Origin of the sequence: Streptomyces millisiae, from assembly GCF_031845425.1 — a bacterium.
In the GTDB taxonomy this organism is placed as follows: domain Bacteria; phylum Actinomycetota; class Actinomycetes; order Streptomycetales; family Streptomycetaceae; genus Streptomyces; species Streptomyces millisiae.
Genome location: NZ_JAVREM010000049.1, coordinates 1 through 50,638, shown reverse-complemented (window position 1 = coordinate 50,638; position 50,638 = coordinate 1). Strand labels below are relative to the sequence as shown.

At 68.9% G+C, this 50,638-nt stretch carries 50 protein-coding genes; 44 read left to right on the top strand and 6 right to left on the bottom strand.

The features are described 5' to 3' along the window. Window positions 1–466 precede the first annotated feature (466 nt). Together RNC47_RS26565 and RNC47_RS26560 are read left to right on the top strand one after the other, a co-directional pair. Window positions 467–676, top strand: a complete 210-nt coding sequence (locus RNC47_RS26565; protein WP_311602256.1) for a LexA family protein — start codon at window positions 467–469, stop codon at window positions 674–676. Window positions 677–1,280: 604 nt separating this feature from the next. Continuing rightward, window positions 1,281–2,423, top strand: coding sequence for a methyltransferase domain-containing protein (locus tag RNC47_RS26560; protein ID WP_311602254.1), 1,143 nt, complete (start codon window positions 1,281–1,283; stop codon window positions 2,421–2,423). 175 nt (window positions 2,424–2,598) lie between these two features. Here RNC47_RS26560 and RNC47_RS26555 read toward each other — a convergent pair whose 3' ends face one another. Together RNC47_RS26555 and RNC47_RS26550 are read right to left on the bottom strand one after the other, a co-directional pair. Further along, entirely contained in the window at window positions 2,599–2,997 is a 399-nt protein-coding gene (locus tag RNC47_RS26555) for a gamma-glutamylcyclotransferase family protein (RefSeq protein WP_311602257.1), read from the bottom strand. A 97-nt stretch (window positions 2,998–3,094) separates the two neighbouring features. After that, the gene (locus tag RNC47_RS26550) at window positions 3,095–3,787 is read right to left on the bottom strand and encodes an SDR family NAD(P)-dependent oxidoreductase (protein ID WP_311602252.1); all 693 of its coding nucleotides are present in this window, start codon (window positions 3,785–3,787) and stop codon (window positions 3,095–3,097) included. Between the two features lie 206 nt (window positions 3,788–3,993). On the opposite strand from RNC47_RS26550, the gene RNC47_RS26545 reads away from it, so the two are divergent. From RNC47_RS26545 to RNC47_RS26535, 3 genes are all read left to right on the top strand, one after another. Next, window positions 3,994–4,605 (top strand): HAD family hydrolase, encoded by a 612-nt coding sequence (locus RNC47_RS26545; protein ID WP_311602250.1) that lies wholly within the window; start codon window positions 3,994–3,996, stop codon window positions 4,603–4,605. 26 nt (window positions 4,606–4,631) lie between these two features. Further along, complete coding sequence (locus RNC47_RS26540; RefSeq protein ID WP_311602249.1) at window positions 4,632–5,606, top strand: FAD-dependent oxidoreductase; 975 nt, start codon at window positions 4,632–4,634, stop codon at window positions 5,604–5,606. Window positions 5,607–5,713: 107 nt separating this feature from the next. Continuing rightward, complete coding sequence (locus RNC47_RS26535) at window positions 5,714–6,592, top strand: phosphotransferase family protein (protein WP_311602247.1); 879 nt, start codon at window positions 5,714–5,716, stop codon at window positions 6,590–6,592. A gap of 126 nt (window positions 6,593–6,718) precedes the next feature. Here the strand turns inward: RNC47_RS26535 and RNC47_RS26530 are convergent, their stop codons facing one another. The 4 genes from RNC47_RS26530 to RNC47_RS26515 form a co-directional block, all read right to left on the bottom strand. Next, the gene (locus RNC47_RS26530; RefSeq protein ID WP_311602245.1) at window positions 6,719–7,609 is read right to left on the bottom strand and encodes a phosphotransferase family protein; all 891 of its coding nucleotides are present in this window, start codon (window positions 7,607–7,609) and stop codon (window positions 6,719–6,721) included. Further along, window positions 7,606–8,982: a helix-turn-helix domain-containing protein gene (locus RNC47_RS26525; RefSeq protein ID WP_311602243.1), complete on the bottom strand. Its 1,377-nt coding sequence runs from the start codon at window positions 8,980–8,982 to the stop codon at window positions 7,606–7,608. Before RNC47_RS26525 ends, RNC47_RS26530 begins: the two co-directional genes overlap by 4 nt. Before the next feature lie 263 nt (window positions 8,983–9,245). Continuing rightward, complete coding sequence (locus RNC47_RS26520; protein WP_311602242.1) at window positions 9,246–9,443, bottom strand: DUF397 domain-containing protein; 198 nt, start codon at window positions 9,441–9,443, stop codon at window positions 9,246–9,248. 10 nt (window positions 9,444–9,453) lie between these two features. After that, window positions 9,454–10,350, bottom strand: a complete 897-nt coding sequence (locus tag RNC47_RS26515; protein ID WP_311602240.1) for a helix-turn-helix domain-containing protein — start codon at window positions 10,348–10,350, stop codon at window positions 9,454–9,456. 242 nt (window positions 10,351–10,592) lie between these two features. On the opposite strand from RNC47_RS26515, the gene RNC47_RS26510 reads away from it, so the two are divergent. The 39 genes from RNC47_RS26510 to RNC47_RS26320 all read left to right on the top strand — a co-directional run bounded on the left by RNC47_RS26510 (window position 10,593) and on the right by RNC47_RS26320 (window position 50,561). Further along, the gene (locus tag RNC47_RS26510; RefSeq protein WP_311602238.1) at window positions 10,593–11,213 is read left to right on the top strand and encodes an ATP-binding protein; all 621 of its coding nucleotides are present in this window, start codon (window positions 10,593–10,595) and stop codon (window positions 11,211–11,213) included. A 116-nt stretch (window positions 11,214–11,329) separates the two neighbouring features. Beyond that, window positions 11,330–11,752, top strand: coding sequence for a hypothetical protein (locus RNC47_RS26505; RefSeq protein WP_311602236.1), 423 nt, complete (start codon window positions 11,330–11,332; stop codon window positions 11,750–11,752). After that, window positions 11,749–12,126: a hypothetical protein gene (locus RNC47_RS26500; RefSeq protein ID WP_311602234.1), complete on the top strand. Its 378-nt coding sequence runs from the start codon at window positions 11,749–11,751 to the stop codon at window positions 12,124–12,126. Before RNC47_RS26505 ends, RNC47_RS26500 begins: the two co-directional genes overlap by 4 nt. Further along, window positions 12,123–14,450: a sensor histidine kinase gene (locus tag RNC47_RS26495; RefSeq protein ID WP_311602232.1), complete on the top strand. Its 2,328-nt coding sequence runs from the start codon at window positions 12,123–12,125 to the stop codon at window positions 14,448–14,450. Before RNC47_RS26500 ends, RNC47_RS26495 begins: the two co-directional genes overlap by 4 nt. Then, window positions 14,447–14,854 (top strand): roadblock/LC7 domain-containing protein, encoded by a 408-nt coding sequence (locus RNC47_RS26490; protein ID WP_311602230.1) that lies wholly within the window; start codon window positions 14,447–14,449, stop codon window positions 14,852–14,854. The genes RNC47_RS26495 and RNC47_RS26490 overlap by 4 nt, the downstream gene beginning before the upstream one ends. 62 nt (window positions 14,855–14,916) lie before the next feature. Continuing rightward, window positions 14,917–15,207, top strand: a complete 291-nt coding sequence (locus RNC47_RS26485) for a DUF742 domain-containing protein (RefSeq protein WP_311602228.1) — start codon at window positions 14,917–14,919, stop codon at window positions 15,205–15,207. Continuing rightward, window positions 15,185–15,784: a GTP-binding protein gene (locus tag RNC47_RS26480; protein ID WP_394814885.1), complete on the top strand. Its 600-nt coding sequence runs from the start codon at window positions 15,185–15,187 to the stop codon at window positions 15,782–15,784. The genes RNC47_RS26485 and RNC47_RS26480 overlap by 23 nt, the downstream gene beginning before the upstream one ends. Further along, window positions 15,781–16,989 carry a cytochrome P450 gene (locus RNC47_RS26475; protein ID WP_311602226.1) on the top strand — a complete coding sequence of 403 codons (1,209 nt, stop codon included), beginning with the start codon at window positions 15,781–15,783 and terminating at the stop codon, window positions 16,987–16,989. The genes RNC47_RS26480 and RNC47_RS26475 overlap by 4 nt, the downstream gene beginning before the upstream one ends. Window positions 16,990–17,167: 178 nt before the next feature. Further along, a complete protein-coding gene (locus tag RNC47_RS26470) occupies window positions 17,168–18,013 on the top strand; it encodes a Scr1 family TA system antitoxin-like transcriptional regulator (RefSeq protein WP_311602224.1) in 846 nt (281 codons plus the stop codon). After that, complete coding sequence (locus tag RNC47_RS26465; RefSeq protein WP_311602222.1) at window positions 18,010–18,996, top strand: Scr1 family TA system antitoxin-like transcriptional regulator; 987 nt, start codon at window positions 18,010–18,012, stop codon at window positions 18,994–18,996. The genes RNC47_RS26470 and RNC47_RS26465 overlap by 4 nt, the downstream gene beginning before the upstream one ends. Then, window positions 18,993–19,160: a hypothetical protein gene (locus RNC47_RS26460; RefSeq protein WP_311602220.1), complete on the top strand. Its 168-nt coding sequence runs from the start codon at window positions 18,993–18,995 to the stop codon at window positions 19,158–19,160. The genes RNC47_RS26465 and RNC47_RS26460 overlap by 4 nt, the downstream gene beginning before the upstream one ends. Window positions 19,161–19,248: 88 nt before the next feature. Then, the gene (locus RNC47_RS26455; protein ID WP_311602219.1) at window positions 19,249–20,070 is read left to right on the top strand and encodes a cytochrome P450 family protein; all 822 of its coding nucleotides are present in this window, start codon (window positions 19,249–19,251) and stop codon (window positions 20,068–20,070) included. A 111-nt stretch (window positions 20,071–20,181) separates the two neighbouring features. After that, the gene (locus RNC47_RS26450) at window positions 20,182–20,496 is read left to right on the top strand and encodes a hypothetical protein (RefSeq protein ID WP_311602217.1); all 315 of its coding nucleotides are present in this window, start codon (window positions 20,182–20,184) and stop codon (window positions 20,494–20,496) included. A 27-nt stretch (window positions 20,497–20,523) separates the two neighbouring features. Then, on the top strand, window positions 20,524–20,973 hold the full coding sequence (locus RNC47_RS26445; RefSeq protein ID WP_311602216.1) for a hypothetical protein: 450 nt from the start codon (window positions 20,524–20,526) through the stop codon (window positions 20,971–20,973). Window positions 20,974–21,286: 313 nt separating this feature from the next. Then, window positions 21,287–21,919 (top strand): protein kinase family protein, encoded by a 633-nt coding sequence (locus RNC47_RS26440; RefSeq protein ID WP_311602215.1) that lies wholly within the window; start codon window positions 21,287–21,289, stop codon window positions 21,917–21,919. 221 nt (window positions 21,920–22,140) lie between these two features. Continuing rightward, window positions 22,141–22,956, top strand: coding sequence for a zinc-dependent metalloprotease (locus RNC47_RS26435; RefSeq protein WP_311602214.1), 816 nt, complete (start codon window positions 22,141–22,143; stop codon window positions 22,954–22,956). Between the two features lie 48 nt (window positions 22,957–23,004). Then, a complete protein-coding gene (locus RNC47_RS26430; protein ID WP_311602213.1) occupies window positions 23,005–23,301 on the top strand; it encodes a hypothetical protein in 297 nt (98 codons plus the stop codon). A 293-nt stretch (window positions 23,302–23,594) separates the two neighbouring features. Next, window positions 23,595–24,737, top strand: coding sequence for an rRNA adenine N-6-methyltransferase family protein (locus tag RNC47_RS26425; RefSeq protein WP_311602212.1), 1,143 nt, complete (start codon window positions 23,595–23,597; stop codon window positions 24,735–24,737). 71 nt (window positions 24,738–24,808) lie between these two features. After that, window positions 24,809–25,765: a hypothetical protein gene (locus RNC47_RS26420; RefSeq protein ID WP_311602211.1), complete on the top strand. Its 957-nt coding sequence runs from the start codon at window positions 24,809–24,811 to the stop codon at window positions 25,763–25,765. Window positions 25,766–25,826: 61 nt separating this feature from the next. Further along, window positions 25,827–27,821 (top strand): ABC transporter ATP-binding protein, encoded by a 1,995-nt coding sequence (locus RNC47_RS26415; RefSeq protein WP_311602208.1) that lies wholly within the window; start codon window positions 25,827–25,829, stop codon window positions 27,819–27,821. A 98-nt stretch (window positions 27,822–27,919) separates the two neighbouring features. Beyond that, on the top strand, window positions 27,920–28,831 hold the full coding sequence (locus RNC47_RS26410; protein ID WP_311602206.1) for an endonuclease/exonuclease/phosphatase family protein: 912 nt from the start codon (window positions 27,920–27,922) through the stop codon (window positions 28,829–28,831). Between the two features lie 342 nt (window positions 28,832–29,173). Next, a complete protein-coding gene (locus tag RNC47_RS26405; RefSeq protein WP_311602204.1) occupies window positions 29,174–29,575 on the top strand; it encodes an NUDIX hydrolase in 402 nt (133 codons plus the stop codon). A gap of 134 nt (window positions 29,576–29,709) precedes the next feature. Then, entirely contained in the window at window positions 29,710–32,439 is a 2,730-nt protein-coding gene (locus RNC47_RS26400) for a DEAD/DEAH box helicase (protein WP_311602202.1), read from the top strand. A gap of 57 nt (window positions 32,440–32,496) precedes the next feature. Then, entirely contained in the window at window positions 32,497–33,345 is an 849-nt protein-coding gene (locus RNC47_RS26395; protein WP_311602200.1) for an endonuclease/exonuclease/phosphatase family protein, read from the top strand. Between the two features lie 117 nt (window positions 33,346–33,462). Then, on the top strand, window positions 33,463–34,845 hold the full coding sequence (locus RNC47_RS26390; protein WP_311602198.1) for a hypothetical protein: 1,383 nt from the start codon (window positions 33,463–33,465) through the stop codon (window positions 34,843–34,845). Continuing rightward, the gene (locus RNC47_RS26385) at window positions 34,842–36,203 is read left to right on the top strand and encodes a tetratricopeptide repeat protein (RefSeq protein WP_311602197.1); all 1,362 of its coding nucleotides are present in this window, start codon (window positions 34,842–34,844) and stop codon (window positions 36,201–36,203) included. Before RNC47_RS26390 ends, RNC47_RS26385 begins: the two co-directional genes overlap by 4 nt. Window positions 36,204–36,337: 134 nt before the next feature. Further along, complete coding sequence (locus RNC47_RS26380; protein ID WP_311602195.1) at window positions 36,338–36,571, top strand: hypothetical protein; 234 nt, start codon at window positions 36,338–36,340, stop codon at window positions 36,569–36,571. Window positions 36,572–36,647: 76 nt separating this feature from the next. After that, window positions 36,648–38,411: an asparagine synthase-related protein gene (locus RNC47_RS26375; protein WP_311602194.1), complete on the top strand. Its 1,764-nt coding sequence runs from the start codon at window positions 36,648–36,650 to the stop codon at window positions 38,409–38,411. After that, window positions 38,411–38,665 carry a PqqD family peptide modification chaperone gene (locus RNC47_RS26370; protein ID WP_311602192.1) on the top strand — a complete coding sequence of 85 codons (255 nt, stop codon included), beginning with the start codon at window positions 38,411–38,413 and terminating at the stop codon, window positions 38,663–38,665. Before RNC47_RS26375 ends, RNC47_RS26370 begins: the two co-directional genes overlap by 1 nt. Next, window positions 38,662–39,090: a lasso peptide biosynthesis B2 protein gene (locus RNC47_RS26365; RefSeq protein WP_311602190.1), complete on the top strand. Its 429-nt coding sequence runs from the start codon at window positions 38,662–38,664 to the stop codon at window positions 39,088–39,090. The genes RNC47_RS26370 and RNC47_RS26365 overlap by 4 nt, the downstream gene beginning before the upstream one ends. Beyond that, on the top strand, window positions 39,087–40,256 hold the full coding sequence (locus RNC47_RS26360; protein WP_311602189.1) for a protein-L-isoaspartate O-methyltransferase family protein: 1,170 nt from the start codon (window positions 39,087–39,089) through the stop codon (window positions 40,254–40,256). The genes RNC47_RS26365 and RNC47_RS26360 overlap by 4 nt, the downstream gene beginning before the upstream one ends. Window positions 40,257–40,354: 98 nt before the next feature. Then, complete coding sequence (locus RNC47_RS26355) at window positions 40,355–40,741, top strand: hypothetical protein (RefSeq protein ID WP_311602187.1); 387 nt, start codon at window positions 40,355–40,357, stop codon at window positions 40,739–40,741. Between the two features lie 104 nt (window positions 40,742–40,845). Continuing rightward, window positions 40,846–41,103 (top strand): hypothetical protein, encoded by a 258-nt coding sequence (locus tag RNC47_RS26350; RefSeq protein WP_311602185.1) that lies wholly within the window; start codon window positions 40,846–40,848, stop codon window positions 41,101–41,103. Between the two features lie 51 nt (window positions 41,104–41,154). Beyond that, window positions 41,155–42,090 (top strand): endonuclease/exonuclease/phosphatase family protein, encoded by a 936-nt coding sequence (locus tag RNC47_RS26345; RefSeq protein ID WP_311602184.1) that lies wholly within the window; start codon window positions 41,155–41,157, stop codon window positions 42,088–42,090. After that, window positions 42,087–42,764 carry a 2'-5' RNA ligase family protein gene (locus tag RNC47_RS26340; RefSeq protein ID WP_311602182.1) on the top strand — a complete coding sequence of 226 codons (678 nt, stop codon included), beginning with the start codon at window positions 42,087–42,089 and terminating at the stop codon, window positions 42,762–42,764. Before RNC47_RS26345 ends, RNC47_RS26340 begins: the two co-directional genes overlap by 4 nt. Window positions 42,765–43,038: 274 nt before the next feature. Beyond that, entirely contained in the window at window positions 43,039–43,929 is an 891-nt protein-coding gene (locus RNC47_RS26335; RefSeq protein ID WP_311602180.1) for a hypothetical protein, read from the top strand. 813 nt (window positions 43,930–44,742) lie between these two features. Beyond that, on the top strand, window positions 44,743–49,608 hold the full coding sequence (locus RNC47_RS26330; protein WP_311602175.1) for an RHS repeat-associated core domain-containing protein: 4,866 nt from the start codon (window positions 44,743–44,745) through the stop codon (window positions 49,606–49,608). A gap of 67 nt (window positions 49,609–49,675) precedes the next feature. After that, window positions 49,676–50,128 carry a hypothetical protein gene (locus tag RNC47_RS26325; RefSeq protein WP_311602173.1) on the top strand — a complete coding sequence of 151 codons (453 nt, stop codon included), beginning with the start codon at window positions 49,676–49,678 and terminating at the stop codon, window positions 50,126–50,128. A gap of 163 nt (window positions 50,129–50,291) precedes the next feature. Then, the gene (locus tag RNC47_RS26320; RefSeq protein WP_311602172.1) at window positions 50,292–50,561 is read left to right on the top strand and encodes a hypothetical protein; all 270 of its coding nucleotides are present in this window, start codon (window positions 50,292–50,294) and stop codon (window positions 50,559–50,561) included. Window positions 50,562–50,638 lie beyond the last annotated feature (77 nt).

Below are 50,638 nucleotides of genomic sequence, written 5' to 3'. Positions count from 1 at the left end.
GTCTCACCCATGCCCTAACAATGACGGAGACCAGTCAAGAATGTGAGCGGACCGTCAAAGATCTCCAACGACCGTCAAAGAAGACCCGCCACACCCGCGTCAAGCATGAGCTGGGACTGCACAGTCAGAGGGGGCGGACATCGGCACTTGCGGTCCGACTCGCCGGTCGCGAAGCGCGGACGCGCACTCCGCGCTGCGGGCCGGTGAATGATTCGAACAGGTGATCTAATTCAGGTATGACGTATCCCTGCTTCCCCGACGACCTCCTCCTGGCTCAGCGCGGGCTGAACCGCACGTACGCCGCTCTCGCAGGCGCAATGCCTCCGCTCAACAGCACAGCCCTGCGACGTCGGGTGCTCCGCTTGACGATCCACATCGCCTACCACCCCTTCTGGACAAACGGGGCGACGACCTGGGGCGAGCTGCGACGCCGCGTCCGTGAGATTGAAGAACAGGAGCGGGTCGGGTGACTACCGATAGGCAGGACAGGATCCTGCACACTATCCGTGACCAGATTGCCGACCGAGGCGAGGCACCGACCATACGAGAGATCGGACGGAGGGTGGGTCTGTCCAGCCCTTCCTCGGTGCTTTACCACCTGTGGCAGATGGGGAGACAAGGTGTCATCCGTCGAAGCGGTCAAGGACGATCCCTCCGCTACCTACCTCATCGATGAGACCCAGTCCTGACATTGCACCGATGGTCGAAGCGACGGCATGCTCGCCCCGCCGCCCCATTGAACCGCCAGGTACGGGCCGGCGCCCGGCTGAACGTCCGAGCCTTCACAGCCCCACCAGCCGACCTTGCTTGCTCGTGATGGACGTACGCCGCCGACCCCACCCCTGCCTGCGGCACGGAGCGTCCTAAGTCCCAGCCGCAGGCTCAGGGACGGGAGTTCAGCCACAGCGTCCGGCGAACAGCCGTGTGTGATCCAGACTCACGTCCACCAAGCTGGCGAGCCCCCAACCGCGCTGCCCCGACCGAGATGACAGTGAGAGCACGGACGCCGCGGCGACGGTCTCGAGGATGTTGCGGGTGAGGGTGCATTGGCGAGGAAGAACGGAGGGGAGGCCGTCTATCCAGCACGTACTCGGTACGTCACCATGGGTAAGTCGCGGCCACGAGCAATGAGGAGACGTCCGTGGGAGAGCACCGCAAGCCTGATCCGCCACTGTCCGGTGGCACGCCACCGCCGGACAACGCCGATGGCCAGGTACCTCCGCCCGCTCCGGGGTCCGGCACTCACAAGAAGGACGACGGCAAGGGGAAGCGGGACTAGCGTGTCGGTGTCGAACATCCCCGCGCGGTGGGGCGAGTTGGACTCCGCTATGGCGGAGTCGGGCTGCTGGCCCGCGCGCTCCCCGTGGATCCGGGAGGCCGCAGCGAGCCTGCTGCGCCACGACTTTGCTGCTGACCAGCTCTGGTACTGGGACGGGTACGGATACCAGCCGGTGGATCGCGGAAGGGATGCCGACGGTTGGGCAGCTCAGGTCTACGCCGGACCCCACGACGCGGCGATCACCCAGATCACCGACGGCCGCCCATCGTCTAGCCTCTCCGCCCCGGCCGTGGTGGCGGACATGCTTGACTCCCTGCTCCTGGAGCCCGGGCACCGAGTCCTTGAGCTTGGGGCCGGCACTGGATGGAACGCGGCGCTGCTGGCCCACCGGGTCGGGCCCGGCCTGGTGATCTCCGTCGAGGTGGATGACGCTCTCGCCGCCACCGCCAGGACCCGACTGGAGCGCGCCGGGGTGAAAGCCGAAGTCGAAGTCGGTGACGGTGCGGCCGGTTGGCCCGCCGAAGCACCCTATGATCGCATCATCGCGACCTACGCGGTCGAAGAGGTTCCCTGGGCATGGGTGGAGCAGACCGTCCCGGGCGGCCGCATCGTCACCCCCTGGGGTCGGTTGGGACATGTGGCGCTAACCGTCGCCGCTGACGGGCGCTCAGCATCCGGCTGGATCCAGGGCCTGGCGCAGTTCATGCCCGCCCGGGGCTCCGCCAGGTTCCGGACCTGGCAAGAGGTCCGCGGCGACGGGCCCGCGGAACACGAACGGCCCCTCACGCGGGACCTGGCACCGCTGCACGACAATCCGCACCTGCTGTTCGCCCTGCGGATAGCCCTGCCCACCGTGCAGATCATCACCCGGACCGAAGGCGGGAACGTGACCGCCTGGGTGCACGACGGCGCTTCCTCATGGGCGACGCTCGACGGCTCGCAGTCCATGACCTACAGCGGTGGCCCTCACGACCTCGCCGCAGACCTCGACCACGCCTGGGCCCATTGGACCGAGAAGGGGATGCCCGACCTCTACGACTTCGGCATGACCGTCCGTGAGGAAAGCCAGGTCATCTGGTGCAGGGACCCGTCCACGGGGCCGTACTGGCCTGCCACGATGCCGTCGATCGCGAACCCGCGATAACGGCTGGCTGCTCTCAGCCCCGGACACCACACCAACATTCAGCGCGCGACGCTGCGTTCTCTGCGGACGGGCCCGAGCGGTGCCCTCCTACGCGCGCAGCGCCGACACCGGGCGCCGGTAATCACGAGATGTCGCGGGACTCGGCGAGTGCGAAGGGGCCATGGCTGGCCGCAGGCTACTGGAAACGCGCAACGTACGCCGCGACATGGTCCCGCTCAAAGGAGGTCAGGTCCCAGTCGCTTGCGAGAACCTCGCTGTCGACCGTCCACACGTACGCCACCGCGTCGCGGCCACTAGCGAGCGTGAGCGGACGGAGCTCGTAGCACTGGTCCTCGAAGTCGTCCAAGATTCGCCACTCGGGCAGCGTCAGGTCACTCAGTACCAGGCCGACGGCTGCGCCCGGGCCAGGTACGAGCCCGGGATAGACACGGGCGGCCAGGCTGGCCACACGCCACCCTGGGGCGGAGTCGGGGACGCCGCGCGGTATGCGACGTAGCAGCCCGTCGAGGACACGGTCGCACCGCAAAGTGCCGTAGACGAACAGACCCGCCGGTGGGGAGCCGAGCCTCCCCACACGGTCTTCCCGGTCCGACGATGTTCTATCAACTTCACGGCGGTGGCTGAGCACGAGGCATCGCTCCTTCTTCGTGACGAGGTGTGGGGCCGGCTACTTACCAGGGCAGGGGCTTGCCGTCGTACCACAGGCCGCCAGTGGGGCCGTGGTCGGGCAGGGTGGCAAGCCAGATAGGGGTCCGGGCGGCCTGCTCGGGGGTGCGGTCCGTCTCCCCGGAGGCCATCCGGGTGTTGGTGCGGCCCGGTGAGACGGCGTTGACGAGGATCCCATCGCCGACCAGCTCACTGGCGAGGATCTGCGTGAGAGCGTTGAGCCCGGCCTTGGAGACCCGGTAGGAGACGTTGCCGCCTGCCATCATGGTGGTGGTCGTGCCAAGGTGGCTGGAGAGGGTGACGATGCGGCCGTAGCCATGGCGCCGCATCTCCGGAATGACGGCGGCGCAGCAGCGCCAGGCGCCGAGCAGGTTGACATCGATGGTGGCGCGCACGCGCTCGAAGTCGGGGTCGGCAGCGGCCTGCCCGCGGTCGACGGCGACGCCGGCGTTGTTGACCAGTACATCGAGCCGCCCGAACTGGGTGACGGTGTCGGCGACCGCCCGGGCCACGCTGGCCGGGTCCGTGACATCCAGCTGGTGCGCCATGGCAGTGCGACCGAAGGCGGTCAGCTCGGCGGCCGCGGCACGAGCGGCCCATTCCTCGCGCGAGCCGAGCATGACACGTAGCCCGCGTTCGGCCAGGCCGCGTGCGATGGCTGCTCCGATGCCACGGTTCGCGCCGGTCACCAGGGCCACGCGAGGTTCTGTTTGGTCAGTGCCAGATGGTGAGCCGGATTGAGGGATTACGACGTCATCGCCTCGGTGTTCCACCGCCGCCTCCTCTCCGCCGGGATCCCGTCTGGGTGCCTTGCCTGAGCGCCTTCTACCCGGCTGCGGCGACGCTTTGCGCAGATAGTCGAAGCGGCGGTGTGCCGACTTCTCGAGCCGGGGAGACAGCGGGTATGCCCATCGACCTCTCCGGCTACGAGGCACTGATCTTCGATTTCGACGGCACGCTCGTTGATTCGCAACCCCTGAACCACAGGGCCCTGGCAACCGCCTTGAGAAAGCACGGAGTCACCGTCGCCTGGGAGTGGTACGCCCGGCGGCTGGGCACATCTGGCCTCGACCTCCTGGCGCAGCTCGGCGTGCCGCGAGAGGTGGCCGTGGACGTGATCGACGTGTGGAGTGAGCTGATCATCCAGGAGGCCGCGACGTTGCGGACCCACCAGACGGTGGTGCGCTGGGTCAAGGAAGCTCGCCGAGCCGGCCTTCGGCGCGCTGTGGCCTCCGGGGGCGGCGGTCCCGTCGTACGAGCGGGCTTGGCCGCCACTGGACTGGCCAGCCTGTTCGACGTCGTGGTGACCCGCGAGGCGGTGGAGAAGGGGAAGCCGGCGCCCGACCTATTCCTGCTCGCCGCCCATCGCCTGGGCGTCTCACCGGGACGCTGCCTGGTCTTCGAGGACGCGGACGAAGGGCTCGAGGCCGCGCGGGCCGCCGGGATGGACGCTGTCGATGTTCGGCCCTGGGTAGGTGCTCCCCCGCAGAACACGGCTCAGCGTCCCGTCGCGTGAGCCAGCCAGCAGAAGTGAGACGGGGAATGAATGAGTTCGGCCGACGGTGGGGTGAGGTAACGGTCGTCGGCGGCGGGGTGATCGGGCTGACAACAGCGGTGGTCCTGGCGGAGAGCGGGCACTGCGTGCGGGTGGTGACGCGTGACCCCGTCGGGCAGACCACGTCAGCGGTCGCCGGTGCGCTGTGGGAGCCCTATCTGGCGGAGCCACGGCAGATCGTCGCCGAGTGGGCGCACCGCTCCTATCCGACCTTCGCCGAACTGACCCAAGACCCGAGGACCGGGGTGCGGATGGTGGAGGGCACCACGGCGCACCCGCGGCCCGGGCTGACCGCCCCCTGGTGGGCAGCCGAGCATCCGAACCTGGTCCGTCTCGCAGCGCCGGGTGAGCTGCCGGCCGGCTACGCGTCGGGCTGGACCGCGCGGCTGCCGCTGGTAGACATGCCCCTCTACCTCGACTACCTGACCCAGCGGCTGGTTCGGGCCGGTGGCGAGATCGAAATCGGCCCTGTCGCCTCGCTGACCGAGCTCGATGTGCCGTTGATCGTCAACTGCACCGGGCTGGGCGCGCACGACCTGGTGCCGGACCCGACGCTGCGGCCCGTGCTGGGCCACCTCGCCATCGTCAATAACACCGCCAGCGTCACACGCTGGTTTGTCGAAGCGGGGGGAGGTGAGGAGACGACCTACATCTTTCCGCAGCTCGGGGCAGGGACGGTGGTGCTCGGCGGTACGGCGATCGCCGACCGGTGGGACACCAGCCCGAACCCGGAAGTAGCGGCCCGCATCATCCAGCGGTGCGCACGAGTGATCCCAGCACTCGCCGACGCCCCCCTGGTCGACCACCGTGTGGGACTACGCCCGACGCGCCCAGTGGTACGACTGGAGCGGGAGATCCTGCCGACCGGCGCGGTATGCGTGCACTCCTATGGACACGGCGGCTGCGGCGTCACGGTGTCCTGGGCATGCGCCGCAGACACCGCATCCCTACTGGCTGTCTGATCGCGCGGTCAGGGCAAGGAACGAGCGCGTCCCCTAAGTTACGCCTGAGGACGACGATGACGGCGAACGCCCCGTCTCCCCAAGACCCGCCAGGTACCTTCAGGGGGGTGACCGCGTCCTCCTTAGCCCAAGAAGAAGCCGTCCGCGACGTATGCCGCGCCCTTGGGTTCTCGGCTCACGGCCTGACTCCACTGCGACGCCACGCCACCTCCGTCTACCTGCTCCCGCAGGACGGCATCATCGCCCGCGCCAGCCCCTGGGACCGGCGAGATGCCTTGGCCAGATCCGTGGCTCTGACACGCTGGCTGGCCGACCAGGGGCTTGCCGTGACCGAACCGCTCAGCGTCCCGCAACCGATTGAACGCCTGCCCTATGTGATTACCCTCTGGACCTACTATCCCCAGCCTGACGGATCCCCTCCACCGGCCGAACACCTCGGTAGGCTCCTCCGCCAGCTCCACGAGCTGCCGTCTTCGCCCTTTGAACTGCCTCCGTACAAGCCCCTCACCGCGCTTCAGGAGACCACGAACCGAAGCGTCGCCCTTTCCGACGGTGACAGGTCGTGGCTCCAGGGAGCTGTAGCGGAGGCCCTCGACGCGTACAGCCAGTTGGAGTTCCCGCTGGACGCGGGCCTCATACACGGTGACGCCTACCCCGGAAACACGCTGTGGGGCGGTAGCGGTGCACTGCTCGGTGACTGGGATGAGGCCGCCATCGGCCCGCGGGAGATCGATCTCGCGAACACCTTCCAAGGCGTCCGCTTCGGACGCACCCAGCAGGAGCTCTCGGCGTTCATCCACGCCTACGGGTACGACCCGACACCATGGCCGGGACTCGTGGTCCTCACCCGGATGCGAGACCTACACACCCTCGGCTCGTTCATACGGCGCGCCGACAAGGGGGACGGAACAGCCGTCAAACAGCTCGCCTTCCGCCTGACAACTCTCCGCAGCAATGATCGAGCGGCGACGTGGAGCGCTGCCTGAGCAGCCTTTTCGGTCCCCTATCTCGCGGAAGCGCGCACGGGCAACGCCCCGGCAGGGCCGGACGCCCTGGGGCCCTTCTCGCGGGAGATGTCTCGGCGCTTCGCAGCACCGGGAGAGTGGCAGTGATCATCCTGCGGGCTGCCATCCCCACGGGCGGGGCCCTCTGAGTCCTCGGAGACAGGCGAGACGGTGACGGGCGTTTTCGACAGCCGTCGGGTCGTGGTCGGCGACTTGCAGGGCGAAGGTGGTCATGCGCAGCTCACGTATCGCCCGCAGGGTCGGGTAGCCGGGCCATGACATTACGTCAACGCCGTACAGCTCGCAGAACCGGACGTACTCGGCCTTGGAGCGTGTGCCTGTGGTCTCGTAGCTGACTGCCGTCGAGGTGAGATCCCACTCTGGCGGGCCGACGGACGTGCGTTCGAAGTCCAGCAGGTAGGGCGTTCCCGAATCGTTGCTGACCGCGACGTTCCCGCCCCAGGCGTCGCCGTGGGTCACGCATTCCGGTAGGCCCGGCGGGAGGTGTCGCCACTCGCCTTGAAGCGACTCCAGCCGGCGAAGGAGCCATTGGCGATCCTCATCGGAAATGATCCGGGATGCCTTGATGCGATCCGAGAGCCGGATGAAGGGGGCCAACGGGCCGAGGGGGAAGCTGGGCAATGGGAGCCGGTGCAACTGGCGCAGCAACTGTGCGAGTTCTGCCACCGAGCCGGGGCGGTGTGCTGGAAGCTCCTCCCAGAAGGTGACGCACCGATCCCCGACCTGGACAGGCTGGTCGATTGGCAGCGGGCGGACGGCGCGCAGCCCCTGTTCGGCGAGCCAGCGGGTTACCGCCACCTCGCGGGCTGCGGCGGCGTCCTGGCCTGCCCGGGCGATGCGCGCCACGACGTGGTTGGGTAGTCGCCACAGGTCGTTCTCGGCGAGACGGATGGGCTCGGCATCCAGCACGGGGAGTCTTGCGGTGGCGGCGGCTCTCCGAAGGAGGGCGAGGGACTCCTCAACGCGTGTGCTGGTCATCCCAGCACGTTAGTCCTGATGCGTTCGCGTAGTTCGGCGACGTCGGGTCGCAAGGCGTACCTCGCTGACACTCGTTGGAGATCTTGGACGTCGGCGGAAGCTCGCTTGGACCTTAGTTGACCGATCTCGTCTAGAGCATGGTGGGCGATGGCCACCGCTTCTTGAGGATCTCCGGTGGCCATGGTCAGTGTCGCGAGCTTCGTGGCGGAGAGGGCGCGTGAGCGCACGTACTCGTCGGTGTGGTGGTGGATCGCGGTGGTCAGTCGCTCGATGGCGAATGAGGAGGATTGTCCGGGCAGGATGGCGATGTCGAACGCGGCGTGCCCTGTGTCTCCGTGGTGCTGGGCGTAGTCGTAGTGCGCCATCCAGGGGGCGTCTTCGCCTTCCTTGGCCTTGGCGAAGGCGTCGTCAGCGTGGCCGATCGCGGCCAGGGTGGCTTGCCGGGTGCCCAGCTTCGCCAAGGCCCTCGCGCGGGCGATGTGAAGCATCGCTCGCTCCTTGGGGGTCAGGCGGTCAGCGCGGACGAGCCCGCTCTCGGCGTACGTCAGACCATCGTCCGGGAGCTGGCACCACGTCGCCTGTCGCGACCGCAAACTGAGCGCCCGCGCTCTCAGGTGCCAGTTGTCGGCCTTCACAGCGCAGTGCGTGGCGAAGTCCAGGAGCTGGGCCGCATCAGTGTGCTCGCAGGCATCGAAGGCACTCGCGCCCACGACCAGGGCCAGTTCCCCGATGGCGGTGAGCAGATCGGATTCGAGGCGTAGAGGACACGTGACGCTGAGCATGCCTCGGGCCCAGGCCAACTGGCCGAGCGACGTGGCGCGCGCGATCCCGCCGCCGCCGAAACGATTATCCCAGCTCGTGTGGTTCCGAGCCGCGGCTCGGATGTGGTGGATGTCCTCGGGGCGGACGCTAGTTGGCAGTTCGCTCGCTCCGAGCCTAGGGGCCAGCTCGGCAAGAGAGGTGGGGAGGAGGGCGGCGACGCCGCCGGCGGCCAGGAAGGCTCGGCGTTCCACAGACAGCTCCATAGACGGGGTTCGGTCTGTGGAGATCCTGCCCTGGGCCATCGGGGTGATGCCGTCACCCTCGGAAGGCTCAGCGGCCTTGTCCGCATCAGCCGCGGCCTCTTCCACTCGCCGCCACAGCCGTCGGATCGCCCCGCCAGCGTCCAGGGCCTCGTCGAAGGCGTCCGCCAGCCGCGCGTTGCATGACCGCTGAGCCTTCTCGATCCGCTCAACGGATGACGCGCTGAGCTGGACCTTCTTCCCCAAAGCTAAGGTGGTCAACTCTCGGGTCTTGCGCCAGTTGCGCAGTTCGACACCGAACCACGCGGGCATGGACACGGCATCGTCCAGTGGCCGCTCTCGCTGGGGCATGGCATCCTCGCCGACACTCTGATGCGGACAACCCGGCCGATGAGGCTTGTCCGCATCATCGACCGTTTCCGCAGGGGACTTTCGCCAATCTGGTGAGCACCTACCCACCGTGCAACGGGCGTAACACGTAACGTGAGGGTTGTCGACCCTCGACGCACCGGGGAAGCAAGGGCACGCGCCGCCAGCAGCCGTCAGGCCAAGAACCAGCCCGCGGCCCCCACCGAGGGAACCGCGGGCCAGCGTCGGACGATGTCGACCAGAAGTCAGCTAAGTGACCCTGACCCCACAGCCACGGTGAAGGCCGCCCACGCCTCGCGAGAGAAGCCGCACCGCGGACCACGGACGGACTTCGAATCTCGAACCAAGATGTGCTGCGCAGTCTCCGCGCACTCCACACACTCGTTCTGCGGAGTGCCGCTGTAGGAGCTCTTGAACCAATTCAACTGAGGCTGCTCGGCCACGGATCTACCTTTACTTCTGACGTCGCAGATGCGACTTACTGGCCTCGGCAATCAGGTCAGCCGAGGAAATCTCGTCCAACGCCTCTTCCTGAAGAAAGGAAATGGCGCGGTCGTACTGCTCTCTGGCGCCTGGCTCTTCCAGGAAGAGTGAGCCGGCAGAGGTCTCGATGAAGATGACATCGAGCGACGGATCGACACCGCCGTAGATGATGAAGCTGCTGAGCGCGGCGCCATACGCACCAGCAGAGAAGGGGAGGACCTGGATGGTGACGTGTGGCAGTGACCCCTGCTCCAGCAGGTGGTCAAGCTGCCCGACCATCACCTCGGGGCTCCCCACAACACGTCGGATGACTGCCTCGTCCAACACCACCTGGAACGTCGGAGGCTTCTGGCGGCCGAGGATCTCCTGCCGCCGCATCCTCATCGAGAGGTAACTGTCGACATCGTCGGCAGAAAGCACTTCATAGGGAGTTTCTTTGATGGAGCGTGCGTAATCCATCGTTTGAAGCAGACCGGGAATCACTCCAGCCGTGTACTGGCGAATGCGCGGCGCTTCGTCCTCCATCGCCAGCAATAGCCGCATAGGGCTTGAGAGCCGCCCGGCATACGGGACCCACCAGCCATCCGTCACCTTGGAATTCTTTGCCAGATCGATCAGTGCCTCGCGGTCGTCCTCCGAGGCCCCGTAAGCGCGACAGAGCGCGTCGACCTGGTTCCAGCGCACGTTGCCCCGGCCCCGTTCGTACCGGCTGACGTTTGCCGCTGACATGCCAGCCTTCGAGCCGGCCTCATCGACCGTCATGCCGGCGGCATCTCGAAGGGCCTTGAGGCGGATTCCCACCTGCCGTCGTCGTGCCGTGGGCCCAACCTCCGCTTCAGCGGCGGCCCTGGCCGATCTGTTGGTCATCGCGGTGCTCCCTAGGACGAGTGCAACCCCAGTGTCTGTGCAGGAGTGCAGCAGCCACAAGAAAATTACATGGCGGAACGACGCCAGCAAGAGCCAGTCCTTGGCCTCAACATCCATGCGGACACTTCCGCCGCGACTGTTACGTGACGCAAGCTGCTTGGTCAGACTTCCATCAGCCACACCACAGGCGCAGCAGGCCGGAGGCATCCTCGGGGCCGGGCTGCCGAGCTGAGGAGAGGACTATGACCGGCGAATCCGCGCTTCGGGCCCACCGCCTCTTGTCCGTAGGCGTGGGGGGCGCCGGAGCCGTAGTCCATAGGCGCATCCAGCGGGCGCTCGCGCGCTGCTTCCGGTGGGCCCACGGTGATGCTTCCGAGGTCAGCCCCTGTCCCCCTCAGACGACCCAGTGGCACTCAGCCGCACCGGACCCTCGGGGAGCCTGGGCGGCCGCGACCTTTTCGGCACAGCCGAAGAGCGCGGCCCAGGCTCGAAGGATGGTTCGTCAGCATCTCCTCCGCTGGGAGCTGCTCGATGTCATGGACGACGCGCTGCTCGTCGTCACCGAGCTGGTGGCGAACGCGGTGTGCCACGGCACAGAGCAGCACGGCGCGCGCGAACCACGGGTCACCGCGAGTGTCGAGGTGCAGCTCCGGATTGTGGGCCAGGAGCTGTACGTGGCTGTCACGGATAGCCGACCCACCGCGGTACCGGTCCTGAACGGAGCCGACGCGGACGCGGAGGAGGGCCGGGGCCTACGTCTCGTGGAGGCGAACACCACGAGGTGGGGGTGGCGCCGAGCCGCGAACGGCCGCACCAAGTTGGTCTGGGCGGTTCTCCGTCTTCGCAGCGCCACACCGTCATAGACCCGGTCGCCGGGGCCCCGGATCGGGCTGTCGTCCCCCGAGCCGGACCTCCCCCCGCCCCGGCGGCCAACTCCCCCTCATTTTGTCCTCACAAACCACATTTGTTGGGATTTTCGATGATTACCACCCTGGAGACTCCGTCTTTGGACTGGGGCGTGTCGTTCGACTACACGCAGCCCCCGGAGCCCCTCATGGATCGGCGGGTCGAGGTCCTGGCACTGGGAGAACGCCAGGGGATGGCCGCCGTGCGATGGCTGCGCGAGCAGGGCGAGCCGGTGGGGGCGGTGCGGCTGTGCCGTCAGCACCACACGCTGGTGGTACCCGTGGGACGCCCGTTGGAGGTGGGCCGGTGGCGGACTGGCACGTCACTGGCGTGCGGCATCGGTCGGGCGTGCAAAGCGCAGATGTGGATGTGGGCGGAGGGGTTCCACAAGCTGCCCAACCCATGGGCGGTGGCCGAGGCTCTGATGGCGACCAACCCGGAACTGGGCCGCCCGGCTCTCGGAGAGCCCGTCACGCGAACGGTGTGGGACCGGTGAGCCCGCTCGACGCAGGGATGCTGATCGCCGTCGGCCGGGTCGCCGGCGCCGCCGCGATGGCGCTGGCCTATGAGGTCACCGGACGGCCGGGGAGGAGGCGTCCGGAGGCGGACGTGGCCTGGCGCGAGGCCGGGCCGAGGGCGCGGCACGGGGTACTGGTGACCGAGCTGAACCACTTGGAGACTGAGCGGCTGCCCAAGATCGTCGGAGGCCGGCCGGATCCGGGCCTGCTGCATCCGGAACTGATCGGCTCGAACGATGTCCGGCTGATCGAGCTGGTGACCGGGCTCGTGGCCAAGGTGCTCCAAGTCGGGCGCGGTTGTGAAAGCTGCCGGGGCGAGTACGACGACTGGCGTTCCGGGAGCGAGTCATGAGGGCGGCGGCCGCGCTACGGCCGCGCTGGTGGCTCACAGTGCGGGCCCGCCTGTACGCGGTCGCCTCGGTCGCGATCGGCGCGTTGCTGGTGCTGGTCGCGGTCAACGCCTCCGAGAACTGGGAGCTCCAGCGCTCCCTGCACAACGACAGCCGGACCGGTGAACTCGGTGGAGAGGCATCGCTGCCTCTGTTCGTCGCCGCGCAGGTCGAGCGAACCCTGACCGCCGCCTACCTGGCCAACCCCACTGCAGAGGCCCGCGCCGCTCTGGAGGAACAGCGGCAGGCGACCAACCAGGGGGCCGCGAGCTTCCGCCACCTCTCCGGTACCGAGTTGCAGACCGAGCACCGGATCAAGTGGCAGCACGTGGAGGCCGTCTACGCCGAACTCGACCGGATGAACGAGGTCCGCCGCCAGGCCGACGCCGGCGTGGGCAATCCGGATGAGATCACCGGCTACTACACATCACTGCTCGCGACAATGGTCGAGTTCTACCAGGCGCTCTCAGCGATGGACGACCCCGATCTCCAACTGGAGACACGACCGTTGGTCGGGCTGTTCTGGGCGAGCGAGGCGCTCGCCCAGGAGGACACGCTGATCGCGCAGGCCCGCTCCTCAGGCCACATGACGCCGGAGCACCGCGAAGCTTTCGCCGCGGCCTACGGCGCGCAGCGGGTGATGTATGAGCGGTGGATCGTGCCCTACCTCCCGGAGGCCGAGCGGGTGCTGTGGGAGGAGATCACCGCTGGGGCGGCGTGGCAGACGATCCAACGGGTTGAGGGGGCGATGCTGGCGGCGCCGACCTCGTCGACGGACGGCACGGTGGCAGTGCTGCCACCGGAAGCCGAGGAGTGGGCGCCCGCCTACCGCGAGGTCGCCCAGCAGGTCGGGAGGCTGAACCTTCAGCGGACCCAGGGGTTGCTGGCGCATGGCTACGAGCGGGCTGCCGAAGTGCGGGCCGGTGTGTTCTGGCAGGTCGGTTGGAGTAGCGCGGCCGTGGTGGCGATCGCGGTCCTGATCGTGATGGTGCTGCGGTCGATCAGCGGCCGGTTGGCCGCGTTGCAAGCCGGCGCCGAAGCGGCTGCCGGCCGGCTGCCGGAGGTGGTGGCCCGATTGCAGGCCGGGGGGGAGGTCGACGCCGCCGTCGAGTTCCCGATGCCGCCGCCGCGAGGGGACGAGTTCACGGACCTGACGATGGCGCTGACCGTGGCGCACCGTACCTCGGTGGAGATGGCGGCCGCTCAGGCCGCGGACCGCCGCGGCTTCACCAGCTTCGTCGCCGACAGCGCCGGCCGCGCCCTCAATGGGATCGAAAGGCTGCTGCACGAGCTCGACCGGCTGGAGAAGAAGTACGGCGAGAACGTCGTCTTGCTGCGGGAGTTGATCGACGTCGACAAGCCGGCCGTGCGGACGCGTCGTCACCTGGACAACCTCCGCACCTTGGCCGGCAGTGATGATCAGCCCTACACCGAGCCGAAGGCGTTGGCGGATCTGGTCCACGACGCGGCCGCGGAGACCGACGACCCGACGGGGGTGACGAACGAGGTTCGCACGGATGTGTGGGTGCGGCCCGAGGCGGTCAACGATGTGGTGCACGTGCTGGCCGCGCTGCTGGACAACGCGTTGCGCCTCTCCGGTGGCAAGGACGTGAGGGTCACCGTTGTGTCGGCGGTCCATGGCATCGCGGTGCACATCGAGGACCGGGGCATCGGCATGGAGCCGGCGGATTACGAGTGGGCGAATGCCACGCTGGCCTCCCGTGCCACCTTCGAGAGTATGGCGCGGCATCACGATGGTCGTCTGGGGCTGTTCGTGGTCAGCCACTTGGCCCACCGCCACGGGCTCCAGGTGACTCTGCGGCCTTCCGCTTACATGGGCACCCTGGCCGTGGTGCTGTTGCCACGCGACATTCAGTGCCCCGCACCGAGGTCTGCCGCCGCCGTGCCGGCGGACTCGCCGCCGCCGTCCGTCAATGCGGCTGACGGCGACGCTGCCGCCCGGGCGCTGCCTCGCCGCGAACCAGCGGTGCGCGGCGCCGACTCGCGCACAAGGGCGCCAATCCAAGGCGAGGGCCGCCGACCGGCTGCGGACCTTCCCGCGTCCCCGGGCAGGGAGCCACGGGCCGTGACGGATCCGGCGGCTCCACCGCTGCCCAAGCGGCGGCCCCGTTCTCACATCGCGCCCCAACTGGCGGTCCCCGCCAGGATGGCGCCCGCACGTCCGCTGGCTGGCGACCTGTCACCGGCGCAGATCAGCGCGGCGTGGGGAGCCTGGCAATCCGGAATCAACAGCGCCGAGAACACCATCGCGGAGGACGAGCAGTGATCCACAACCCCGAGGTTCAGCGGATCCTGAGTGAGAGGATCAACAACATCGCCGGCGTGCGGGCGGCCGTGGTGCTCGCCGACGATGGGTTGCCCAGGTACTGGAGCGGGCTGGAGAAGGACGACGCCGAGCGCCGCGCCGCGTTGTCCTCCAGCCTGGGCACCATCGCCGCCCGGATCGCTGCCGACGAGGAAGCCGGCGTTGTCAAGCGGACGCTGATCGAGATGGAGAAGGGCTTCTTCGTCGTCGCCCGCTGCGGTGAGCGGTCCTACCTGGCGGTGAGCGCCCGGCCGGACGCCAACCTCAGCGTCGTCGGCTACGAGCTGACCTTGCTGACCAAGCAGCTGGCGACCGTTTTGGACACCGACCCGCGCCAAGGCGATCAGGGCGGGCCCCGGACATGACCATGCGGCCCTCAGGCCGCTGCTCTCGCGGGTGGTCGGCCACCGGCGGACGGGTGCGGTCCGTGGAGAACAGCGACATCCGGCTGGACACCCACGTCACCACCCTGTCCGGCGACGGCCCGCCCGCCGGCACACAGTTCGCCAAGATCCTCACGCTGTGCCAGACCACGCGAGCCGTGGCGGAGCTGGCGGCCCACCTCAAGATTCCCGTCGGGGTGGCCGCGGTCCTCGTGGCCGAGTTGCGAGACCTCGGCCACGTCGACACCCGCGATCCGCTGGACTTGACCGGCGACAGCGTCGTCACCCTCGCCCTTCTCGAACGCGTACGGAATGGACTCCGCAATGCGATCTAGCGCGCCCGACGCGCCCGACTCGGTGAAGATCCTTATCGCCGGCGGCTTCGGCGTCGGTAAGACGACGTTCGTCGGCTCCGTCAGCGAGGTCGATCCGCTCTCCACCGAAGCGCCGCTCACAGCTGCCAGTGAGCAGGTTGACGACATCAGCAAGGTGGCGGGCAAGACCACCACCACCGTCGCGATGGACTTCGGCCGCATCACCCTTGACCGCATCGTCCTTTACCTGTTCGGCACCCCGGGACAGGACCGCTTCTGGTTCATGTGGGACGACCTCGTGCGCGGCGCTATCGGCGCCATCGTGCTGGCCGACACCCGCCGCATAGAGGACAGCTTCGCGGCTGTCGACTTCTTCGAAGAGCGGGCCACGCCGTTCATCGTCGGCCTCAACCAGTTCCCCGACGCGTTCTCCTACTCCGATGACGCGGTCCGCGATTCCCTCGAACTGCGACCGGACACCCCCGTCGTCCGGCTGGATGCCCTCGACAAGAAGTCCTGTAGGGACGCCCTGGTCGCGCTCATCCAGCACCGCCTCGGACCGTCCATGACGACAACGGAAAGGGCAGGTCACCAGTGACGACCACGGCGCACACCTCCGACCTCGATCTCTTCTCCGACGAGACCCTTGCCGACCCCTACCCGTTGTACGCCCAACTGCGCGACCTGGACTCGGCGGTCTACATGGAGCGCCTGGGCGTGTGGGCGGTCGGCCGACACGAGGACGTCCGCGCCGCCCTGAAGGACCCGGTTACCTTCGGCTCCGAGGGTGGTGTCGCGCTGACGGACGCGGCCAACCAGCAGATACTGGCCGGCACCGTGCTGGCCTCGGACGGGGATCACCACCGCCGGTTGCGCCGGGTGCTGGCGCGTCAGCTGGGCCAGCCGGCCATTGCCAAGCTCACCGACCTGGTACGCGAGCGCGCACAGCAACTCGTCGGCCAGGCCGTCGAGCACGGGACGTTCGACGCGGTCGATCTGGCCCGGCGGATGGTCGCCGACACCGTCATGGAGTTGATGGGGCTGCCCGACTCGACGCGGCAGACCGTGCTCGATGGAGCGGCCCCGACCTTCGACTGCTTCGGCCCCGCCAACCAGCGCTTTCTCGACGCGGCCCCGGCCGCCGCCGCCATGGTCGCCTTCCTCCACAAGGCCGTGACCCGGACGACGGTGCGCCCCGGCTCGTGGATGGCCGGCATCTACGAGGCCGTCGACGCCGGCGCCCTCGGCGAGCATGAGGCGACGCCGCTGATGTCCGCCTACACCGCGGCCGGGATGGACACCACCATCCTCGGCATCGCAAGCACGATCCACCTGCTGTCCACCCACCCCGAGCAGTGGGCGCTCGTGCGCGAAGACCGCACGCGGTTTCTCGGCACCGCCGGCAACGCCTTCCACGAGGCCCTCCGGCTGGAGGCCCCGGTGCAAGGCTTCGGCCGGCGGGTCACGACAGAGACGACGATCGGGGACACCCGCATAGGACCCGGCCAGCAGGTCTGGCTGCTGTACGGGTCCGCCGGCCGCGACCCCCGCCGCTGGGACAACCCCGACCGCTTCGACGTCCGCCGGCGGGACGCGAACCAGCACCTTTCGCTCGGCGCCGGCCCGCACGCCTGCGCAGGCAACCACCTGGCGGAACTCCAGGCCACCGCACTCGTCGAGGCCCTGGCTGCCCGATGCCGCGCCGTCGAGCCGGCCGGCGCCGAGCGCGGCCTCAACAACGTGCTACGCGGCTGGCGCCGCCTGCCGGTGACCATCACCCTCGACGACGCCTGCGCCGCCTGACCTCGGCCCACTCCTTCCGCACTGCGCACGCCCCGGAGCCACCGTGTCCACTCCGCCACCCGAGCCGCAACGCCGTCTTCACGTCGTCCCTGACCAGCCGGCCTGCCCGGGCCCGGTCCGCTCGACGCCCGGCGTCATCGTTCCCCTGGACGACCGGCCGCTGCCCGACACCGCCGCTTTGCTGCTGGGCAACTACCTCGCCGCTCTGCGGCACGGGCGCGACGAATCCAGCGACCGGGCCGGGGCGGTGATCGGCCGCTCGGCATCCACGATCTCCCGGATGGAGATCGCCGCCATCCCGCTGGACTGGACCCGAGCCAGAACCCTGCTGACGCACTACGGCGTGCCGCCCCATCGTGTCGCGGACGTGGAGCGCCTACTCTCCAGGCCGCCGGTCGAGTGCTGCGTAGACGACTCACAGGCCGGGTGGAACACGCGGCTGCGAGCTTGCGAACTCCAGGCCACCGAGATCCGGGCATTCCACAGCGTGCTGGTGCCCCGCCCTGTGCGTACCGCCGCCTACTCAGCGGATCTGGCGCACCAACCCTTGGCGGACGAGCCACTTGACGGCCACGCGCCGCTGCCCCACCCCCGCACCGGCCAGCGGAGGGTGATCCTGTTGGACGAGTTCATCCTGGACCGCCGTTCCGCCGAGCCCCAGGTGATGGCCGACCAACTCGACCATCTCATCCGCCTGGACGAAGCCGGCGCCATCACCGTGCGGATCGTGCCGACCCGAGAAGTCGGCACGCTGACCGGGTCGACCAACCTGACCGAGCTGCGCTACGGCACCCTCCGCAGACAGCGCGTGATGTACATCCAGCGAGGCCCGGCCGTCAGCTACTGCCTCACCGGCTGCGCAGAAGGCCAGCGCGCCCAGCTCGATCGCGCGGAGGAGGCGGCATTACCGCGCGAAGAGAGCCTCGCGCGGCTGGCGGCCGCCAGCACACGCCTGGCCCACCAGGCCGCGCACGCCGACCAGAAGAACCGAACCCGCCCCTCCCTGACAGGAACCCCCGCATGACGCTGCCCCCGCCCGACCACCCCACGCCCGCTGCGGAGCCCGCCGAGCTCCATCCGAACAGCGGCACCGTCACCGCGATCGACAGCGGCCGCACCCCGGCGGCCGCGCATCTGGTGCTCGGCACCCAGGTCGCCGCGCTGCGGCGCGGCGCCGGACTGTCGGTCGAGGAGGTCGCTGAGGCCACCGGTCTGAAGGACACCACGATCCATCGGATCGAATCCGCGTTCCAGCCCCCGGACTGGCGGCACGTTCACGCCCTGATGGAGCACTACGGCGTGGACGACATCGACGTCATGGGCGCCATAGCGTTCCTGGACGAGGCCAGCTCGCATGATGCCGGCGCCATGGACGTGTCCTCAGGACGCCACACCCGGCTGCGGACCTGTGAACTGGAAGCCCAGCACATCCGGAGCTACCAATCCCGGCTCATCCCCCACGCCCTGCGATCCGAGCAGTACGCGGCCTCCGTGGCGAGGCTGCCCACCGCCCAGGGACTCGACCGTGCCCAACCGCCGCTTCCGGAGCCCCGCCCCGGGCAGACCGCAACCTTCCTGCTGGACGAGGCCCTGCTGTACCACGTCACCACCTGTCCGGGGGTCCTGGCCGAGCAGATGGACCACCTGCTGACCATGTCGCTCTCCGGCGCTGCCATGGTGCGGGTCGTCCTGATGCGCACCGTCGTGGGGCGGCCCGGGCCCAACGCAACCGAGCTGTACTACGGACCCCAGCGCAGGCAGCGGCTGATCTGCACAGAAGATGCCTCGGCACTCGTCTACTACGCCGACCGTCTCGGCGACTCGCTGCACCTGCAACTCGAGCGCGTAGAAGAGGCGGCGCTCTCGCCCGAGGAGAGCCGTGTCCACATCGGGGCCGCCAAGGAGCGGTTCAACAAACAGCCCCGACAGCCCCGACGTGCCAGCCCCCGACCGCAGCCCCTGCGCGCCCTCACTGCTGTGCCCGACTGCGGGGAGCGTGAAGCGTGAGCAGCCACGACGTCTCCGGGGCGGAACCTGCCCCCGATGCGCCGGTGCGGGAGGTGTCCAAGGCCGAGTTGACGGTCGGTGACCCCTACACCCCCAGCAGCCGCTCCACGGGGACCTGGGACTCACCCCTCCCACGCGGGCCCTTCCCCGACCCGAGGTTCTAGGCGCCCCGGGCGCCGACGGCAACGTGCCCCGGAAGGCCCCTGTCAGTCCTCGCCCCACACGCACCGCTACCACCGTTGGAGATCCGCCATGACCGCCGACCCCGATCCGCAGATACCGGCCGCTGACACCCCGGTGGCCGAGCAACAGCACGAGGCTGCCCCGGAATCGAGGGAACCGTTGCCTCAGCACGTCATCGAGCGGGTCGTCAACCCGAGCATCACCGGGCTGCGCGAGGACATCGACGGCATTGTGCGGGCACTCCTCCTCGACCTGGCCGCCACGCCACCAGGAGCGGTCGTCGACCTGCACGCCGCCTACAGCCGCCGCCTACCCGGGCGCGTGCTGGCCGAGCTGTTCGGGGTCTTGCCGCAGCAGCGCGAGACCACCGTCGAGCTCATGGACGCCGCCGCCAACACCACGGCGAGCGGGGCGGAACAGCACACGCTGTGGGAAGCCATGTACTTGCTGGTCGAGGCCAAGCAGCCGTCATCCGACGAGCTGATCGGGCGCCTCCTGGTCATGCGGGAATGGGACGCCGCGGCCCTGCCCACGGTCCAGGTGGTCGCCACTCTCATCCAACTGGTGATGGCCGGCATCCCGACCACCACCGCGCTCATCACCGCGGCCGTCCGCGACCTCGCGGCCGACCCGGTGCGGCTCCGGCGAGCGCGCGCAGACGACGCACAGTGGGCGGAGATCACCCAGGACACGCTGCGCCGCCACCGCATCACGCACCTCCCGGGCCTCCCCCCGGAGGGTGCGGAGCGCTTCGGCATCCCCCTGGCCCGCGATACCACCGGTGCTGCCGTCCGCGGCCTGTTCGCCACCTTCGACGTCGAGCCCGTCACGGCAGGATCCGCCGACCCGGTCGATCAGGAACTGCCCGTGCGCCTCACCTACCGGCCCTGATCCGCACACCAGCACCGGATCCCCCGACACCACACATCCCCCGCCGTCGCCGGCACCGCCAGCCCCGAACCCACACCAGAGGACCCATGGGTATCGAGTACACGCTCATCGATGGGTATCGAGTACACGCTCATCGAGCCGAACTTCCGCGACGACCGACACTTCACCGTGGTCTCCACCACGCCGACCCACGGCGGGATGCTCGTCCTCCGAGGATTCCTGTCACCGCAGGCCCAAGAGGAAGCCACAACAGGTACTCCGCACATCGTCCGAGACGTGGCGTTCACCCCCTACGCCTATTCCTGTCTGCCGAAGGAGCTTGGGCCGATCCACCTTCGGGTCGCCAGCGCGGCGCAGGCGGCCGCGGCGATCACCGCAGCGGCCCGTCGACGGGGTCCGCCGGTTCTGGAGCCCCGCCCGCAATGACGCGCCTCTCACCCAAGGAAGCCACCGATGACCACCACCGTCGCCGCCGCGACCACGACGCCTCACGAGGACCTCTTCGGCCCTCCTCCGTGGGTGCCCGAGCGCCAGATAAGGGCAGTCCTGTGCGGCACGTACTTCGACGCCATACGCGTGACCCCCGACCTCGTGCGTGACGTCCAACGCCGCCTCGGCTACGACATCGGCCCGGTGGTCAACAGCGCCTACGCCGGCACCTGGCACTTCCTCATCCCCCTCCTCCCCGGCGCTTCACCGGCCTGGGACGTCAAGGGCAGCCGCCTGCTACGCCGCGGCACGCCCCTGGCGCTGCCGCCCGCCAACGTCACCACCAGCCGCGACCTTCGCTGGGTCGTCTCTCCGAAGAAGCCGCTGACGTGCCCGAGAGCCCTGCGGGAGGCCCTGACCGGCACAGACCTGATCACGCGGCCGCGGCGCAGATCGCCGTCCGCGCCCAAGTAACCCCCCGCCGGCCCGCCGCTTGCCCGGCGACCCTCCCGACCGAGAGACCGAGTCCATGCACGACACCATCGCCGCCGCGATCCAGGCCGCCCTTGGCCCCTGGCAGCGCATCACCCCACTCCCAGACGGCCACCAAGGGCGTCTACGGCACCACGCCGTCATGATCAACGGCACACGGCTGGCTGTCACCGTCAGCCCCGGCGACGGACCACTGAGCCACCTCGCCGCGCGTGAGGCAGAGGTCACGCGCGCCATCGGTCCGACCGCGGGCCCCGTTGTCGCCTCCGGGACGCTGCCGGAAGGTGGTTCGTGGATGGCAAGGCCCTGGCAGCACGGCCCCACCGTGGACGCCCAACTCGAGCAGCTACGCGGCCGCGTCGACAACCAGTCCGCCCGCAGCGACGCCCTCCGCGCGATGGCCGATGCCGCCGGCGCTCTCGCCAACCTCCATGCCCTGGGCTGGGCTCACGGCGACCTGCGCCCGCAGCACATCGTGCACACCCCCCGCGGCGTCGCACTGCTCAACCTCGCCTGGGCCCACAACCCTTCCGTGAAACTGCGCCCTGAGCACGACCTGCCCTACCCGGGCCCGCTCGTGCACTGCCGGACCCCCGGCACGGCCCGCCGGCTCCTCGCCGGCGACACCATCACACCCACGCCCACCGACGACGTCTACGCGCTGGCCGCCATCTGGTGGCACTCCCTCACCGACACCTGGCCCACGAACTACCAGGCCGCCGGCCTCAAGCCCGAGCCCGACGATTCCCTCGCCGTGCAGCGCGCCGTGGCCAGTGAACAGTGGCGCCACCAGATCGAGCTCATCGAGTGGCGAGCGGTCAGCGCCCCGCTGCGAGCTGCTCTCTCCGCCCAGTCCCAGGACCGGCCCACCGCCAGGGATCTGGCCGACCAGCTCGGCCGGCTCGTTGCACAGGGAGCCGACGAGTGAGCGGTCCCCGTCCGTGTCGCGGCACACCCCGCCGGAGCCCCGTCGCCGCTGATCGGGCCTCCCACAAGCCGGGTGCCGGGCGAGGGGTGTGACGGCCTTCGCCCGGCACTCGATCCCAAATGCCTAGGTGGCGCCAGCCGGTCAGGCGCCCGCCACCCCGAGTGCCGGCCCACCACTGCCGCCCGTTGGGCGATTGAGTACGAGAGAGACGAACAGGCAACGTGAAGATCAACGTGAGCGACGACACCGGCTTCCACGAGGAACTGGCTGATGAGATCGCGGACTTGGTGGACAGTGTGGCGCCGCGCGTGGCGAAGACCACCGGTCTGAGCCTGCCCCCCGAGGCGATCTTCCAGCTGGTCACTCCGGAGGAATGGGTGCGGCACGGCATCGACTTCGTGCAGCGGACCATCGACCGGGATATCGCCGAGCTCAACCTGAGCGGGGACACCGTTCGCACACTGCTGGGTCATCTCCAGGCATCGCGGGAAACCTTGCCGCATGTATGGGTGCTGTACCCAGCCACGACAATCCCCATCCGCGGCCTCGAGGACGCGATCAGCCTGATCGTGCCGCAGGTCTGGGAGTACGCGGGCGTGCTCCGTGACTCGCGAGCGAAGGCACAAGTCGTGGCCCACGAGCTGGCCCATCAGATGCAGCTGGCCGCGAGCGGCGCGGATCCGCGGTGGCTGACTCTCGCCCGCCGGCAGCGTGGCATCGAGGGCCTGGCGGTCGTGCACATATGGGAGGGACACGCCCGGTGGGTTGACCAGCAGGTCACTGCGGAGTTGTTCGGGCGCCCTTTCGACGACGCAGAGCTCACGCGGTCCCGGTCATATAGCGAGGTCGAGGCCGCCGCCGGGCATGCGCATCGATTCACCCGCGACGCCACCCGCGATGGCTGCGCCTTCGTGCGGCAGGTGGTCCACCTCGCAGGTATCGAGGCGATCAACCGGATGTGGAAGGACCCCTCGCTCCTGCCCACCTTGGACGAGATCGCGACGCCCGAGTCCTGGGTGAAGCGGGTCGAAACCTAACCACCTTGCTCTACCTGCCCATTGATCGAACCGAGAGAGCCCCCAACCGTGAACCCCTTCGTGCTCGATAACCCCGCCGAATCCCAGCACACGATCACCGCCCGCACCCGGCGCGGCGGCACGGCCCGCGAGGAAACGGCCGCCGTCGCCACCCGGGCGATGGACCAGCAGATGCCCAACTCGATGGCGCCCGATAGGAGGCGCCCGCTGGTCGCCGCAGTCGCGGCGGGAGCGGCGGCGGCTGGCGTCTTGATGCTGCTTGGCACTGCCACCGCATCGCAGCCCCCTCCTCAGACGCCTGCCGAGCCGCCCAGCGACAACGGAATCGGAGTGTGCACGGCATGAAGGACTTCCCCGAACACGCCGCGGACCCGATCGCGAAGCGCCGGTGACCGGCAGCACGTTCGAAAGCCCTCCGACGTGGACGGATTCGGCGAAACGCTGCCCGGCACCCCTTGACCTGGGACGCGCCCAACCACCCCGAGTTCCTCACCTTTCGTGAGCCGTGGTGCTAGCCCACATGGCCGGATGGTCACGTCAGCGCACGGTGCACGTCGTCGACCTCCAGCAGGAACACCACCCAGCAGGCCGCGCCCCATGGCCCGGCACCGATTCCGAAGATCGCCCCAAGGACCCCTGTGAACACCCCTGATGTCCCTGATGCTGCTGACTTCGCGACCGAGGCACGTCATCGGTTCGCTGCCGAGCTGACCGATCCGAGCGATCCGTGGCGCGATGCACTCGCTCATGTGCCGCGGCATCTCCTCGTGCCGGAGTTCCTCATGGCCCACGAGGGCATTTGGCAGACCCCCACCCCGGGCACCGAGGACTGGCTGCGGCTCGTCTACAGCGACCATGTGCTGGTCACCGGCCTGGATGCTGAGGGCCGGCCGATGTCCTCATCCACCCAGCCTTCGCTGATGCTGGACATGCTGCGGGCCCTGGATCCGCAGCCGGGGCAGCGGGTCTTGGAGGTCGGCACCGGGCCGGGCTACAACGCCGCGCTGCTGGCGCATCGGCTCCGCGGCGAGCACGTCACCACGATCGAGGCCGACGAGCAGCTGGCGTTGCGGGCCCGTCTCCGGCTGGCCCAGGCCGGCTACCGGCCCCGAGTCGTCACCGGCGACGGCATCGTCGGTGTGCCGGACAGGGCCCCGTTTAATCGGATCATCGTGACCTGCCGGCCGGCCTGGATCTCCCCGGCCTGGGTGGAACAGACGACAGATGGCGGGGTGATCGTCAGCCCGCTGGGAAACGGCGTCGCCCGGCTGGACGTGCGCGGCGACCGGGCTGAGGGGCGGTTCCTGACGGTGCCGGCGTACTTCATGCCGCTGCGGACCTCGCCGCTTCCGCCGCCGGCACCGCCAAACGACGCCTTCACCGCGGAACCGGCACGCACCAGCGTGCCGCTGGAGCGCGTGAGCGGCGATCTACGCTTCGCGCTGTCGATCATGCTGCCCGATCACCAGTGCGTCCCCCGGTGGGATGACGACGGTGTCACCACCGAGATCCAGCTGTGGACCTACGACGGCTCCGCCGTCCACGCCGATGCCGAGGGGCGGGTGTGGCACAAGGGCCCCCGCAACCTTTGGTCGGTCATCGAGCAGTGCCACGCCCTCTGGCCCGATCACGCGCCGGCGCGGAGCGAGTTCGGGCTGACCATCACGCCCACCAGCCAGCGGGTCTGGCACGCAGCCCCCGATGGCCACAGCTGGGACCTTGCGGCGCCCCCCGCCATCGAGGCGCTCCGTCGCTCCTCCTCAAGGAACGAATCGCGATGACACAGCAGCCAACGTTCTTCGGCCACCAGTTCGCGCAGCCCCACACAGCCGGACACCTGGACCCGCTCACCATGCCTGAGGCCGAATGGTGGACCCTCATCAGCCAAGCGCCTGGGGTGTTCGGTGACCAGTTCGATCGGGTGGCCTGGTGGTTCGAGGGGTACGCCGACGGAGCCCGCCGCCACGGAGGAGGCGACCTCGACGGGTTCGAGGAGTGGCTCATCGATCAGACGGGACGAACGTGCGCGTTCGGGTGGCGCGGCCTGATCCTGCACCGCGCGGGACTGCACTGCGCCCAACTGCTCAACCTCGCCCCCACCGAGCAACGGTGCGCCATCACCGTGCTGACCCGCTCCATAGCCGCATTCCTCAACACCAAGACGTCGGACAAGCCCCGCACCGTCCCTCGAACCGTCGCGCCGCCGGATGCGACGACCCCGCTCTGCGACGGCGAAGGGGAGCTGGACACGCATCTCGCCATCCACGGCGTCACCCGCTACCACAGCCGCGAGACGCTGAGGCAGACCGTGCGATGGCTCGCCGGCCGGGGATACCGGATGGTGCATCTGGACGCCGGCCACTGGTCTGGCCACCACGATCTGCACCGCGCGGTCGCACGCAGCCTCGACATCATCGAGCACCACGACGCGCAGTACTCACCGGAGACACTGCGCGATCACCTCCGCTCGGCGATCAGCCGCGCGACGGCACAAGGCGTACCGGGCACGGCCATCGTCCTCACTGACTACGACACATTCGCCACCACCTGCCCGGACCTCTCGCAGACCCTGCTGGAGATCATCACCCGCGAGGCGCACTACGCCGCGGTGACCGGGGGGCGGGCGATCTGCCTGCTCCACACCGACGACCCCGACAAGGAACTCGGGCCCGTCGGTGCCCGCCCGATCGAGTGGAACCCCGACGAACACCCCAGCAGCGGGCGGCGATTGGCCGACAGCCACCGCATCGACGACCCCACGCAGGCGTTGTTCCCGACGGGTGACGAGCCGACCGAGAGCAGCCCCTAACCAGCCCCACCACGGCCGGCCGCCACTCCATGTCCCAGCGCCGCGAGAGGAGAACGACGCGTTGACCCACAGCGACAGCAGTTCCAGCGGTACCACCACCCCCCAAGGCCCCACGAGCCACAACGAGACACTGCGCTACATCCCGTCCGGCAGCGGTGTGTTCGAGCGCAACCAGGTCACCACCGGCATGATGATCCGCCGGCTCCCTCACCTGCTGCGCCAAGCGCTGGGGCTGGGGTGGCGCATCGACCGCCGCGCCGTCACGCTGCTGCTGGCCTGCCAGGCCGCGGCCGGGTTCCTCGAGGCATTCGGGCTGGTGGCGATCACCGGCGTTCTCGGCGCGCTGATCGGCGACGGGAATGTCGCGGCCGAGGACATCGACGACCGCCTCCGGGACGCGCTGCCATCCCTCGCGGTGCTCGCGGCGGCGTTCGGAGCACGGGCCGCGCTCGGCATCACCGTCACCAACATCTCGACCCGGCTCGCTCCACGGATGACCCGCGAGGCGCAGCTGGAACTGCTGCGCGCGGCCACCCGTGCCGAGCTGTCCGCCTACGACAATCCCGGCTTCAGCGAGCAGCAGGAAGCCGCGAATCGCGGAGCGGAAGCATCCCGGGACCTGCTGATCGAGGCGCAGGACGTCATGGCCAGCATCGCTTCGCTCGTGGCGGCCGCCGGCGTCATGACCGTGCTCCACCCGGTGCTGCTGCCGTTGCTTGCCTTGGCCACGCTCCCGCAGGGCTGGGCCAGCATCCGAGGTGTCCGAGTGCACTACGAGGCATCCCGAGCTACCGCCGCCCACCGGGTCGCCTCCAACCACCTGCGCTGGCACATCCTCACCAAGCAGGCTGCTGACCAGATCCGGGCCAGCACCATGGCTGACTACCTCCTGGGCCGCTACCGCACCATCGGTGCCCGGATCGACGAGCAGATCGACAAGGCCGCGCACAGCGAGGCCCGCTACGCCCTCACGGGAGCCGTGGCCGGCGGGATCGCCACAGCCGGCGTCTGGGCGGCGCTCCTGGGGCTGCTGGCTTCGGGACGCATGTCGCTGGCCGCCGCCGGCACCGCCGTCGTCGCGCTGCGCACCGTCAGCACCTCCCTCCATGGACTCGTCGGCTACGGCACCCGTCTCTTCCGCTCCGGGCTGTACCTGGATGACTGGTCCCGGTTCATCGCCGCCGCCGCGAGCCACCGCATCAAGCGCGGCACCATCTCCCCGCCCTCTCCCGACGTGGTGCGCGCGGAGAGCGTCACCTACCAGTACCCCGGCGCCGACAAGCCCGCCCTCGACGCAGTGAGCGTGGAGGTACACCGTGGCGAGATCCTGGCCCTGGTCGGTGAGAACGGCTCGGGCAAGACCACGCTCTCGCGTCTGCTCGCCGGCCTCTACCTCCCCACTGCCGGGGAGGTGACCTGGGACAACATCAGCACCTTGGCTCTCGACCCGGAGGCGGCCTGGGCCCACACCGCCCTGATCCCACAGAACTTCACCCGATGGCCGATGACCGCACGCGCCAACATCACCCTCGGCCAGCCCCTGCCAGGCGGCGACGCCTCCGTCCTTGAGGCCGCCGAACACTCCGGCGCCGCTGAGGTCATCGCCGAGCAGCGCTCCGGCCTGGACACACTGCTCGCGAACCACGAGTTCGGCGGGGTCGAGCTCTCCGGCGGTCAGTGGCAGCGGGTCGCAATCGCTCGCGCCTTCTACCGGCCGGCGGGGCTGTTGGTCATGGACGAACCGACCAGCGCGCTGGACGCCCGCGCAGAGCACCGGATCTTTGCCGGCCTGCGCGACTACGCCAAGAACCGCTGTGTCGTGTTGGTGACCCATCGCCTGACCAACGTGGCGATCGCGGACCGGATCGTCGTCCTCGACCACGGACGCGTCATCCAGTCCGGCGGCTTCGAGGAGTTGCGCGCAGCCCCGGGCCTGTTCCGCGAACTGTGGCAGCTGCAGTCCGACCTCGAATCCAGCGCGCCGAAGACCACGCCTACCGGCCTGCCCCAGCAGAACAGCCGGCCCGCCGAGCCGGAGACGACACCCCCCTCATGACCGACCCGGGCCCGCTGCCCGGGGCCCGAACCCCCGCGCGGCACGCCCGGGGCAACAGCCCCACCCCTCACTACAACTACCGAAGGAGACTCATCGCAGTGATAGCGACCGAGACGACGGAGCACGAGGAGACCCTGGTCATGTGCTCCTGGAACGTCGAACGAGATGGTATTGACGCGAACGGCTCGCGGCGCCGGCGTGACATCGCCCTGGCCGAGCTGAAGAAGCGCAAGCCGCGCGTCATCTTTCAGCAGGAGGCGACGTACTCCATGGACGACGACGAGGCCGGGCGCAAGGAGATCGAGAACGAGCTCGGGCTGGTCTGCCGCGTGGCGCCCGTCACCGGAGACAGCCGGAACCCTACCGCCGTCTCCTACGACCCGCAGCTGTTCGACCTGGTGAACGTCATCGAGTGGTCCACGGGGCTGTATAAGCCGATGGACATCCCGGTCGTACGGCTGAGGGGCACCGTGAAGCCTCTCGCGTTGGCCTCGCTGCACCTGTGTTACTGGGCTCCGCAGGAGCGGGCCGTCCAGGCTCAGCGGCTGACGACGCTGGGCGAACCGGGGAAGAACGCGATCCTCGCCGGCGACTTCAACTCCGAGGAGTTGGGGAACAAGCGCCCCTCACAACCGGGGGATTGGGGCACCGACGCCTCGCTCCTCGCCCACCGCACCGTGCACGTCCCGGGTGCGCCGGGCGAGCCGGGTAAGCGGTGGATCGACACCGGCCCCGACGACATCCTCACCGGCACGGGCGTCTTCGCCGATCTCGCCCTCCACGCCGCCACCAACCTCGACCAGCCGAAGGCGACCCAGGCGACCGCGTCACTGTGGCGCACGGACCAGGGCCCGCGCCGGCGCATCGATCGTGCCCTCAGTACCCCGAACCTGCTGCCCGCGCTAAAGAAGTTCGAGGTGGTGACCACCCCGGAGGTGGTGGAAGCCTCCGATCACGCCCTCCTGGTGTGGGAGTACTCCCTGCCCAAGCTGGTCGCCGCGTTGGGCTGACAGTGTCGCCGCCCGGCGCCATGGCCGATGTGCCAGGCGGCGCATGACCAGGGCAACGCCAGCACGGGCCGCCACGGCTGCCTAACGGGGCAGTTCGGCATCAGCCGACCTGACGTGGCGGCCGCCCGGTGTGGGAGATCGGCCTGTCGGGCCGATCTCCCAGGCTCGGCAGCCTTCTCTCGGAGGCCCGTCGTCAAACCCCGGACCTGGGGCCTTGGATCACACCTCTCCTCCGTCCACCTGTTCAACTCCGAAGGATTCGATATGCGCTGGCGAGGGCCGGCCTCCATCACCACGGCACCCCGAGACGCGTCTTCCCCACAGCACTCCACGGAGTGCTGGGTGCTGCTCCGCGACACCCAGGACCAGATCACCCTCGTCCGGCCGGCAGGCACCAAGGACGTTTTGAGCCGCGAGTGGGAACTGCCCGGCGCCACCGTCCGCGACGGCGAGACCCCGCACGAGACGGCATCGCGCGCCATCCACCGGGCGACCGGCATACGACGCGACCCACCCGGCGCCCTGCTGGTCACCGAATGGCGCCGGGCCGACCCCCTCCGAGCGCGGCCCGCCGGAGTCAGCTTGCTCTTCGAACCCGCCCGGCTCGGGCTCGGCGAACTCACCCCCGACCCGAATGTCCAATTCGTTGCGCCGGAGGACATCGGTCGCCTCGCCACCTCGCTGATGGAACGCCGAGTCCGCGCGGCGTTGGCGGGTCAGCACTTTCTGCCACCCCCGTTCTAGGCGCGGCCCACGGCTCCGGGTGCCGGGCGGGAGAGTGACGGTTCCCTGCCCGGCACCCGCCCCCACGATCTTCTCCTCTTCGCTCACCGCCATGGCGGTGGGCCGATAACGCTGAGTTGACAGATAGGTGCGACATGACAGGAAAGACCCCGCTCGGTTCGCTGTGGCCTCATCAGCAGGAGGCTGTGGAAGCGATCGTCGCGGGTTGGGCGAAGCATCCGCGTGTGACGGCGGTGATGGCCTGCGGCACGGGGAAGACCCGCGTTGGCGTTCATTCCGCCTTCGAGCGAGTCGCTCGGCCTCGGGCCTTGGTCGTGGTGCCCACCCGGGACCTGCTGGCGCAGACGCTGATGGAGTGGCGGGACGTGCTCGGCGAGGCCGCGCTGGGTCAGGTCCTCGCGATCTGCGGCGACCGCCACATCATGCAGCGGGCGAGTGACTGGAACGGTGGGATCGCCTCGACCAACGACGCTGAGGAGATCGCGCGTCTGGCGGGGATGCCCGGCCCGGTGACGGCCGTCGCCACCTACGACAGCCTGCGTGCCGTCGCGGACGCGCACCTCCTCCATGGGCTTAAGCCCTGGGACGTGGTGATCGCCGACGAAGCGCACCGTACCGTGGGGCTGCACGGTCGCCCGTGGTCGACGGTTCACGACGATGACCTCATCAAGGCTAAGCGCCGGCTGTATCTGACGGCCACGCCACGGATCATCGAGAGCATGGCGGGCGCGGACAGCGCCGGCTATGTGGCCAGCATGGACGACCCGTCCGTCTTCGGGCCCGAGGTCCATCGCCTCTCCTACCCGGATGCGCGAGCGGCCGGCCTACTGGCGAACTACCAGGTCATCGTCGCCGTGGTCACCGATGAGGAACTACGGCGTGCGATGTCGGCGCCCGACGGCAGCGACTACTTCGCCATCGGTCGCCATGCGATCAGTCCCGAAGCACTGGCCAAGCAGCTGGCGGTACTTCGCGCTGCGGAAGAGCATCAGCTGGGCCGGATCATCGCCTACACCCGTCTGGTGCGCGACTCCGCTTGGTTCGCCGAGACGCTTCCGGACACCGCCTTGCGGACCGGGTTGTGTGTCGACCGCCCGCTGTGGACCGGGCTGGTGCACGGCCAGCAGAGCAGCGCCGAGCGCCTCGATGTCCTAGACCGGCTGCGGGCCCCGGGAAATGAGCGGCGCATCGTCTTCAACTCGCGTGTGCTGGGGGAAGGTGTCGACGCCCCGGCGGTGGATGGGGTCGCCTTCCTTGACGGCCGTGACTCGGTGGTGGACATCGTCCAAGCCCTCGGGCGCGCGCTGCGGCTGGGCGGCCTCAAGGAAAAGACCGCCTCGGTGATCATCCCGGTCCTGCTGGCCCAGGGACAAGACCCTGAGGAAGCACTGAACGGATCCCAGTGGGGCACCGTCTGGCGTGTCCTGCGGGCGCTACGCGCGCACGACCAGGATCTGGCCGACACCCTGGACCGGGCCCGCGAGGACATGGGACAGCCGGCCAAGCCCACCTCGACCCCGGCGTGGGAGCTGCCCGACTGGCTCCACGTCGAGGGCATCCCGATGCCCGCCGGGCTGGTCCGGGCCATCAGCACGATGACCGTCCAAGCGACGACCGAGTCCTGGGAGGAGTACTACGGGGCGCTCAAGGCGTACCACGAACGCGAAGGAGACCTGTCCGTCCCCCAGAGCCACCGCTGTGAAAGCGGTCTGGCCTTGGGACGGTGGTTGAGCACCCAGCGCCAGCTCTATCGAGCTGGCCGCCTACCGCACAGCCGTCGGCGCCGGCTGGACGCGTTGGGCATGGTGTGGAATCCGATGGAGGCGGAGCGCCGGTGGGTCATGGCCGCCGCCACCTCGTATGCGCGGTCGCATGGCAACCTCGCCGTCCCGGTGGAACACGTCACCGGCGACGGCATCAAGCTCGGCGCGTTCCTTCAGCGCGTCCGTATGGGCACCACCAGCCTCAGTGACGACGAGCGCGAGGTGCTGAATGGCCTGGGCATGGTGTGGGACACCGAGGAGCACCGGTGGACCACCATGTTGGACGCCGCACGCGCCTACAGGCAAAAGTATGGTGACCTCCTCGTACCGGTCGCATACAGCGTGCCAGGAGATCCGCCACTGAATCTCGGGCAATGGATCGTCAACCAGCGAGCCAAGGAATCCACGCTCTCTCCTGCGCGGCGTGCGCAGCTCGACCAGCTCGACATGGTCTGGGACGTGCAAGATCGCCGTTGGCAGACCATGTTCGAGGCCGCGCGCGAATTCCATTCCCAGCACGGCAACCTCGACGTACCGAAGGAATATCCCGTCATCCGAGACGGCATCACCCTTCAGCTACTCCCCTGGCTTCACAAGCAGCGGGACAAGCGCAAAGCCGGAACGCTGACTGAGGACCGTATCGCGAAACTCTCAACCATCGACATGATCTGGTCCATCAGTGATGCTCAATGGGAACGGGGATTCCGTGCCGCGCAAGCCTTCTACGACGACAACGGCCACTTGATGGTTCCTCCTGGATTTATGGCTGACGGTAGCCCTCCCATCAATTTGGCCAACTGGATCGGCAATCAACGCAGCGCTCTCAAGCCTGGTTCTGAGCGGCACGAACGCCTCGACAAGATCCAAATGATCTGGAACGTCAAGGAATATCGCTGGCAGCGAAATTTCGAGTTGGCCCAACTGTTCTTCGAAAAGGAGGGGCATCTTAACGTTCCCCCTAGCCTCACCTTCGAAAGAGACGGCGAGGAGATACGCCTGGCCCGGTGGCTGGAATCACAAGCATCCGCCTACCGGAAAGGAAAATTGGCCACCGACAGGCTGCTGCAACTGACATCCATCGGAATGCGCTGGCCTCGGTAACTGTCGACCAGGGCCCGGCAAAATGGCCGAAAGGCGAGTGGAGAGGTAATGTGCGACATGGCGAAATCCATGGTCTACAACATTCTGAATGGCGGTCGGGAAAGCAGTGGATCGCGCCGCCGCTGGAACATGCAGATGAACATCGTACAGGGCGTGCGGCCGGATGTTCTGTGTGTGTGCGAGGCGACATGGTGGCACTGGGACGACCGCCGGATACTTCGGGACACGATGGCTCGACTGGAGATGGAGTGCGCCCTCATGGTACCCAGCAGGGTGGGTGACGGGGTGAACTGCACTGCCCTGCTGTACCGGCCCGCCACAGTGAAGGCGAAGAACTCGCGGCAGCTTGCCGCAGGAGTTTTCCATCATGCGGCGATCGAGTCCGCGATGGACATAGACGGGGTCGAGGTCACGGTGCTTGGAACGCACCTGTCTTACATCCCTGCACGGCGGGACGAGGAGGTGGTTCCTCTAGCGGATCGCGGCGCGGATATGCGGCCGGAATGGACTGAGAAAAATCGGCGGGTGGTGCTGATGGGTGATATGAACTGCGCCCATCCCAACAGCCCTCAACCAATCTGGCGCCGCATCCCCGCACCTCTCTACCCGCGTTATCGGACGCGACAGCCTGACGGGAGTTTCGGAGACGCGGACCGGTCCACTATCACGACGTTGCTGGCGGCCGGCTACAGCGACCCCTACAGCGTCTTGGGTCGCGACCGCGAGCACACCACCGGGCACTGGTACGAAAACGAGCCCGAGCCTCAGGAACTCGACCACATTCTGGTCAGCAGCAACATCGAGCACGCGGTCACCAACGTGCGCACGGTGAATTCCCCCGAGGCCAGGGCGGCTTCCGACCATCTGCCACGGGTCTGCGAGCTCGACCTGGCGGCACTCAGCTAGTCCACGCCTCCTGGCCGTTCGCCACCGGCCGGGGCCCGGGCGGGCCAGCGCGGTCGCCGTCCGCGGCACCTGCGGCCGGCCCTCGACGACACCATCACACCTCGGGGATCGATACCCATGAGCACGACCGATTCACTTCCCCCACTGCCTGCCTTGGTCGCACGGCTGCCACCGGAGGCGGCCGACCTCTTCGGCCGGCTCGGCGCGCTGCCTCTCGTCAGGCTGGACCACGCGGAGATTGCGGCGGCCGCTGGGCAGACTCGGACCGCGGTCACGCCCGCGCTGCGCGCTCTGACGAGGGCTGGGCTGCTGCGGCAAGTGGGACGCACGGAACTGTTTCGGCTGCGGCGGAGCCGGGTTCACGCCTACGCCGCGCAACGCGCCCTCGACCTGGACGAGAAGACGCGGGCGGACACCCTCGGCCGGTGGGCGGAGTGCCTGCTGCGCACCGCGACAGCCGCCGGAAAGACGGTCTCCAGCCGACGCCCACTGCCGCGCATCTACAGGCACGGCGCCCCGGACGGCGGCCTCCCGTTCGCCAGCGACGACGCGGCCGCCGCCACGGCGTGGCTTCACTGGCGCCGTGCGGACCTGACCGCCACCGCGAACGCCGCGTGGGAGCGAGGTCTATACGACCTGGTGCGGCAACTGGCCGACACTCTCGTCCCCTTGGTCGAGCGGCAACCCCATGACGGATGGCTGCACGAACTGCTCGACATCGACGGATACGGGCTGTTGGCCGCCGAGGCAACACACGATGTGGTGGCACAGTCCCGGCTGTACTTCGTCAGCAGCGGCATACACCACTATCACGTAGAGGCCGACAGCAACGAGGACGACATCACGCTCGCCGCCCAGTCCGTGCGCAAGGGACTCTCGCTGATCGACGGAACGCAGCCGGCTGCCAGCCTCACCTCGCAAGCGGAAGCGGCACAGAGCGCCGGACGGGCGACCGCACAGATCGAGGGCTGGATCGCCATCGCCGCCGACCACGCCTTGGCGCGCCGTTGGGGCACGGCCCTGCCGTTCTTGGGGCAGGCCCGTGCTCTGGCTGACATGACGAACGACGTCCACGGCCAGGTCATGTCCCGGCTGTGGGCCGCCCGCATCACGCTGGAGATCGGCCAGCCCAACCACGCGCTCACCATCCTGCATGACGCCGCGAAGCTGTGTCGCGGAGCCTGGGACGTGTTCTTGGGCGGGCAACTCGCCGAACTGAGCGGCCGCGCGTACCAGGCCACCGGCGACACCGCCAGCGCCACCGTTCATCTGCAGCTCGCGCAGACCGCGTTCTTGGACTGCGCCGCGCCGTACTGGGAGGCCCGTTGTCTGCTGAGGCTCGCACAGCTTCACCAGGGCCCCGAGAGCCAACGGCTCCACGACGAGGCCCAAAAAGTCTGCCAACAGGCCGATATCCCGCTGCCTGAACTGCCACGGGACAAGCAGCTCGGTCCCCTAGCGATGGCGACCGAAACAGCCGTTAGCGAGACGACCTCGTGACCCAGAGCTTGACCCCATCCACCAAGCGGCAACTGCTCAGCATCATGGGCACCCTCCCAAGCGATGCTGACGCCCTCGTCGCCGTGCTCGGCGTGCTACCTCTCACCCGGCTGGATCGCCGCGCCATCGCGGTGGCCGCGCGCCAGCCGCTGACCGAGGTCGACCAGGCGGTAAATGCGCTGCTGACCGCGAAACTGCTGGAACCGGTGCCCAACACCGACCTGCTGCGAGTACCGAAGCACGTACACGAGCACGCCACCACCCTGGCCGCACGTCTACGCGAGGGCGAGCGGAGGGAGGCGTGGTCCCGGTGGGCCCGGCATCTGCTGGACGCAGCGATCACCGCAGGATCTGCCCTATCCAGCCGAGCCCCCCTCACCCCCGCATGTGATGCCCCGGACGGCGTAGGGTGGCCCTTCCCCGCCGGCGACGCGGCCGCAGCCGTGGCCTGGCTGGTGGAGCGCCGCACGGACCTCGTCACTGCAGTGCGCGCCGCGGACACAGCCGGGCGACACGAGCTGGAGTACCAGCTGGTTGGCGCGCTCATCGTGCTGGCCGAGCGGCACCATCTCCCCGAGTGGCCTGGGCTATTGACGCACTACGGTGTGCCAGCGGCCGAACTCCACGGGGACATCGTGGCGACGTCTCGGCTACTGTGCGCGCTGGCGGAGGCGCACCGCCGTACTGGGGACCATCAGAAGGCGGAAGACCACGCGCGCCAGGCACTCGCCAATACGAGCGCCGGCCTTCCCTCTGGCGGGCCACCGTCGGCCGCTGCGCGGCCGGCCGGCGGCAACTCCACGAACGCGCCCGCCGATACGTTCACCGACACCACCAAGCCCATCGTCCTGGCGGACATCGAGAGCCGGCTCACGCTCGCGTCCGTTCACCGCTCGGCCCGACGCACGCACCAGGCAGTGCCGATCGCGGCGCAGGCCCTCGCTCTGGCGGACGAGGCGGGCGACCGACGAAGTATGGCTCTGGCGCGGATCGTGCGCGCCGAAATCGCATTCGACGACGGCCGACCCGACGAGGCGATCAACGAGCTACGCCAGGCCATCCCCCTTCTGCAGCACACCCCGGACCAGTTCGAGGAGGCGCGGGCGGTCGCGCTGCTGGGCCAGGCCATCGCCACCACCGGAGACCACCGCACCGCCGTGATGTACCTGGGGGAGGCGCACGACCGGTATGTGAGGGCCGGAAGCCCGCTCGGGGAGGTCCAGTGCCTCCAATGGCTCGGCGACATCATCGGCGGCGCGCGAGGCGCGGAACTGTGGGCCGAGGCGGACAACGTGCGATGGGCGGCCGGCATCCCTCGACGTGCCACTCAGCACCTCGCCAGCTCAGGAGGTACGTGACGTCACGCGCCCCCACGACCACAACGCCCCCCGATGACGCCGTGCGCCTCTACGGCCCTCGCCGCCTAGAGACCCTCGCCCTGCGTTGACAGGAATCTGTACATCCGCTCTACCTTTCGAAAGCTGAGAAACTCATGCGTACCAACCTGAACGCGACTACTACCACCGCTCCCATCGCTGACTCGGTCCCCGTCACGGCCGAGCGGATACCGGCTGCGGGGTGGGCCGAGTATGAGCGTCCCCTGGCCCTTCGCGCCGGGACGCTGGTGGGCCTGGCGGCCGGCAGCGGTGATGCGGACACCTCCGACGACAGCGTCGACTGGTTCCACCAGTACCAGTCCGGCTCCCAGTCGGGCTCGGCTTCCTGAGATGGGGTCGGTCCCTTGGGCCTGGTTCGCTGTGCTGCCGACCTCCGGGTCGGCTGCGCGGCGGGTGTTGGCCCAGATGAACCAAGTAAGTGGCCTTGTCGACGTCTTGGTCTACCGCCGCGGGATCCCCTGGATCGTCGGCAACCACACCGGCACGGTGGTCGCGATGCACGTCGGGCGGATGAGCGCGGTGGTGGTCGGGTCGTTCGCGCCGAGCGAGCAGCAGGTTCGGCAAGCGGTGAACGGGGTCTCGAGCGGCGAGGCGCTGATGAAACATCTGGTGTGCCTGCCCGGGTGCTTCCACGCCATCGTGGCTGACGGCAGCCGGGTGTGGGTGGCTGGGGATGTGGCCGGGATCCGCGCGGTGTTCGCCGCGGAGGTGGCTGGCCACCAGGTGCTCGGGGATCACGCACGTCCCCTTGCCGAGGCGGCAGGAGATGTCCGCCTCGACAGCCATTACCTGGCGAGATACCTGATCGGCCCGGCACCGCCGCTGGCGCTGGCCGAGTCCGGGCACGCGCCCTACACGTCCGTTGTCTCGGTGCCGCCTGGCTGCTGGGCGCAACTCGACAACCAGGGGCAGCGAACGGTCGAGACATGGTGGGTGCCGCCCGACGACGACCTCCCCCTCGGCGACGCCGCGGGCGAGTTCACCGAGGCGCTGCGGCAGGCCGTCGAGATCCGCACGGCGGGTGAGACGGCGGCCGCCTGTGAGCTCTCCGGCGGGATGGACAGCTCGGCGCTGTCCGCGCTGGCCTACCGGGCGGTTGGCGCCGGGCTACTCAACCTGACTCGCACCTCGGCCGATCCTTCGAACGACGACGTCGCGTGGGCGCGGCTGGTCGCCACGGCACAACCCGCAGCCCAGCACCTGGTGGTGGATGTCGGCGACCTCCCCGGTCCGCTGGACGGCATCGGCGAGCCGTTGGCCCTTGATGCGCCCGGGTCAGCTGTCACTGCCGGCCGGATGTCCGCCGCGTGGTGGCGCCTGGCCACCAGCCATGGATCACGGGTGCTGCTGTCCGGCAAAGGTGGCGACGAGGTGATGCACGGCGCCGTGCCGTATCTGCACCTGGCCCGCCAGCGGGATCGGGCTACAGCGCGCCGGCATCGCAAGGGATGGGCCGCGCTCTGGGGAGCGCCCCTTCGCGAGGTCCGCGCGCACGCCAGCCATCCAGGGCCATACCAGGCATGGCTCGCGCGAACCCTTCAACCGAGCGCGCCGGTTGCCAGTTGGGAAGCACGCCGCTTCACGATGCCGAACTGGCTGACTCACGCGGCCGCCGGGGCCCTGCTCGATGCGGCCGCCTCGGCCGAGGCGGCGCCGCTGCACGACCGACCCCACCAGCACGCCGCGCTGGCCGCAGTCCGGGCGATGGCGCGGACCACGCGCCTGCACACCGATGCCGCCGCCATCGGCGGCCTGCGGCTAGGGTTCCCATACGCGGACCGGCAGGTGATCGAAGCCGTGCTGTCGGTGCGCGGCGAGCAGCGGGTCAGTCCGGCCGAGTACCGGCCCCTGATGCGGGCGGCCATGCGCGGCATCGTGGTTCCCCAGGTCCTGACGCGCAGAACCAAGGGCGGCTACAGCGTTGACGTCGACGCCGCGCTGCGCCGCCACAGAAACACCGCTCTCGCGCTGCTGACCCACAATCCGGTGCTGGCTGACCTCAGGGTGATTGATCCACCGGCCGCACGTGCGGCGGTAGAGCGCTGGGGCAGCGCCGGAGGCATGGCGGATGTGCTCGTCAGCCGCACAGTCGCGGCCGAGCTGTGGGCCCGGACCGCAACCGGCACGCCGGTCCCGACCGGCGAACTCGCCACCAGCGGGAGGGCCTGATGCCGCGCCTCGCCCCCGGCGTGAAGCTGGTGACCGATACGGGCACCGGCCGCGGCAGCCTGATCTGCCCCGACGGCGCCGTGTGGACGCTGAACCCGTCGGCCGCCACCGCTCTGCAGGCCGCGGCGAAGGGTGAGAACCCGCTCGACGCCATGGCGCGCCGCTGGCCCGGCGTACCTGAAGACGTCCTGCGAGCGGATCTCACCGCCCTCCTCGCTGACCTCCAGGCCGCCGGGGTGGTGGCGGAGCCGTGAGCCATCCCGTCGCCCTGCCGCCCACGATCTGCCTCACCCGGCGGCAGCGTCTGCGCGCCCGGGCCGCCGCGATTGTCGCGGCACAGATCACCTCCAGCACACCCCGCATGAACGCCACGCTCACCCGGCTCCTTCGCCACGCCCGCCCCTCCACCGCCGTCGAGACCCGGCACGCTCACGCGGCAGTGACTACGGCCACCCTCCGGCTGGGCGGCACCACCGCATGCCTGAACCGCTCTGTCGCCGCGCTCCTCTACTGCCGCGGCTACGGACACGCCCCCACGCTGGTCATCGGCATCCGCCCCGGCACCAGCCAGGTCCACGCCTGGCTCGAAGCCGACGGCCACCCCATCGCAGAACCATTCGACCCGCGCCACCTCTACCAGCCCGTCTCCCTTCACACCCCACGGCAGGAGATGACATGACAGCCTCCGACAGCGCGTGGCAGACCAGGGCCCAGCACCTGGTCGACGACCTGCGCGCCCGCGGTGAGATCCGCAGCGACGCCATCGCACAGGCCATGGCCACCGTGCCGCGCCACCGCTTCATCACCGGCTACTACAACGGCGCTCAGCGCATCCCCGTCACCCCGAACGCCCCCAGCCCAGACCTACTCGAGCGCGCCTACAGCAACACCGGGATCATGGTCCACCTCCCCAGCGACCCGGCCGGCACTCCCTCCAGCAGCTCCCAGCCCGCCGTCATGGCCCGCATGCTCGAAGCCGCCCGCCTGGCCCCGGGCATGAGGGTGATGGAAATTGGCGCCGGCACCGGATGGAACGCCGCCCTGATCGCCCACATCACGGGCGAGCCGGTCAGCAGCATCGAGGCGTCCCCCGTGATCGCCGCCGAGACTCGCGCCTCGCTCGCCCGCAACGCGATCGCCGTCACCGTCCGCTGCGGCGACGGCTACCACGGAGCACCGGATGACGGCCCCTTCGACCGGATCCTGGTGACCTGCGGAATCGCCGGCATCTCACCCCACTGGCTCGCGCAACTCGCCCCGGGTGGGACGATCGTGGCCCCGTTGGCGCACGGCGGTCTGCATCCCCTGGCCGTCATCACCGAAACCACGGCACGGCTCGTCGCCTTCGCCGACTTCATGCCAGCCACCGGGCCCCTCTACGCCGGCGCCCGCCCCGCCGCGACTAGGCTGCCGCGTCCCGCCACCACCACCATCCCCATCCCCGCCCTGAATCCGCAGACCACCTACCGCGACCTGTGGATGTACCTGGCCGCCCACGACCCCCGCACCACGTGCGCGGCCGCACACGGCACCTCCAACTACAGCGGTTGCGCCGTCGTCGACCCCACCACCACCGCGGCGGTCTTCGTCCGCCCCGACCACCTGGCCCCCATACCCGGCGACGCTTCCCCGGCCCTGGCCGCCACCACCCACCGGCACATCGCCCGCTGGAGAGCCCTCGGCGAACCCCCACTCACCACCCTCTCCAGCCAACTTCGCACCACGGGCTCACCCTCACACCCCATCTTCGCTCCGAACGCGTGGGCACTCGACGCCCCAACCGAGCCGGCACCGGAACAACCAGGCGCACCCGACAGTCCCGTCAGCAGGAGCGCAGCCCAGTGAAGCCGACACCAACGTACTGCTCCACGACCCGAGCTCCCCGCACCTCACCAGCGACATCAACATCCCGCATCTCCCTCAACACCGTGCCCGAGAGGCACATGTGGTCCTTCTTCCGCGATCACCCCGGGATGATCGCCCAACGCTTCGAGCACCTGGCCAGCTATCTCGATGGCTACGACCTCGGCGCCACCCGACATGGAGGCCAGGGGCTGGGAACATGGCGCCAATGGCTCTCGGATCTGCGGGATGCCGACTGTGCCTTCGGCTGGCGCGGGCACGTCATGCACCTGGCCGGGCTCAACTGCGCCGACCTGCACCGTCTCACGCCCGGGCAGGAACGTCTCGTCATCGACGTGGCCCTGGAACTGCTGGACCAGTACCTGGCCGGTACGGCCCCGGCCACCACTCCTGCCGAAGAATCGGACGCTGTCGCCGCCGACACCAGCGACCCATCCAGCGACGCCGGGCCGGAGTCAGCGGCATGAGGCGCCGCCGCGCCCACTGGCGACGCATCCGGGTCGACGGCGTCACCTACGTCTGGCGGATACGTCCGCGCCCCACCTACGCACAGAGCCAGGGGTGGATGCCCATGACGTACGCGGTTGAGCTCGAGGAGAGGCCGAAAGGCAAAGGTGGCACCACCCTGGTGGTGATCACCGACCGGCCACACTCCCGGACCTGGCTCGGCCTGGCAACCAGGCCGGTCGTTCCCGCCGAGGTCGCCGCCGCAATTCGCCAGGCCCGTCGACAGGGCTGGGATCCGGCCGCTGACGGGGCGTACCGCGAGCTGCGGTGGCCTGCAGCCGAGACGGCGACGGACGCCGCATCTACCGGCGATGAGCGGTAGGGAAGGCCAGATCAGCAGATGCCCAGACGTCCACCGTCCGAGAGGTTTCCTGTGCGCATAGCGAACTTAAACGCCTACAAACTCAGCCCGACGGCGCGTGGCAGCGCCGGATGGCAGGCACGCATCACCGCGATCCGCGAGATCAACCCCGACATTCTCGCCGTGCAAGAGGTCGTCGTTGACGAACGAGCCCTGCCCAGGGAGCGGTGGAACAGCGCGGCGGCCGAGGTCATCCACGACCTTGCCGAGCAGTGCGGCCTGACAGCCACCGCGCGAGCCAGCAGCGGGCGCCCGCACGTCGCCATGGCCGCCAACGGGCACCGCCCCTGGTACACGGCCTTGATGTGGCGCCCGAGCACCGTGTCCCTGCTGCCCGATAGCTTCGCCCCCTATGGGGCACCGGATTTCTGGCACGGCCTCACCACCGCCAGCTTCGATGTCGGGGGACCAGAACCCTTGATCGTCGCCTCCTACCATGGGGATCCGTTCCGCCCGAACTTCCGCGCCGATGAAGCCCTGCGCATCAAGGGCATCTTCCGCCGCACCGGCGGCGTCAAGCCTGGCTTCCTGGTCGGCGACTTCAATGCCCCCTCCGCCGCCGTGATCGACGGGGAGTACTACGACGACGAATGGTATCGAGACCAGCACCACGACGATCTCGAATTCCAGGTACAGGCCGGCACCATCGGCGGCGCGCAGCTGGCGGACCGCCGGCAGGCCCAAGCGCTCCTACGGGGCGGCAACATGGTCGACGCCGCCGCCCACCTGGAGGCGGCGTGGCGGCCCACGGTCGGCCACTGGGCGGACGGCCGCGGAGATCCCGACCCGTGGGGCCCACGCCGTATCGATCTGATCCTGGCCACCCGACCGGTCGCCCCCGCGCTGGTCAGCTATGCGACCCACCGCAGCGCAGCGGCCCTGGACGCGTCCGACCACCTGCCGGTGATCGCCGACTTCGACCCGACGGCCATGCGGAGCACGCGATGAGGAAGTTCCTGGACAACCAGCGGCTGTGGGCGTCCCCCGGCGACCCCGATGAGCGATGGATTAAACCCCACGTCCTGTGGCTGCCCCAGGACCAGCCCGAGGCCATGGCCTACTTTCACCGCCTACGCACGGTCGTCGCGACGTTCTGCGACATTGTCACCCCCGTCGACAGCGACGACCTCCACCTGACGATCCAGAAGATCGAGCCCCGCACCGCTGCCGGCGATCGCGTCGACAACGCCCACCTGGCCGCCGCGGCCGCCGCCGTGCAGCAAGCACTGGCCCACCTCAGCCCGTTCGAGATCGAGATCGGGCCGGCGCGCACCACCCGGTCCGCCGCCACCGTCGATATGCGGCCCGAGGACGAACTCGACCACCTCTACCGCCGCGTGCGTGCCGGCCTCACACAAGCGGGCCTGGTGCTCCCGGACCCCGCTCCGCTCTTTTGGGGCCACGCCTCCATCGGCTACGGCAACATCGACACCGACACCGCCGAGCTGGCACGCCGCTCAGATCAGCTGGCCTCGGCATTAGCGAAGACAATCCGGCCCCCCACGCGCATCCGGGCCAGGATGGCGTCGGTGTGGCTGGTGTGGGAACGCCAAGACCATCTCCGCAATCGCTACCTCGTCGAACGCGTCCACGAGATCCACCTGGGTCGCACGCAGGCATGAGCGCCCTCGCACACGCCCCCAGGCAACGGCACAGCAGGCGAGCCCCCACGAAGAGAAGAACCGAACGGCTATGGGGGGTGGGCTCTTCCGTCCCGGGCACGGTGACGCTGACCTGCCGCGGCCCACGCCCTCGGTTCCACGAACCGGGGCACGAACCGCACTGCGCGCAGCCCCGCAGGCACCGCCCCGTGCACGTGATCAACCACCGACAGCCGCCCACCGCGTCGGCTCAACGACCGGCCCTTCACCGATCCCTTGAACAGGAGCACGTCCCATGCACGGATGGACCGTGGCGGAGCAGGCCGCCACACCCAAGCAGCCAGCCGGCCACGGCGAAGACCGCCTCGTCCTAGTCAACGACGAAGGCGAAGGAGTGCGATGCGCCGCGGTGGTGGACGGCGCGACTTCAAAGGACACGAGAACGTACGGGGACCAGACCGGCGGCGCTCGAGCGGCAGAGTGCGTCGCCGAGGTCTTGCGCAGGCTCCCGCCGAACGTCGCGCCAACGGAGGCGCTCACGATGGTGACCAAGGAACTGAGCGCACTACGGCGGCAGTGGTCGATCGCGCCGGACGATCTCATGGCCCCCAGCGCGGTGGCCGCGGTCTTTCTCCCCGGCCGCCGCCAGGTGTGGCGTGTGGGAGACGTCCACATAGCGATCCGGACGCCCAACGGCTGGGCGCACCACCCCGCCGACAAGGCGATCGACCGCGTGGTCGCTGCCGCCCGCGCCGCGCTCCTACGCTGCCGTCTCGCCCAGGGAGCGAGCATCGACGAACTCGCCGCGACCGACCCGGGCCGCACCATGCTGCTGCCCATCCTGAAAGAGCAAAACGTCCTGGCCAACGACACCGATCCGCACAACCCACTGGGCTTCGGCGTACTCGACGGCCGCCCGGTACCCGACCGCTACCTCGAGACAATCAGCCTGCCCCCGGACGCCATCGAGGTCGTGCTGGCATCCGACGGCTACCTCTCGGCGGCTCCCACCCTGCGCGAGGCCGAGGACCAGCTCACCTTGTCCCTGGCCGAGGACCCGTTGCGGATCGGCGCGTACGCGTCTACCAAGGCGACACCGCCGGGGGCCCGGAGCTTCGACGACCGCACCTACATACGCCTACGCCTCCGCCGCCAGGGCACCGAGACACTCGACCGCCCGCGATAGCTCAGTCGCCGGCCGCATCGGCGAGCATCGCGGCAGCGACTTGCGCATCTTTCGACGTACGGCTGGTTCTGCGCACTGGGAAAGATCATTGCGCCAGGTCACCTCGCGTGCGATCTGTGAGTCGATGCGTTGAGTGATTGGGTTCGCCGCTGCGGCAACCACGATGCCCGGAAGGCCGCCGATCACGCCGAGCGGGATCGGCACCGTCTTGCCCACGGCCCCGGGGCTCAGAGCGCACCGGGGGTAGCGCAATGCACTGCACGCCTCGTGTGGCGCGGCGAGGCATCGACGAGATCGGCCCATAGGGGGACACTCCACCCGGTGTCGTCCAGAGCCCGGTATCTGACAGGACGTAGTTTGGCCACCAGTTCCAGGGGGCCGTAGCTGGCTCACTTGTCGCATCTTCGCCTCGCCCCCTGCTCATCGGGCTTGTTGATCGGTGTCCGGCAGGAAGGCGGTGGTTTTAGCGGCGGTACCACCGCCGGGGTCAGGCGTGCTCGTGCCGGTACCGCCACCCGAAGGCCGGGGCCTACGAGGGCTTGATTCCCTCGGTGTGTGCTCATGGCAGTTTGTTCTCGTACCAGTACGGTCGCATGCGAAGAACCTTCGTTCTGGAGGAGTCCTCGTCATGGTCTCGAGCTCTTCGCTGTTCACGCATGCGACCAATTTCGCCAGCGCTGTGTCCGGCGGTGTCGACCCCCGCACCGGGCTGTTCAACCTTCAGATCACGTTGGGCACGCTCGTCGGTAACCGTACTCTTGGCCCCCCTCCCTGCCGCTGACCCTGTCCTACTCCCCGCTGGCCAGCAGCGACATGGGGCTCGGGCAGGGCGTGTCGCTGGGCCTGACAACGTACGATGCCGACGAACGGCTGTTGGTGCTGTCGACCGGTGAGCAGTACCGCGTCGAGGAGACCGGTACGAAGGTCGTCCTCCTGCAGCACAAGCTCGACACCGCGCACGTCACCAGGGACGAGAAGCGGAACCTTTACCGGATCGCGCACAAGTCCGGTGAGGTCGAGATCCTGACCGGGCCGAAGAACGCCTTCGGCCTCAAGGTGCCGACGGCCCTGCTGACCTCGGCTGGCCACTGCCTGGAGTTGGCGTGGGACTTCACGGCCGGTCCGTCGCCGCGCCTGAAGGAGATCAGCGACCGGCACGGCACGCTGCTGAAGGTGGCCTATGTCGGGCAGTCCAAGGCTACCCTTCACGTTCTGCCCGGCAGCGAGACCGAGGGCTACGACATCGACCTGCGCTTCCGCAACGGTCTCCTGGGGAGCGTGCACCACTTCGCCCTCGGCCAGGACGAGCCGCTGGTGTGGGAGTTCACCCACACCGAGGTCGGGTCGCGGGGCGAGTGGGGCTCCTGGATCACGGGTGTGGCCATGCCCGGCGGAATGCGGGAGGCGGTCTGGTACCGCGACGACGGCCACCGCTTCCCCGTCTCCGCGGACATGCCGCCGCTGCCCTACGTGTACCGGTCCATGCAGGTTCCGGGCGGCGGACAGCCCCCGAGCGAGGTCTCGTACAGCTACACGGACACGAACTTCCTCGGCGGCCATTCCGAGGTCGACTGGGACAGCAGCCGGGACTGCCTGTACGACGTCCTGACGGACTACTCGTACGGCTCCACGGAGTCGCGCACCTGCGCGGGCCAGACAACCAGGGTCACCCGGACGTACAACAAGTACCACCTTCAGACCGCCGAGAAGCACCAGCAGAACCACTGCTCGCGGACCGTGGAGACTCAGTACTACGCGGCGACCGGCAAATCGTTCGAAAAGCAGGTCCCGCAGTTCCAGCTCCCGCGGACGCGAACCGTGACCTGGAGGGATTCCCAGTCGCCCGGCCCTACCGCCTTCTACCAGGAGGTCACCGAGACCACCTTCGACGAGTTCGGCAACCCGCTGGCCCGGACTGACCCCGACGGCACGAGGACCGTCTGGGACTACTACCCGGCCGACGGCAGCGGCGACGACTGCCCGCCCGAGCCCGACAAATTCACCCGCTTCCCCAGAAGCGTCACCCGCACACCCCCGCAGACCGACTTCGACGCGCCCGCCCACACGACGGCCTACCGCTACCGCGCCTACACAGCAACGCCGCACCAGGAGGTGCTCACCGACGTCCTGAAGTCCGAGGAACAGCTCCGGGTCGACGAGCACCTGGTCCGCAAACAGGTATTCGACTACAGCACCTCGGAGGTGGACTTCGGCCGGCTCACACGCCGGACCACCACCGAGTACCCCGACGGGGGCGGCAACGGGTTCGAGTCGGTGGAGACGTTCGGCTCCTCGGCGACCGGCGACCTGGTCGAGGTCCATGAGCTGAAGAGCCACGACGGACTGACCCTCAAGAGCTCGCAGACCCACTCCCCCCTGACCGGACGCCTGTCGGAGGCCACGGACCCGCAGAGCAACCGCGTGACGATGGACTACGACAAGCTGGGCCGCCTACTGAAGCACACCGCCAACCCTGGCACCCCCTACGAGGCGGTGGAGCGCCACTCCTACGAGACGGGCACCAGCGCGCCGTTCGTGGCCACATCCACCGACGCGCTGGGCAACCGGACCCGCGAGAGCTTCGACGGCGCAGGACGGCTGATCCGCCGCGAACGCCAGGACAGCGACGGCGACAGCGGAAGCTGCGGCGGCCCCGGAAACGGCCAGTGGCACACCGTCGACGAACAGAGCTACGACGAGCAGGGCCGCCTGGCATCCGTCACTGTCCTCGATCACGTGCGCGCCAGCGGTGAGACCAGCGGTGGTGAGATCAAGTGCACCAGCAGGTACGCCTACGACGACTGGGGACAGTGCTCAACCACGACCCTCGACGACGGCTCGGGCGAGCACACCCTGCACGACCCGGTCAGCCGCACCACGACGACCCAGCGCCTCGACGCCGGCAAACCGATGCCCGCCAGGACGGTGACCACCTACGACAAGCGCGGTCTACCGGCGAGCATCACTCGTCTGGACAGGAGCGGCTCACCCACCGGCACCCGCACGTTCAAGCACGACGGGTCCGGACGGCTGCGCAGCGCGACCGACGAACTCGGCGCCGGCGACGAGTTCCGCCACACCACCACCTACGACTACGACTCGAACGACCGCCTGCGGCGCACCACTCTGCCCGACCAGACGCAGGTCACCCGCTCCTACGCGCCGTTCTCCGCCGACAGGCTGGTCACGGAACTCACGGTGGGCACCACACCGTACGGCACGCAGACCTTCGATGGTCTGGGCAGGCGAAGGAGCACCACCTCGGGCGGACGCACATGGTCCTACACCTACGGCGCCGACAGCGACCGCCTGCCGTCCACGTGCAGGGCACCGGACGGCAGACCGTTCACATACACATACATCCGCCAACTCGCCGATGCCCTCTCCCAAGTGACCGCAGGTGAGGGCACCGGTAAGCGCACCCAGAAGTTCACCCTGCATCCGATCACAGCAGCCGTCGTCGAGGCCGAGGAAGGCGGAGTCACCGTCAGCCAGGCCTACTACCCGTCCGGCCTGCCGTGCGCCACCACCACCCGCCTGCCCGACCACCCCGGTATCACCACGCACACGACCTTCACGGTCAACGGTCTCGAACAGACCCTCGTCGGTGTTGACGGCACCGTCCGGCACATCTCCCGCGACACCTTCGGCCGCCTCCTCGCCGTCGTCGATCCGGCAGCGTGGGCGACCCTGCGTTACGACACCGCCGGCCGTGTCACCGGCTGGACGACCAAGGACAGCGGATCGAACGTCCTCACCACGGACCTGGTCCTGGACGACTTCGGCCGGGAAGTGACCCGCACCCTCACCGACGGCCAGGGCAGCACCTGGATCCTCACCCAGCAGTGGCAGACCAACGACCTTCTCGCCCGGCGCACCCTCAAGCGCGGAGCCACCGTGCTGCGCGACGAGACGTTTACCTACACCAGCCGCAACCAGCTCAGCACATACAAGTGCACCGGGCAGACGCCCCCACAGGACGCCCACGGCCGCGCGATCACCGGGCAGACGTTCACCTACGACCCCTACGGCAACGTCACCACGTGCAGGACCGGCTTCGACGGCGGCACCGACACCGCGACCTACGTCTTCGGGAACGAGGACGACCCCTGCCAGCTCACCGGCATCGACCACGACAACCCGAAGTCCCACACCGACCTGTCCTACGACAAGGCCGGACGCCTCGTCACCGACGAAACCGGCCGCACCCTCGGCTACGACGAGTTCGGCCGTCTCATCGCCGTCGGTAAGGCAGCCGCCTACGGCTACGACCCGCTCAACCAGCTCCTCACCCAGTCCGTCGGCGGCAGCACCAGCGTCTTCTCCTACCACCGGCAGGCCCTCGCGTCGATCACCGACGGCGACCAGCACACGCGCCTGGTCCGACTCGGAAGCACCTGTGTGGCCCAGCACCGCGAAGGCGTCCAGACGTCGACCATCCTGTTCGGCGCGGACGGCAAGCAGACCGTCCTGGTGGCCACCGAAACGGGCAAGCAGAGCGAGGAGTACGCCTACACACCCTATGGAGACCGCCGTCCGGCCGCGGCGGAGAGCGTGCTGGGCCACGACGGCGAGCGCGCCGACCCCGCTACCGGCTGCTACCACCTCGGCAACGGCTACCGCGCCTACAACCCCCTCCTGATGCGCTTCACCGTCCCCGACAGCCTCAGCCCGTTCGGCGGGGGCGGCATCAACCCCTACGCCTACTGCCTGGGCGACCCGATCAACCGCACCGACCCCACCGGCCATCTCAGCTGGGGGGCCTGGCTCAGCATCGGCGTGGGCATCGCGGGAATCGGCCTGGCCGTGTTCACCGGCGGCGCCTCGATTGCCGCGGCCACCGGAGTCTGGGCCACCGTCGCGGCCGCCGGCCTCGGTCTCGACGTCGCGTCCAGCACCGCTGCGATCCTCAGCGGAGCCCTCGAAGGAGCCGCCCCCGGGGCCTCCGGCATCCTGGGCTGGGTCTCCATCGGCACAGGTGCCGCAGGAATCGGCTCAGGCATCGGCGCCAGGATCGGCTCCGTCATCGCCGCACGGGCCCTGTCCCGACTCGCCGCACAGAGCGCAGCCGCCGCAAAGGCCACAGCAGCGTCGGCAGTGGCAGCGGCAGAGGCAGAGGCGGCGGCGAAGGGGGGCGCTGCTCTTGCACGGTTTTACGGGACCTTCGGTGAGAACGTGTTCGGCGGGGACACAGCGCCGGCCGCCGCCGGAAGCGCCGCCCGGGCCGCCGAGGCCGGGCCGTCCGTGGAGAGCGCCGTCCAGGGCGCGGTCGGTGGCGAAGCGGCTGCCACCGTCAACGTCCGCTGGTCCGGGGCACGCCCGACCATGTTCCATTACACGACCAAGGCCGGGCGGCGCGGGATTCTCAGATCCCTCAAGCTGAGGCCCTCCTTGGAGGAGGTGAACCCAGATCATGCGAAATTCGGAGATGGGGTCTACGTGACGCACATCCCCCCCGATTGGCACGACCCGAGACAGCTTTCGAACCTCCTTGCGCACACGAAATCAATCAAGCGGTTCAGCGATTTCGTAGAGTTCGACGTAACGGGTCTAAAAGTGGTTCCAGTGACAGCCTCCCGACCCGCTGTATCAATGATCAAGGGCAGCGAAGAACTCGACCTGACGGGCCGAATCGTGAAATCCGGGGTGGTCCGGTACTACCACCCCGGGTTCATCTAATAAACCGAGTAGGCTCGGAAGCTGGTACGAGATCTACGCACTATTACCTGTGGCGAAGGAGAAGCGCATGGGCGACAAGCAGTGGACATCCGTGTCGAAGCTCTCGGTAGTGCTTCAGACCGGCCAGCACGAGGCGAGTATGCGAGGTGTCACGACCCGGAAGGTCGGCGTGGTGGTCAGCATCCAGCCGACCGACAACGACGGCCTGCCCGCCCCCCAGGACTTCGAAACGCTCTATTCGAGCATCTCCCTTATCGACTACGTCGACGAGGGGGAGGTAGCCACGGAGTCCGGAAGCGGAGACGGGTGGCACTACGTGAAGGACACGAAGTTCAAGGGGACCACCAACGGCGACGGGACACAGCAGATCAGATTCATCATGAACTGGACCCAAACACCCGACCTGCCCACGAGGTCGTTCGGAGCCAAGGTCCAGATCAAGAACAATACATCTAGCCCCGTCTACTACAGCTCGCTCAACGGCAGCTATCACAGCTCGGTCATGATCTCGACACTTTGACGGATCGCAGAATCCGCAGTTCCAGCCGATCGGCAAAATTTCGCCGACACGCCGAGCACGCGCCCCGAATCATTCCCTTTGCATGCACAACAATTGACGCAAGGGACACTGCCGGGTTGGAGAACCTAGTGCCGGTCCGGCGAAGAGATGAAGCGAGGTAGCAATGCCGCAGACGATCAGTGGCCAGGTCGATTCCAATGGCAGCGTGATCGGTGGAAAGGGATTCACGGTCACGAAGGTTGAGACGGGAAAGTACAACATCGCATTCTCGAACCCCTTCACAACGGCTCCGGCCGTCGTCGCGACGATCACACAGGACGGAGCCTGGACCACCGACGTCGCCGTGGTGTGGCAGGCCGCGACGGGCCACGCTCTGCTGATCACTGAGGTTGAACTCGCGATAGCGGGTGGGGTGGTCAAGGCGGCTCGATGATCAGGCCGGTCTCGACGAGGCAGCCGTCGAGCAGGTGCGGGCGGTACTGGATCTTCTTCAGCTTGCGCTTCATGACG

What these genes read in the sequence shown, in the direction of transcription:
- RNC47_RS26545 (WP_311602250.1), top strand. Translation starts at nt 3,994, where the DNA reads ATGCCCATCGACCTCTCCGGCTACGAGGCACTGATCTTCGATTTCGAC.
- RNC47_RS26540 (WP_311602249.1), top strand. Translation starts at nt 4,632, where the DNA reads ATGAATGAGTTCGGCCGACGGTGGGGTGAGGTAACGGTCGTCGGCGGC.
- RNC47_RS26530 (WP_311602245.1), bottom strand. Translation starts at nt 7,609, where the DNA reads ATGACCAGCACACGCGTTGAGGAGTCCCTCGCCCTCCTTCGGAGAGCC.
- RNC47_RS26525 (WP_311602243.1), bottom strand. Translation starts at nt 8,982, where the DNA reads ATGCCCCAGCGAGAGCGGCCACTGGACGATGCCGTGTCCATGCCCGCG.
- RNC47_RS26515 (WP_311602240.1), bottom strand. Translation starts at nt 10,350, where the DNA reads ATGACCAACAGATCGGCCAGGGCCGCCGCTGAAGCGGAGGTTGGGCCC.
- RNC47_RS26510 (WP_311602238.1), top strand. Translation starts at nt 10,593, where the DNA reads ATGACCGGCGAATCCGCGCTTCGGGCCCACCGCCTCTTGTCCGTAGGC.
- RNC47_RS26505 (WP_311602236.1), top strand. Translation starts at nt 11,330, where the DNA reads ATGATTACCACCCTGGAGACTCCGTCTTTGGACTGGGGCGTGTCGTTC.
- RNC47_RS26495 (WP_311602232.1), top strand. Translation starts at nt 12,123, where the DNA reads ATGAGGGCGGCGGCCGCGCTACGGCCGCGCTGGTGGCTCACAGTGCGG.
- RNC47_RS26480 (WP_394814885.1), top strand. Translation starts at nt 15,185, where the DNA reads ATGGACTCCGCAATGCGATCTAGCGCGCCCGACGCGCCCGACTCGGTG.
- RNC47_RS26465 (WP_311602222.1), top strand. Translation starts at nt 18,010, where the DNA reads ATGACGCTGCCCCCGCCCGACCACCCCACGCCCGCTGCGGAGCCCGCC.
- RNC47_RS26455 (WP_311602219.1), top strand. Translation starts at nt 19,249, where the DNA reads ATGACCGCCGACCCCGATCCGCAGATACCGGCCGCTGACACCCCGGTG.
- RNC47_RS26450 (WP_311602217.1), top strand. Translation starts at nt 20,182, where the DNA reads ATGGGTATCGAGTACACGCTCATCGAGCCGAACTTCCGCGACGACCGA.
- RNC47_RS26445 (WP_311602216.1), top strand. Translation starts at nt 20,524, where the DNA reads ATGACCACCACCGTCGCCGCCGCGACCACGACGCCTCACGAGGACCTC.
- RNC47_RS26440 (WP_311602215.1), top strand. Translation starts at nt 21,287, where the DNA reads ATGGCAAGGCCCTGGCAGCACGGCCCCACCGTGGACGCCCAACTCGAG.
- RNC47_RS26420 (WP_311602211.1), top strand. Translation starts at nt 24,809, where the DNA reads ATGCCTGAGGCCGAATGGTGGACCCTCATCAGCCAAGCGCCTGGGGTG.
- RNC47_RS26400 (WP_311602202.1), top strand. Translation starts at nt 29,710, where the DNA reads ATGACAGGAAAGACCCCGCTCGGTTCGCTGTGGCCTCATCAGCAGGAG.
- RNC47_RS26395 (WP_311602200.1), top strand. Translation starts at nt 32,497, where the DNA reads ATGGCGAAATCCATGGTCTACAACATTCTGAATGGCGGTCGGGAAAGC.
- RNC47_RS26390 (WP_311602198.1), top strand. Translation starts at nt 33,463, where the DNA reads ATGAGCACGACCGATTCACTTCCCCCACTGCCTGCCTTGGTCGCACGG.
- RNC47_RS26380 (WP_311602195.1), top strand. Translation starts at nt 36,338, where the DNA reads ATGCGTACCAACCTGAACGCGACTACTACCACCGCTCCCATCGCTGAC.
- RNC47_RS26375 (WP_311602194.1), top strand. Translation starts at nt 36,648, where the DNA reads ATGAACCAAGTAAGTGGCCTTGTCGACGTCTTGGTCTACCGCCGCGGG.
- RNC47_RS26370 (WP_311602192.1), top strand. Translation starts at nt 38,411, where the DNA reads ATGCCGCGCCTCGCCCCCGGCGTGAAGCTGGTGACCGATACGGGCACC.
- RNC47_RS26360 (WP_311602189.1), top strand. Translation starts at nt 39,087, where the DNA reads ATGACAGCCTCCGACAGCGCGTGGCAGACCAGGGCCCAGCACCTGGTC.
- RNC47_RS26355 (WP_311602187.1), top strand. Translation starts at nt 40,355, where the DNA reads ATGTGGTCCTTCTTCCGCGATCACCCCGGGATGATCGCCCAACGCTTC.
- RNC47_RS26350 (WP_311602185.1), top strand. Translation starts at nt 40,846, where the DNA reads ATGACGTACGCGGTTGAGCTCGAGGAGAGGCCGAAAGGCAAAGGTGGC.
- RNC47_RS26340 (WP_311602182.1), top strand. Translation starts at nt 42,087, where the DNA reads ATGAGGAAGTTCCTGGACAACCAGCGGCTGTGGGCGTCCCCCGGCGAC.
- RNC47_RS26335 (WP_311602180.1), top strand. Translation starts at nt 43,039, where the DNA reads ATGCACGGATGGACCGTGGCGGAGCAGGCCGCCACACCCAAGCAGCCA.
- RNC47_RS26330 (WP_311602175.1), top strand. Translation starts at nt 44,743, where the DNA reads ATGGGGCTCGGGCAGGGCGTGTCGCTGGGCCTGACAACGTACGATGCC.
- RNC47_RS26325 (WP_311602173.1), top strand. Translation starts at nt 49,676, where the DNA reads ATGGGCGACAAGCAGTGGACATCCGTGTCGAAGCTCTCGGTAGTGCTT.
- RNC47_RS26320 (WP_311602172.1), top strand. Translation starts at nt 50,292, where the DNA reads ATGCCGCAGACGATCAGTGGCCAGGTCGATTCCAATGGCAGCGTGATC.